Genomic DNA, 57671 nt, shown 5'->3' on the forward strand with positions numbered 1-57671 from the left:
AGAAGAATTCAACCGTAAAATCCAAGAAAAATTTGCAGGCACAGTTTGGCAATCTGGCTGTGTGAGTTGGTATCAGCAAGAAGGCGGAAAGAATTTTTCACTTTGGCCGAGTTATACATGGAAGTATTGGCTAGAAACCAAAAATGCAAATCTAGCCGATTATCGTTTCTTAAATTAAATGAATAAAAAAATCAGCTCAATTGAGCTGATTTTTTTTACTGAGCCAGCGCTTTTTGAATATCATCTTCAATGCTCTCTGGTTTAGTTGTAGGTGCATATCGATTAAGCACTTTGCCATCTTTTCCAATCAAAAATTTGGTAAAGTTCCACTTAATTCCACTTCCTAAAATGCCTTTGCTGTTGTTGGTGAGATACCGAAAAATCACATGGGCTTCAGGACCTTTTACATCCACTTTAGCGAACATCGGAAAGGATACACCGTAATTTCTCTGGCAAAAACTACCAATTTCTTCGTGCGTACCCGGATCTTGCCCACCAAATTGATTACACGGAAATCCTAATACCTCAAAACCTTGATCTTTATACTTTTCATACAGCGCTTCCAACCCTGCAAATTGTGGCGTAAATCCACATTTGCTGGCTGTGTTGACTATCAATAGCACTTTACCTTCATAAACCGAAAATTGCTTATTTTCCCCTTCTAGCAATTCTGCCTCAAATTGATAAATATTGGTCATGGATAGGTTTCCTCATCATTTTTTTCTTGGGTTTTTAATTCTAATGAAGCTGAGTTTACACAATAACGAAGACCTGTAGGTTCAGGTCCATCCTCAAAAACATGACCTAGATGTGCGTCACAATGATGACAAACAATCTCAGTACGAATCATGCCATGTGAGTGATCGTCATGTTCTTCAATGACTGTTTGGTTGATTGGACGATAAAAACTAGGCCATCCACAACCACTGTCATATTTGGTTTCTGAAGTAAATAAAGGTTCGCCACAGCAACGACAAACATAAGTTCCTTCTTGTTTGGTATTCCAATATCGCCCTGTGAAAGCAGGCTCAGTTCCCTTTTGACGGGTAATGCGATACTCCTCTGGTGATAACTCTCTTTGCCATTCTCGGTCTGTTTTATTGAGTTTTCCCATGATTAACTCCTTTAAATCTTTGACATTCAATGTCATGCTTCAGTACCTTCATATTTACGCTAGAGCTTGAAAAATTTCTAGCTAAATTTCTACATAGATTGTGATATTTAGTAATCTATTTTTATTCACTCAAAAATAATTGGATGGGAATATGTCCGTTTTAGGTAACACTACTCCACGCGAAATTAAGAAATCGTCTAAGCTCGAGCATGTATGCTATGACATTCGTGGACCTGTGTTACGCGCCGCCAACGAAATGGAAGAAGCCGGACATAAGATAATTAAACTCAATATCGGCAACCCAGCGCCCTTCGGTTTTGAAGCACCTCAAGAAATTATCAATGATGTTGCGTTGAACTTACCAAATGCAATCGGCTATACAGACTCAAAAGGGATTTTCCCTGCCCGCAAAGCGGTTTGTCAGTATTATCAACAAAAAGGTATTTTCAATATGCATGTCAATGACGTGTATATTGGGAATGGTGTTTCTGAGCTGATTGTAATGGCTATGCAAGGCCTGTTAGATGACGGCGATGAAATGCTGGTACCAATGCCAGATTATCCATTATGGACTGCTGCCGTTAATCTTTCTGGTGGTACAGCAATTCATTATAAATGTGATGAAGAAGATAATTGGTATCCTGATATTCAGGATATGGAAAACAAAATTACGCCTAATACTCGTGGGATCGTGATTATCAATCCGAACAACCCAACGGGTGCTGTTTATCCACGCCATGTCTTAGAAAAAATTGTCGCTCTTGCAAAAAAATATGACCTGATTTTATTTGCTGATGAGATCTACGATAAGATCGTTTACGATGGAATCGAACATGTATCGGTCGCTGCCCTTGCGGGTAATCAACTGTGTATTTCATTTAACGGATTATCTAAATCCTATCGAATTGCTGGATACCGTTCAGGCTGGATGGCAATTACGGGTGATAAGACTCGTGCGGCAGATTATATTGAAGGTCTAGATATGCTCGCGTCAATGCGCCTGTGTGCTAACCATCAAGCTCAATACGCTATTCAAACTGCATTGGGTGGCTACCAGTCTATCAACGATTTAATTCGTCCAGGTGGTCGTTTGTATGAGCAACGCAATATTGCTTGGCAAATGTTGAATGAAATCCCAGGTGTAAGTTGCGTTAAACCTGAAGGTGCAATGTATTGTTTCCCTAAACTTGATCCTGTAATTTATCCGATTCAGGATGATGAACAGTTTATGCTTGACTTCCTCAAAGCAGAAAAAGTGTTATTGGTACAAGGCACAGGATTCAACTGGCCTACCCCTGATCATTTCCGTGTGGTGTTCTTGCCTGCAGAAAATGAATTACGTGAAGCAATCAATCGTTTAGGAAGATTCTTGGCGAAAATGCGTTAATTCGGTCGTTTTATGTGAATGATGTATTTAAAACCCCCAGATTTCAATCTGGGGGTTTTATATTTAATATTTTGATTATTTCATGATATTAATTTCATTTTGATTATATACAAACACCCCTCTTTTCCTTTATCGTGATTAAGCATTATCCATGCACAATACTATAAAAAACATTTAGGAAAAAAGATGAAAAAGACGCTAACCGCACTGACTCTATCGATTGGCTTGTTATTACCCCTAACGAGCTTTGCTAAAAATAACGTTGTCGTCGTTGCAACTGGGGGAACGATTGCTGGTGCTGGTGCTAGTTCAACCAACAGCGCCACTTACACTGCCGCAAAAGTTCCAGTGGATGACTTACTAAATGCCGTCCCTCAAATTAAAGATTTAGCCAATGTGAGCGGCGTACAAGCAATGCAGGTTGCTTCTGAAAGCATTACAGACAAAGAATTACTTTCCCTTGCCCGCCAAGTCAATGATTTGGTTAAAAAGTCAGATGTAAATGGCGTTGTAATTACACATGGTACAGATACCTTAGAAGAAACCGCTTTTTTTCTTAATCTAGTCGTACAAACGGAAAAACCTATTGTTGTTGTCGGCTCAATGCGCCCATCGACGGCTTTATCTGCGGATGGCCCACTAAATTTATATAGTGCAGTTGCTCTGGCAGCAGACCCGAGTGCAAAAAATAAGGGGGTGTTCGTCCTTATGAACGATAGTATTTTTGCAGCTCGAGATGTGACTAAAGGCATTAATATTCATACTAATGCCTTTGTAAGCCAATGGGGAGCTTTAGGGACGTTGGTAGAATCTAAACCTTATTGGTTCCGAAGTTCTGTTAAGCGATTTAATCAGCGGTCAGAATTCAATATCGAGAATATTAAAGGTGATACACTCCCATTAGTTCAAATTGTCTATGGCTCTGGCAACATGATTCCTGATGCTTATCAAGCGTATGCCAAGGCTGGGGTTAAAGCCATTGTCCATGCAGGTACAGGAAACGGCTCAGTCGCGAAAAATATTGTTCCCACGCTGAATCAACTTCAGCAAAGTGGTATACAAATTGTACGTTCTTCACGAGTGCCACAAGGATTCGTTCTCCGTAATGCCGAACAGCCAGATGACAAATATGGTTGGGTAGTTGCACATGACTTCAACCCTCAAAAAGCTAAAATTTTAACCGCGCTTGCTTTAACCAAAACCAAAGATGCAAAAGAAATACAACGCATGTTCTGGGAATATTAAGCCCAATTTTCATGTTATAAAAAAGTGCCGAATGGCACTTTTTTTGATTGATATAAAATCACCTTTATTCAAATCGAAGATAATTTGTGCGAATCATATAAAATATCGTGGATTCTCAGCTCTAAATCACTTTGCATGATAAAATACGCTCTGCTCTTGTAAAGGACTCATCTATGCAGTTTGTTCATCTCGGTGTTCATACAGAATTTTCTATTACTGAATCAATCGTACGTATACCTGATCTAATGAAGTCTGCTGTACAGGATTCTATGCCTGCACTCGCGATGACAGATTTATCGAACTTACATGCAGCAGTGAAGTTTTATACCTCGTGTCTTAAAAAAGGGATTAAACCTATTTTAGGAAGTGTGATTCGTTTGAATGATGAATCACATCGTATGACTTTACTGGCGATGAATAATGAGGGTTGGCGTAGTTTAACTGAAGTAGTATCGCGCGGCTTTATTGAAGGACAACAACTCAGTATCCCGTGTGTAAAAAAAGAATGGGTGTTAGAACAAGCGCCGGGCATGATTGCACTTTTAGGGATTAAAAGTGATGTTGGAGAAATGCTGTGTTCAAGTAGCCCTGAAAAAGCTGAACCCTTACTTGAAGCTTGGATAGAAAAATTTGGCAATCGTGTCTATTTAGCACTCACGCGCACCAATCGCCCACAAGAAGAAGATTTTATTATTGAAGCTGTTAAATTAGCCGCAAAATATCAAATCGGTGTTGTCGCTCATAATGATGTTCATTTTATTAGAGAAGAAGACTTTGAAGCCCATGAAGCGCGCGTCTGCATCGCAGATGGCTATGTTTTAGGTGATAATCGTCGTCCACGTACTTACAGCCCTGAGCAATATTTCAAAACAACAGCGCAAATGGTGGAGTTATTTGCTGATATCCCCAGTGCTATTCAAAATACAGTTGAAATTGCTAAACGCTGTAATGTGACACTTCGCTTAGGTAAATACTTTTTACCTGACTATCCAATTCCTGAAGGTCATACAATTGATACCTTCTTTGCCCATTTGTCTAAAGAAGGATTAGAAGAACGTCTTAATCACCTCTATCCTGTGGAGAAACGTGGAGAAGACTGGCCTGAAATTCGCAAAGAATATGACGATCGATTAGATTTCGAAATCAAGATCATTAACTCGATGGGATTCCCAGGTTACTTCTTGATTGTCATGGACTTCATTCAGTGGTCCAAGAACAATGGCGTACCTGTAGGCCCGGGCCGTGGTTCAGGTGCAGGCTCATTAGTTGCATACAGTTTAAAAATTACAGATTTAGATCCACTACCATACGGACTTCTTTTCGAACGTTTCTTAAACCCTGAACGTGTTTCGATGCCAGACTTTGACGTGGATTTTTGTATCGCAGGTCGTGATCGTGTAATTGATTATGTCGCACGAACTTATGGGCGTGACGCTGTATCTCAAATTGCAACATTTGGTACGATGGCAGCGAAAGGTGCAATTCGAGATGTTGCACGAGTTTTAGGTAAGTCTTACGGCTTAGCAGATCGTATTTCTAAAATGATCCCGACTAAACCTTTAGGTTTAAGTTTAGAAGAATCTTTAGAAGCAGAACCACAACTTAAAGATATTGTAACCAACCCATCCAACCCAGATTATGAAGATGCTTCAGAAATCTGGGAAATGGCGCTTAAACTTGAAGGAATAACGCGTAACACTGGTAAGCACGCAGGTGGTGTTGTAATCGCACCGACCAAGATTACGGACTTCTCAGCTGTACTGTGTGACGAAGATGGTACTGGTCGTGTCGCTCAATTTGATAAAGACGATGTTGAAGCGGCAGGACTTGTTAAATTTGACTTCTTGGGGTTGCGAAATCTTACTGTAATTGAAGATGCTATTCAGCACATTAACCAACGATTAAAGTTTGATATACCTCTAAAGATTGAAAATATTCCGCTGAATGACAAAGCAGCGTATTCAATATTTGCCGAAGCAAATACCACTGCGGTATTCCAATTTGAATCCGTGGGCATGAAAAAAATGCTCAAGGAAGCACGCCCAAGTAAATTTGAAGAAATTATTGCCTTCGTGTCATTGTACCGCCCGGGCCCAATGGATCTAATTCCAGACTTTATTCATCGTATGCATGGTGGAGAGTTCGAATACTTACATCCCCTATTAGAAGGTGTCTTAGAACCTACCTATGGGATTATGGTATATCAAGAACAGGTTATGCAAGCAGCTCAGTATTGTGCAGGATATAGTCTAGGTGGTGCGGACTTACTTCGTCGTGCGATGGGTAAAAAGAAACCTGAAGAGATGGTTAAACAACGCCAAATCTTTATTGAAGGTGCTGCAAAAAAAGATATCGATGAGCAAACGGCGAACCATATCTTTGACTATATGGAAAAATTTGCAGGCTATGGTTTCAACAAGTCACATGCTGCAGCCTATGCATTGGTGGCTTATCAGACGGCTTGGTTAAAAGCACACTATCCTTCTGAGTTTATGTCCGCTGTACTGACTTCGGAAATGCAAAACACAGACAGTATTGTATTTTTGATTGATGACTGTCGTAACAATGGTCTCGATGTGTTACCACCTTCCGTCAATATGTCGATTTATCAATTCCATGCAATTGATGAAAAAACCATTGTATATGGTCTAGGTGCAATCAAGGGTGTTGGTGAAGCAGCAATGCAATCTGTCATTGATTCACGTAAGCAACTTGGACCTTATAAAGATTTATTTGATTTCTGCCATCGCATTGATCTGAAGAAAATCAATAAACGTACACTTGAAGCTTTGATTCGCTCAGGTGCATTAGATTGTCTTGGACTTGAACGCGCGACTTTAATGGCTCAATTGCCTGAAGCTGTACAAGCTGCCGAACAAGCTCGTTCAAATCGCGAAACTGGCATTATGGATTTATTTGGTGAAGTTGAAGAAGTTCAACGTAAACCTACTAAACCTGTAAAACCTTGGTCTGATGAAGTCCGTTTAAAAGGTGAAAAAGACACCTTAGGTTTATACTTAACGGGACACCCGATTGATGTGTATCGCCCCGAGTTAAAAGCATTTATTTCTAACAAAATTAATGAGCTGACTCCAACACGTCGTGGTGTGACTACAGTATTTGCCGGCTTGGTTGTGGATGTCGCAAATTTCCCTAACCGCATGATGATTACACTCGATGATGGTACTGCTCGAATCGAAGTCTCAGCAAATCATGAACGCTTCCAACGTTTTAAAGACGTTATTGTGAATGAAAGAGTGATCGTGATTGAAGGTGAAATTTATGAACGTGAAGGCTTCGACCGTCCGATGGGACGCCTTACTAAGGCGTTTACATTAAACGAAATTCGTCAAAAACGTGCGAATCACATCCTCATTAAATTACAACCTGAGCATATTCAGCCAAATCTTGGTCAAGAGCTTTCACAGATCATTCAACCATTTTGTGATGTAGATATGTGTCAGCATGTGCCATTACAAGTACAACTCGACTTTCCATATGCAACGGCTGATTTTCATTTACCACCACAATGGAATGTCGCACCACTCGATGACTTATTGTTCAAACTGCGCGACTATTTTGGTAAAGAGGCCTTACATGTGGAGTATCATGTCAAGTCAAAAGCTGCACGTTCCCACGCCGCAGAACCAAAATCAGAACCAGTCATCACATCACATGCCTCTCCACCTGACCAGATCAGTATGGATGAAGCAATGGATCAATACATGACGGAAGTCAGTCAATACTCTTAATTTTGGAAGATTTATGAATTTAATTGATAATGCTGCTGTCTCAGCGCATTTGTCTCATGTGCGTATTGTCATGGTGAATACTACCCTGCCTGCGAATATCGGTAGCGCACTTAGAGCAATGAAAACCATGGGGCTTTCAAAATTGGTTTTAGTTGCACCTAAAACTTATCCTCATCCTGATATTGATGCACTTGCAGCGGGTGCAACCGATTTAATTGATCAGATTCAGATTGTAGAAACGCTTGAAGAAGCCATCGCAGATTGTCATTTAGTCTTTGGTACAAGTGCTCGTAGCCGAACTATTCCATGGCCTTTATTAGATGCTCGACCTGCTGCTGATAAATCTATGCAAGCGGTGATCAAAGAACAACAAGAAATTGCCGTAATATTTGGGCGTGAAGATCGCGGATTAACCAATGAAGAATTGGCTATGGCGAATTACCATGTGACCATCCCTGTGAATACAGACTATGGCGTACTCAATGTCGCTCAAGCCATTCAAATTATTTGCTATGAAATGCGAATGGCGACCACGGCTCTCATGGAACAAGTTGAAGATCCTCAAGCTGTTATGAGAGTGACTGATGAAGACTCTATGCATTGGGATGAGCCGTTGGTAACACATCAACAGATGGAACAATTTTATCCTCATTTTGAAAAAATGTTGCACGAAATCGAGTTTTTAGACCCAGAAAACCCACGATTATTGCCTTTACGCTTGCGTCGCTTATTCGGACGTATACAATTAGATCGTATGGAGTACCATCTTCTTAGAGGTATTTTCAGTCGTGTTCAGGCATTGAACAATGGCACATGGAAAAAGTCAGATTCTAAAGAGAAATCAAAAGATGCTTAAACAGCTTAAAGAAGATATTCAAGCTGTGTTTGCCCGCGATCCTGCGGCGCGCAACACATTTGAAGTTTTAACCACTTATCCTGGAATTCACGCACTGATTATGCATCGTGTTGCGCATGAGCTTTGGAAAAAAGAGTGTAAAACTTCTGCCCGCATGCTGTCTTCTTTTAGTCGTTTCGCAACTGGTATCGAAATTCACCCAGGTGCCAAAATTGGTAAACGTTTTTTTATAGATCACGGTATGGGTGTGGTCATTGGGGAAACAGCTGAAATTGGTGATGATGTGACGCTCTATCATGGCGTGACATTAGGTGGCACCACTTGGAATAAAGGCAAACGTCACCCAACTTTAGAAGATGGTGTAGTCGTTGGCGCAGGTGCGAAAATTTTGGGACCATTTACCGTGCATAAGAATGCGAAAGTAGGTTCAAATGCTGTGGTCACTAAAGAAGTCCCTGAAGGTGCTACTGCCGTAGGCAACCCAGCGCGATTTATTATCAAAAATCAGCAAAAAGATTTGGACAAAGAATCTGAACGACGCAATTATGCAGAAAGCATCGGTTTTCAGCCTTATGCGACAACCCAAGATCAATCAGATCCTATGTTAGAAGGTATGCGAGTATTATTGGATCGTATACAGCACAATGAAAAGCGCATGAACACTCTATGTCAGCGACTTTCATTACTTGATCCAACATTTAATAACGCTCAAAGTAATGGACAACCATTTAGTGCTGAAGAGTTAAAAATTATTGACGAAGTTCGTCGTGAGTGCGAAGCTCAAACTGCACAATCAAAAGCTTAATGTATAAGTTTGACTAAGTTAGGTGAATCTGAGTTGCATGTTGTTTCGTCTTTTCATAGACTCAGATACAACCTGAACTAGAATTTAAAAACATAATATTGGAAGAAAATATGACGATTAAGCCCCTTATTGCCACCATGATCGCTGTTTCATTATTGAGTGCTTGTAGCTCTCCAGAAGTAAAAAAACAATCTAAAACAAACGATCCAATCGTCTTTTCTGAGCCTGATTTAAGTGCGCCATTTTATGCATTAAATCCTTTTAATTATAGCCAACCACCAGTATTCGAGCTTGAACTAAAAAAAGCTGCTGCTGCACCACTTCAAAAACTTGAGGTGACTGATCCAAATAATCCAAACAGAAAGATGATCCTCGACCAAAACAAATTAATCGTACCGACTGTGAATAGTTCACAACGTGCGATGAAATACACGGTTTTAGCGGGTCAAAATGAAATCGATATTACAGAAATTGATGACTTCCTCCAGATGGTTGAAGGTAAAGCACGTCACTATCCTCCTCGCTTTACAGATCGTCAAGAACGTCGCGGTTTTGAAGCTAAATTACGTGAAGTTTCAGCTCAACTAGATACTTTAGCAGCGAAAGATAACGCGTCATTCGATATCCTAATTCGTGCATTTAAAGCAAGTATATTGGGTCGTAACCTTGATCTTGGTTCTGCTTACACCACTAAATCTTTAAAATATGCACAACAAATCCTTAAGATCAACAAAGAAGACGCTGAAGCGAACTTCTGGTTTGGTTTCTCTTTGTCTGAAGGTGGTGGTCAAAAAGAAGCTATTCCATATATCGATAAGGCCATCAAAGCGGGTGTTCAAGAAGCTTATCTCGTAGCTGTTAATAACTACCTCGCATTGAGCCAAAAGAAAAATGCAATCACAACTTTAAAAAATTACAAAGTGAAATATCCTGAAGAAACTGAAGTTGCTGACCGCTTGATTCAAGAAATTGAGAAACAAGGTCGTTACAATGTTTGGCAAATTTTAAACAATCCAGCGAAATCATAATCTTATTAAAAAAAAATAGACTGATCATTCAGTCTATTTTTTTAGCACTTATTTTTATCTCCCTAAAAATAACGTATGCTCAGCGTTAATGATTCATGCTGACAGTTGAAAATATGTTTATGATGAACAATAAATACATCGGCGTCCTACTGCTCGCAACACCACTATTTATGACAGGCTGCCAAGTCGTCAGTGTAAAAAATCAAGCGCTTAATGTTTCGATCGCGAATGAACGAGATAGCATATTAACGCGTAAAAAAATGAGTGAAGCGAGTCTGAATGTCCTCTCCATGACAGGCAGTGAGGCTGAAAGTTGCTCTAATGATCCAGATAAATGCGTATCTGATCTAAAAAAAATAAAACAAATTCAAGATGAACAACTTTATTCAACTGCAAGTGAAGCATATTTGACACGGGCATTAACCCTCAGTAATTCTTCTGATTGTAATACCAGTTTAATTAATAAATATCAGTCAGAAGAAAAGCAAAAACTTCATCAAGAAAACTATAGTCAATGTCTTGACCAACAGTTAGCAATGCTTGATAAAAGTATTCGTTATAGTTATGCCTATCTATTCAAGACAAAACGCCAACCAAGCGACCGTATTTTCGATAATAGACAAGTTCAAATACGAGATTTCTACAATCAAGCCTTGGCGAAAATGGTGATGACCTATGGTATGCGCTATACGGATGAAAAAGTTCCCAAACAAATAAAAATTGGTCAAAGCATTTATACCGTCAACTATGACCATTACCCTCAGATTGCTAATCGAAAATTAGATAGCCTGCTTTCAAGCTACAATCTCAATTTTAGCGGATTGCGTTCGATTAACCGTCGAGATGGTTTCGGTGCGGAATTTGTCGCAACGCTTCCAGCGCCAGAGCGAAATAGCGATTCGGGTAAATATATTGTAGATCCATTAAATCACGCTTATAAAAATGGTCGTAATCCTAACATTCATCCACCACGTTATCTTTCAGTCACGATGACCGCTGAGCCTGCGAGTCAAAGTAATGTAGAGGATATTTTGAATGACCCGCATTTCAGCCTGAATATTTATGATCCTTATGGATTAGATCAATTAAAAGTAGGTGGAAAAGTTTATCCCTTAGCTGCGAATTATTCTGCACCTTATGGTTTGTGGCTTGCCGAAAATAACTTAGGTGCTGCCGCATATTTGAGTTTGATTGATCGTGACAATACAATCACAATGCCTCATCTCTTTATGCTCGAACCCTATAATCCAAACAAAAAAATTATTGTTTTGGTGCATGGACTTGCAAGCAGTCCAGAAGCTTGGATTGCATTAACCAATGACATTATGGGAGATAATGTTCTAAGAGAGCATTATCAAGTTTGGCAAGTATTTTACTCAACCAATATGCCAATTTTAGAAAGTCGCTTTCAGGTGAATGCGATCATTCAACAAGCATTTAATTCACTTGATCAATCTACAGCATCAGCTAAAGATGCTGTTCTGATTGGACATAGTATGGGTGGTATTATTTCAAGATTATTGGTGAGCCAAGCTGATTTAACACAACCTGCATTGTCTCAATTAAAAAATTCTCAAATTAGCCGTTTTAAGAATGAACCTTTATTTAAAGCTCGTTTACAAATCAAACCTGTGCCACAATTTAATCGTGCTATTTTCTTAGCAGCACCGCATAGAGGCACAGATTATGCTGATCGTTGGTTTACACGAGCTGCGCGTAAAATGATCAAATTGCCAGGTGCATTTTTGGGTGCATTTGCTGAATCGCTCTCAGATAAAGATATTAATATTAAACATTTTGTCAAAGACTTAAGTCATGGATTGATTCAAAATGGTCCGAGTGATCTGAGTCACAACTCTCCTTTCACCAAATTAACCTCACCTGTGACGCCAATTAAAGGATTTAAATTTCACTCCATCATGGGGAATGTGACTGAGAGTAAAGATCCTACTGTTATGTCAGATGGGATCGTGCCTTATCAGAGTGCGCATCTTAAAGGGGCACAATCTGAGATTATTATCAAAGGTGGTCACTCAATTCAGGAAACGCCTGAAGCTGTTTTGGAATTAAGACGAATCCTAAGACTTCATTTGACAGAGCTTGGAATTGCCAAATAACGATTTCCTTTAGCTTTTATCTGCCGATGTATCAAAGATGCATCGACTTTTTGTTTTTATAGTCCCAAAGGACGACTTTTGAATCCCACTCATATTTTTAACTACCTTCTCCATAAAATATTTGAGAAAAAATGGATAACGATTAGAACAAACTGGATAGCCTGACTCCGTTAATCACTGTTCAATAGATTCAAAGATAAATGAAATCAAGTGATATAAGGAGTTAGACCATGGGATCTCGTAGCAGCATCGAATGGCATGATTTTATTGAAGGATGTATCGATTTTCGACCAGAGGATGGCGTCTATCGTATCGCACGTGACATGTTTACTGAACCAGAACTTTTTGATCTAGAAATGGAAATGATCTTTGAAAAGGTGTGGATCTACGCGTGTCATGAAAGTGAAATTCCAAAACCAAATGACTTTGTCACTGTTCAAATTGGTCGCCAACCGCTCATCATTAACCGTGATGGTCAAGGTAATTTAAATGCAATGGTCAATGCCTGCGAGCACCGTGGTGCTACATTGACCCGAGTTGCTAAAGGTAATCAATCCACATTTACCTGCCCGTTCCATGCTTGGTGTTACAAATCGGATGGTCGCCTCGTAAAAGTTAAAGCTCCTGGTGAGTATTGTGATGACTTTGATAAATCATCACGAGGTCTAAAAAAAGCACGTATTGCAAGTTATAAAGGATTTGTCTTCGTTAGTTTAGATACAACAGCTACAGACACCTTAGAAGATTATTTAGGTGATACACGTGTTTTCCTTGATCTTATGGTTGAACAATCACCTACAGGTGAATTAGAAGTTTTACCGGGTAAATCAGCATATACCTTTGCTGGAAACTGGAAGCTACAAAATGAAAATGGTGTAGATGGCTACCACGTAAGTACTGTTCACTATAACTATGTCTCTACAGTTCAATATCGTCAGCAACTGAATGCACAAAAAGGGACAGGACCAAAGGACACACTTGATTACAGTAAATTAGGTGCTGGTGATGACACAACTGATGATGGTTGGTTCTCATTTAAAAATGGTCATAACGTTTTGTTTAGTGACATGCCTAACCCAACTGTACGTCCTGGTTACGCAACTGTGATGCCATATCTGGTTGAAAAATATGGTCAAAAACGTGCTGAATGGGCAATGCATCGTCTCAGAAACTTGAACTTATACCCAAGCCTTTTCTTTATGGATCAAATCAGTTCGCAACTTCGTATTATTCGTCCAGTTGCGTGGAATAAAACTGAAGTCATTAGCCAGTGTATTGGTGTTAAAGGTGAGTCGGCTGAAGCACGTCGTAACCGTATTCGTCAATTCGAAGATTTCTTCAACGTATCGGGCTTAGGCACACCTGACGATTTAGTCGAATTCCGTGAACAACAGCGTGGTTTCCAAGCTCGTTTAGAACGCTGGAGTGACATTTCGCGCGGTTATCACAAGTGGAATTATGGCGACAGCCCGAATGCTCAAACATTAGGGATCAAACCAGTCATCACGGGTACTGAAATCACTCAAGAAGGTTTATATGTCAATCAACACCAAGTTTGGCGCGATCTCATGTTAAAAGGCTTAAAAAATAAAGCACTTAAACTCACTGAAGATACTTCTGAACCACACGAATGCCCTGCATCACAAGCGACAACTGAGGAGGCTTAATCATGACACAAGCTCTTGTACATCAAGTTTCTCAATTTTTATATGAAAAATCTGCGCTTTGTGACAACTATGAATGGGACGCATATCTAGAACTCTATGACGAAGACAGCGAATACCACATTCCACAATGGATTAGTGACCATGAATACGTCACTGATCCAAACCAAGGGCTTTCATATATCTATTATGAAAACCGTGCTGGCCTTGAAGATCGCGTATTCCGTATAGGAACTGGTAAAGCTGCATCAGCTACACCCCTTCCGCGTCTCATGCATGCGATTCACAACATCCGTGTAAAAACACTTGAAGACGGATTATTAGAAGTTAAAGCGGGTTGGTCGACATTCTATAACCGCCAAGGTTTAGAAGGCTATTTTTACGGTCATGTCACTTATATCCTTCGTCAACATGAAGACACTTTCCGCATTCGTAAACAGCACACCATTTTGTTGAATGACAAAATTGATTCTGTGCTCGACTTCTATCACGTTTAAGGAGTAAAAGAATGAGTCATTCTGTTGCACTCAACTTTGCAGATGGTAAAACGTTCTTTATCTCTGTGAATAATGATGAGCTTTTACTTGATGCTGCGTTCCGTCAAGGTATCACATTGCCTTTAGACTGCCGTGAAGGCGTTTGCGCAACCTGTCAAGGGCAATGTGAAAGTGGCAATTACACTCAAGATTATGTCGATGAAGAAGCATTAACCGAACGTGATCTGGCAGAGCGTAAAATTTTAGCTTGTCAAACACGAGTGCAATCGAATGCTGCATTCTATTTCGATCATGACTCAAGTTTCTGTAATGCTGGTGAAACACTTCAACTCGAAACCAAAGTGACTCACGTAGAATTAGTCTCTGAAACTACGGCAATCATTCATGTAGATGCCAGTCAACATACGCAGAAAATTGATTATTTACCGGGTCAATATGCTCGATTAAAAATTCCTGGTGCAAATGATTGGCGTTCATATTCTTTCGCCAATCTACCGAATGAAGGTAATCAATTACAGTTTTTAATTCGCTTACTGCCGCAAGGTCTCATGAGTGATTATTTGCGAGATCGGGCAAAAGTTGGCGATACCATTTTACTCGAAGCCCCTCTAGGTAGTTTTTATCTTCGCGAAGTGGAAAAAGAAAAGCCGTTGGTCTTTGTCGCAGGAGGTACTGGATTGTCAGCATTTTTAGGAATGCTAGATCAAATTGTGAAACAACCTCAAATTCCACCAGTACATCTGTATTATGGTGTAAACAAAGAGCAAGATTTGTGTGAACAAGAAAGGTTAAAAGCATACTCAGCTAAGATTCCACACTTTGAGTATCATCCCGTAATCGGACAACCTTCTAATGATTGGACTGGAAAAAAAGGATTTATCCACGAACATTTAGATCAATCGCAATTAAGCGAATCAGCATTCGATATGTATTTGTGTGGTCCGCCACCAATGATCGATGCTGTCAAAAATTGGTTAGCTGATCACCAGATAGACAACGGACGTGTTTACAGTGAGAAGTTTATTCAAAGTCATAGCTCAAGATAATTAAATGAGCTGATGACAATCACTAAGGACTATCGTTAATATTCTTTGCAAACGATAGTCCTTTTTTGTTCTAACGTTTGAATATATGGAAATTTTAAATGCAAAAAATAATTGTAAATGACGTTATTGATCGGGAAAAAATGTCCCCTTTACAATGGACAGTTTTCTTTCTGGGGTTTCTGGTTTTTTTCTGTGATGGATTAGACACTGGCATCTTAGGCTTTATTGCACCAGCATTGTTAGATGATTGGGGGATTTCAAAACCAGATCTAGCACCTGTGCTCAGTGCGGCCTTAGTAGGCATGTCGATCGGCGCTATTATCTCAGGACCATTATCAGATAAATTTGGACGCAAGGGTGTCATCGTAATGACGACTTTGTTGTTTTCAATTTTCACCATCATGTGTGGATTTGCTTCTAACACCCAAGAACTTATGATCTATCGTTTTATTACAGGGGTCGGACTTGGTGCGGCTATGCCGAATATCAGCACAATGGTATCCGAATACATGCCTCTAAAACGTAAAGCATTCCTGACCGGATTAGCAGGTTGCGGATTTATGTTAGGGATCTCAAGTGGCGGTGTCTTATCTGCGTTCTTATTAGAGAATCAAGGGTGGGCAAATGTCATTATTATCGGCGGTGTAATCCCACTGATTGTATTGGTATTTTTGATTACCAAGTTACCTGAATCACCTCAATACCTCATCAAACAAAATCGTCAAGAAAAAGCAAAACCAATTCTTGAGAAGATTCACGGTCAAACATTTGATCAAAGTACTGTATTTGTTCTACCTGAAGCAGAAGTATTAGATCCTAAACAAAGCCCTGTTAAAATTTTGTTTAGCAAATACTTTTGGGGTTCAGCAATGCTTTGGCTGTGTTGCTTTACCAGCCTAATGGTATTTTATCTGTTAACCAGCTGGATGCCGACTATTCTTAAAACCGCTGGATTCACAACAGAACAGTTTAGTTTAATTGCAGCGATTTTCCCATTCGGCGGTGTAATAGGTGCATGCTTTATGGGGTGGTATATGGATAAAGTTAATCCAAATACTGTGATTAAATATTCTTATCTCGCAGCATTTGTATTGTTCTTCGTTGCAGCATTCGTAAGCCAAAGTATTGTTTTACTCGGTATTGCAATTTTCTTAATTGGCGCATTATTAGTGGGTGCTCAATCATCACTACTTCCATTAACAGCACTGTTCTACCCTTCAGTGTGCCGTGGTGTAGGTGTTTCATGGATGCATGGTATTGGTCGTATCGGTGCGATCTTAGGTGCGTTCTACGGATCACTGATTTTTACTTTTGAATTATCTCTTGCAGGTATTTTCTATGTCCTAGCAATTCCGACATTTATTTCGTTTATTGCGCTCGCATTAAAAGGACTAAAACAACCTGAATCAGCCAATACTGCAACTGCAGAGGTAACGCAGTAATCTCAACTCAGTCATTAAAAAGCCCCAATAAAGGGGCTTTTTTTAAACCATTATTTTAAGAGTTTCACTCGGGAGAACCCCATATTTGGCTTTGTATTCTTGAGAAAATCGTCCTAAATGTCTGAATCCCCAGTCATAAGCCAATCTTGAAATGGAAATATTTGCATTGTTCTGCAGCAAAGCATGATGAATCTGTTCAAGTCTATAGTTTTTTAAATAATCCATAGGACTCATATGCAGCGCTTGTTGAAACTCACGGTATAAAGTCGATTTTGAAGTCCCCGATATCATGACTAAATCTGATGCATCCAACTCTTGATCAGCAAAACGATGGATAAACTCTCTGACCACCATGACTGGCTTCGGAAGCTGATACTCTTGGAGCGATCTTAATTCATTGGAATAATTATTGTGCTGGGTTAAAAGCAAAGCCTTAATCAAAAAACTTTCATAATCTTGAGAAAGCAGATTTAAACCATCAAAACGAGAATAATCTTGCCTGAGCGATAAACATTGTTGAATATTATTCCACCACAATCTTAGGAAGTTATCTTCACTAAATGGCATATCTGGCTCAAAAATCACCCGCTCTTTAACAGGTTTAGAAAGCAAATTGGAAAGTACAGATTTGACACTTTCTTCAGGAATCACCACTTGAAATTTTTTACAATTACGGTGAATGATGAGTTCTTGCTGATCCTGACTAGAAACAATGATTCCATTATTACTGTGTGATAAATGAGTTTCTCCATTCATACGCAATGTTTGCTGTCCATGAATAGGCAAACTGATACTGTATGCACCTAGCTGCTGAATTTGAATAGACACATCTGTGCCATAACTGATACAGCCAATTGCCATTTTTTTACTCGGCAAGCGTATACCTGAATAATGAAAATCAAGCTGATCTTTACGAGCAGTTTCTAATTGATGTGAACCACAAATAAGGCTCATTAATCGTTGAGCAACGTTCAATTCACGCGATGCGTGACTAAGATCCTTATGTTGGCTGAGTGTGATCATCCTGTTCACCTAGCTATTTTGAATCATGATAAATACTATAAAACAATTTTAATAATAATGTCGAAATAAAGTCTCTTCGCTTCGACTAAATATTTAAATATATTTTTGAACACAGATTAGTAAATTAAAAAATACCAATTTGGTATCTTATATTACTTAATAGGTATTTTAATTTTTTATTATTTTTCATTAATTTATATTAAAATCACAATGATAAAAAATTCGGTTTTATTTGACATTCAGCGATTATAGAGATAGATTTTTAAATAACGTCCTAAGGATAGGGCTGATATAAATAAATGTAATTTTTTTCAATTACCACTATAGCTATTAAATTTTAAAATTATTATTTCTGGTCTGAATATTGCTTCATTTATTTATATCGTAAATCTCATTCCATGATATCAATTTAACACTACTGTCATGGTACGGACTACTAATGAGCCAAAAGGATTCACAATGAACCAGCTTCATTCCTCTCAGCTAACTGGGCAAAATTTTAGTAATGAATCAATTTTCAACAGTCAAAACTTGGTCTTCAATCAAGCAGATTTGAGCGAAACTTGTAAAAATGTAGGGCAAATTTTTAAGCCTCATGCTCTAAAAGTGTTAAAATCAGCTAAAAATTTTAGTGCAAGCATGCATCATGTTCAAACTGGGGCTCTTTCTATCAGCCGCTTGGAATATGGTGCAGATGTATTGATCGAACCAGATCAACTTGAAAAGTTTTATCTTATTCAGATTCCTACTCGAGGCTATGCTGAAATTGAATTTGGTCAAGATAAATTTATTTCATACTCAGAAGTAGCGTCAATTATCTCACCTGACCAATCACTCAGAATGCGCTGGCGTGCTCACTCCCCTCAACTCATTCTCAAAATTTCAAAAGATGATTTTGCACATCATTGTCAGCAACATATCGTGAAATCTGAACAAAAAAATGTAATTTTTAATCCTCGACTTGATTTTACCACTCAATCTGGTGGTTATTTTCTGCAACTTTTGAGAACCATGATGGATGCACTTAAATGTGAGCATCATCCTCTCCACCACCCACTTGCATTTAAGCAGTTTGAATCAAATCTATTTAATGCGCTTATTTATGGACAACCAAATAATGCTTTTTTTAAAGCAAATTCTCATCATGAGAAAAAATTAGCGCCCTACTTTATCAAACGTGCTGAAGCATACATTCACCACCACTTACATGAACCACTCAACATAGAAGTCTTGGCGGAACAATCAGGTGTAAGTGCACGAACACTCTTTGCAGGATTCAAAAACCATTTTGGCATTACCCCTATGGCATATTTACGTGAGCTTCGCTTTGAACAAGCTCATCTTGAACTGATGAATAATGAACATGCCACGGTCACTGATGTTGCATTTAAGTGGGGCTTTACTCATTTAGGTCGTTTTTCACAAGAGTACAAACGTCGTTATGGCGAGCTACCATCATCAACGCGTAAGATTACACAAAATTCACTCTTCTCTTAATTTTATGTCTGTCAATAAAAAAGCCTGTCAAATCACAGGCTTTTTTGATTAGAAATGATGAATGTATCGAATTTGGAATCGATCGCCTTCAGTTCTATTTTTTGCATCATGCTCAAAATATGCATTTGCGATGACATGATTTTTTGGCGAGTGACTATACATAAGTCCAGGTCCAACTGCCCACACACTTTCTTTGCGACCATCGACTTTTACACCATCGACTTTAGTATCGGTAAGCTGTTTTAAATAGTACCCACTTAAACCCAATCGAATCTGATCATGTACAGCATATTCAGATGCTAGGTTAATGTGTACTGCTTGCCCCGCTTGGATTTCATCAGCAGCACCAAAACCATAAGTTGGATCATCATTTTTAAAATTATACAAATAATGAGCGCGTGTTGAAGCTGTCCATTTCGGATTGAACCAATACGTTGCAGCCCAATATGGATTGAAGGATAATGCATTATTACCCGGATTAATATCACGGTTTTGCTGATATTCCCCTGTCGGCAGATTTAGCTGTAATTCAATTCGATGGACAAATTTTGGTCCCTGTTCACCCATGACTGGATCAAACTGGAGAAATGGACCAATCATCAAATCTCCAAATCCACTTTTAGCTTTTAAGGCTTGATTATTTAAACCATCGTCAACACTTATTTTACTTAAATAAGGGATAAGTAAATTCAGACCTAGACTTGAATGAGCAGTCGGTTTATAGGTCGACATGTAACTTAATTGCTCGACAATCACTTGATAATTTAAATCTGTTTTGGGCAGCGGAAGCTTTTGTCCACTCGTATCTCTCAACTTATCACTGTCATAATGTTGAAAATACGTTTGCGAATACCAACCAGGTCCAGCTGGTAGTCCACCATCTAGAAAGCTGGTCATACCCAAATTCACAGTCGGTAAATCATAAGCAAAAACATGTGATGAATTTGCTGTAGTAAACAAGGTTAAAGTACTTAATATAATTTTATTTTTCATGTGTATTTCCCATAAAAAAACCACGATTGTTCATCGTGGTTTTTAAAGCAATGATTAAAGGTCTGGATGGCTCGCTGCAATTTGGTAACGACCAGCATGAAACACTAAGGGCTCACCAGCAGTTTGTTGATATTTTTGAATTTCACCGATAAAAATCAAGTGATCGCCACCTTCGTATTGCTGTACATTTTTACAGACAAGTGTAGCAAGTGCTTCGTTCAGTAATGGAACACCTGTATCACATTCACCATGATCAACTGTGGCAAACTTATCTTGTGCACCACGGGCAAAATGGGTAGAAAGCTGATGCTGCTCCTTCGTTAACATATGAACTGCAAAGTGCTCAGCTGCAACAAAATCGGGCAAACTTGGTGCTGTTTTCGACAAGCTCCACAACACAAGCGGTGGATCTAATGACAACGAAGAAAATGAATTGGCTGTCATACCCACTTTTCGTCCATCCGTTCCACGTGTGGTGATTACGGTAACACCTGTGGCAAACTGACCAAGAAGATTACGAATCTCGCGAGGATTACTGATGTCAATCTCTTGCAGATTAATTTTATCTAATACATCCATTTTTAACACCTCAGTTCCATCAAGCCACTTGAGAAACTTGATCTGTTTCTAATAATTCTTTCGCTGCGTTTTCGTCAAACCACCACGGTGAAAAGTTACGTGGATCATCAAAATTATTAACTATCTGAGAAGCTAAATTGTGATTTTGAGAGGCTGCACCTAGTAGCTCAACAACATGAGGTCGAGGTGGAACCAATAAACTATTTGTCCAGCTCACGACTTTTTCAGCATATGACCAATATTTCTCAAACGTTGACTCCATCCAATCTTCAGTAAACGCTTGATTACCGTGTGCTAAGATCGCATCGAAATAAACCTTGCTACACTTAGCTGCATTATTTGATCCTTGACCTGTGATTGGATCATTCACCACCAATGCATCTGCCATACCAAATATTTTTTTACCAGAAGCCAATGTCATGACAGGTTTACGTACCGTTGGTGGGAAACGTCCTGCTAAATATCCGCCATTATCTGTCAGCGTTACGTCTTTACAACGCTCATATTCCCACGGCAAATGTTGTTTCAGAATTTCTAAGCTTTTATTTAAATGTTCTTCTGGTGTTTTAACTTCAGCCCAGCAATCCATAGGACCATTAGGAATCCCTTCAAAAACCATAATGTCACATGGACCATTTACTGTAAGCGCAGGAAAACAAAAATACTCACCCACCCCAGGAATAATATTAAAGCTCACTCTCGAGTATGGCGAAATTGGCTTCATTCCATTCACATAAGTCAAAGCCAATGCACGCTGAGGTTTGTCAAAAGTACTTCGTTCTGCGTCACGTACAAACTCTTTAACCACTTCACCTTTACCCGCAGCCAAGAGCACTAATTCATACTCGTCAGCCAAATGTTCTAATTCGTTTAGACCAACGTCTTGGAGTACAAACTTGCCTCCACGGCGCTGAAACTCTTCAAGCCAATAAGGCATCTTGACACGTTGATCAACAGATTGAGCATAACGCTCTAATCGCGCACTCCATTTAAATGCTCTTTCACCACTTGCTGGATCAACCAAAGCAAAACTAATACCTTCTACCGATGGACAATGCTCTTCCCAAAAATTTAGTCCTAAATCACGCTCAGTCTGTAACGCAGTATGGAACATACATTGACTAGACATGACTTTACCTTGACGAATCTCATCAGGAGTTTTATTCGATAAAATCGTGATGTCATATCCCTTATCAAGCAGTCCTAATCCAAGTTGAAGTCCTGACTGACCTGCACCAACAATTGCAATTTTTCTCATCTTTATTCTCCAATATTTAATTTATTCTGCTAAACGTGGTATTGCGGGTTGATTCGTTTCAGGCCCCATGACTGAATACCCACCATCTACCGCATAATCTGCGCCAGTCACAAAACTTGCAGCATCCGACAATAAGAATGTCACTACATTTGCCACTTCTGCCGGATTACCCAAACGTCCCAAGAGATGATAATCACTTGCTACAGCATCAGCTTTCGCACGATTTTGTCCACTCACTTCAGAAATCACTCTCGACCAAGTCCAACCTGGTGAAACTGAGTTGACACGGATACCATCTGGCGCAAAATCCATTGCCATCGATTTGGTCAGTTGTAAAATTGCCGCTTTAGAAACTGGATATAACCAACGTCCCGTTTGAGCACATTGCGCTGAAATCGAGGTGAAATTCACCACTGACCCTTTATTTTTTTGCAAATCTTCATATACGGCACGCGTTAGCTCAACAATAGATACCAAATTGATATCTAATGCTTTTAACCAATCTGATCGTGGTGATTTGAAACCATCATCAAGATAGGTACATGCCAAGTTCACTAAATAACTGACTTCACCTAGATGATTTCTAATGCTGTTCACCGCTTCATGAATTGCGATGTCTGAAGTTAGATCAGTTTGTATAAACATCACTTCATAAGGATGTTGCGCAGCTATGGTTTTTCCGTAGTCATCAATGTCTAAAATGGCAACTTTAGCCCCTAAATTCACGAGACTTTGAACCACAGCCTGTCCAATCAACGTTGATCCTCCACTGACAATGGCAACTTTATCTTTAATATTTAATTCCATTTTTTGCCCCATATATTTTGATTATTCGATTGGCTTACCAGCACTCGACTCCCAACTTGGCATCAAGCCATTTGAAGGAATATCTTCATCTAAAAGTTTTTTCGCTGTTTCTACACCTGCAACAGGCAATCCTTCTGGATTAAGTAATCCGATTTGGACAAGTACAGAAGCTTGATCCCAATAAATATGTTCGTGACAAAGTTTTGGACCTCTAAACTGAATAACCCCTAACATCGGAATTTCGACATATTTTCCAGTTGGTTTTACACCTGGTAATAACCAATCAATTTCAGTGTCGTGAGTGAAACTCATGATGAATTCATCCACAACCTGAGTAGATCCCACGGTTCTTGAAATTGAGGTGATTTTCATATCTTGAGGGTTTTGATGTACAAAATGATATCGATAGAATCGCGCTAACTGACTATATCCCACACCACCTGTCAACGTTGGAATGTGATTCACATACGGTTGAGCGACCATCGTTGCCATAGTTGCTGGTACATCACGCGTGTCGAACTCATGTCTGATATGCTCTTCCCACAATGCAACTAAGTCGTAGTGAGGCCCAACCGTTTCATGTAATGCTGTTACAGTACGTTCATGGGCGAATCGCGCAGATGGTTTGTGATAATGATCGCTGTTCGGTCGTGCAAATGCGTGATCGACACCTTCATAAACATAGGCATAAATGTGTTTAAATTGTGCGCATGCTTCAGTGATTTGATTTCGCGCTTCAGCTGGACAGAATTGATCTAGTTCAGCCATGTGTAACACAAGCTTACCCTTCACATTCGAGAGTTCATCGAGCGCTTTGTCAATGCCTACACCGTAGTAAGCAACCGAACACGCTAAGTTATCAATACGGCATGCAGCCAAATATGCAAGCTTTCCACCAAGACAATATCCAACCACTGACTGACCCGTAGTCGTGTCACACGCATCTAAAGTCGTTAAAAAATCTAAACTTTCACGAATATCATTTACACCCTGATCTTCATCATATTGCTGATAAAGTTGAAAAGCTTTTTCAAAATCCTCAGGTGTATAACCTAACTCAATGTTGGGTGCAGTACGCCAAAATAGATCAGGGACTAAAACGGTATAGCCTTCCTCTGCGAGAAAGTCAGCTTTTGCTCGCATCGCTGCATTGATACCAAATATTTCATGACACAATACAATCCCTGGACCTTTCTTAGCTTCTGGGACTGCCAAATACCCTGTATAGCGATTCCCCGATTTGGTAGTGATCTCAATCGTTTGACCTGTCATTTTTTCTTCCCTAAGACATCGAATATGATCTGATCATGAAATGAAATGCGATAACAAACTGTCCAAAAGATGCGGAGACTATCCAGAGACTGCTGATTCTTTACACAAAGAATTTGCATAAATGGATATCGAATTTAATTATTCAATGAACGAAATTGAGTCGTTGGTTATAATATTGGTTCGACTCATTTATCTTTTGCTAAAAATAGATCTTATAATCGATTTACGCATTTTTTCTCATGCTAAGCTTGAGCAGTACTTCTTCGTTTCAAAATTTAACTACAGGTTTTTTTCACAGATGACTTTAGATCAATCCAATATCGATCTTTCAACATTGACGCCAATGATGCAGCAATACATGACGGTGAAATTACAGCATCCGCATTCGTTAATGTTCTATCGTATGGGTGATTTCTACGAGTTATTTTTTGATGATGCGCATAAAGCCGCCAAAATTTTAGGGATTACGTTAACCCACCGTGGTAAAGCGAATGGACAACCGATACCGATGGCTGGGGTTCCTTATCATGCAGCAGAAGGATACTTAGCGCGTTTAGTTAAAAAAGGTGAAACCGTTGTTATTTGTGAACAACTTGGGGAAGTCACTGGTAAAGGACCTGTCGAACGTGGTGTAGTCAGAATTATTACACCGGGGACATTGACAGACGACGCATTGCTGAATGCCCATCAGAGTTCAAATTTAGTATCCATCTGTATTAAATCTGATGAAATTGGTATCGCCCTATTAGATCTCAGTGCAGGTATTTTTAAAGTCCAACAACAAAGTTTTCAAGCTGAACAACTTCCTCTGGAACTTGCGCGTCTTATGCCAAGTGAAGTTTTGATTGATGAAGATTTCAAGCATCCAGAAGTGGTTGAACAGATTAAGCAAATTCTTGATTGTCCCGTTACTAACCGCCCAAATGTAGACTTCAATCTGAATAATGCGCAAAAAACTTTATGTGATCAATTTGCCGTAAGTACTTTATCTGGCTTTGGAATTGAACATCTTGAGTTAGCGAAAGCAGCCGCGGCAGCTTTAATTCATTATGCTAAAGATACCCAAAAGACAGCGTTGCCACATATTCGTTCAATTCGACTTGAACAAAGCTCCGATTTTATCGCTCTTGATCCTGTAACGCGACGGAATCTAGAGATTATTGATCCTTTGTTTGAGCATGGCACTTCATTATTTGATTTGACCAACCAATGCCAAACGGCTATGGGTAGCCGACTGCTGAGTCGAACCTTGATGCAACCGATTCGTGATACTGCATTGTTAGATCAGCGTTTAGATGCGATACAAACCATATTATCTGGCTATCATGAAGCTCCGATTCGTCTGGTATTAAAAGAAATCAGTGATATCGAACGCGTACTCAGCCGTGTGGCATTAGGAAGTGCACGACCGCGTGATTTGGTTCAACTACGTCAAGCCTGTGCTCAGATTCCGTATTTACGCCATGCATTAGCACCAATGACCTCAACACAGCAATCCACTTTAATCAATCAACTGAATGAGGAATTGGGTGACTTTAATGGTTTACATCATCGCCTCATGTCAGCCATTGTGGAAAACCCTCCTGTTCTACTCAGAGATGGCAATGTCATTGCAAATGGTTTCGATCATGAGTTAGATGAACTCCGTCAAATACGCGATCATGCAGGACAATTTTTAATTGATTTAGAGATCAAAGAAAGAGAAACAACAGGTATAAACACACTAAAAATCGGTTATAACCGAGTGAGTGGGTATTATATTGAATTAACCAGAGCGCAAGCAGAACAAGCTCCTGCCCATTATATTCGTCGTCAAACATTAAAAAATGCTGAACGTTACATCACCCCTGAATTGAAGTCTTTCGAAGATAAAGTGCTTTCAAGTGAATCGCGTGCATTGGCTCGTGAAAAACTTTTGTTTGAAATGTTATTGGATGAATTGCGTCAAGATATTGCCAATCTTCAAATGATGGCGAGTGCTATTGCTCAACTGGATGTACTGACAAACTTCGCACATCTATCAAGATTATATAATTGGAATCGTCCGGAATTTAGCCCTGAAATTGGAATACACATTCAAGCAGGACGCCATCCCGTTGTTGAATCACTGATTAAAACCCCTTACACCCCAAATGATACTTATTTAGATGCACAGCATCGTATGTCGATTATCACAGGCCCAAATATGGGTGGTAAATCGACATTCATGCGTCAGACGGCGTTAATTACGCTCTTGGCATATTGCGGTAGTTTCGTTCCAGCGAAATCTGCCAAATTGGGACCTATTGATCGGATCTTTACGCGTATCGGTTCAGCAGACGATCTTTCTTCTGGCAAATCTACATTTATGGTGGAAATGACGGAAACTTCTCAAATTTTACATCATGCCACACAACAATCTTTGGTATTGATGGACGAAGTAGGTCGTGGCACAAGCACTTATGATGGTTTGTCATTAGCTTGGGCTTGTGTTCTTGATTTGACGCATCGCATTAAATGTTTATGTCTTTTTGCAACGCACTATTTTGAATTAACAGAATTAGGCATGGATCCGTGTATTGATAATTATCATGTCACTGCGCAAGAAGTGAATGGTCATCTCATCTTGTTGCATAAGGTTCAAAAAGGTCCTGCAAGTCAAAGTCATGGTTTACAGGTCGCTAAACTAGCAGGTATTCCTCAAAACGTGATTAAAGAGGCTCAAGCTAAACTTAAAAAACTGGAGAAACTCCAACTGCAAACTCAACCTGTGCAAAAAGATTTGTTCTCTCAAGATTTATTTTCAAATAGTAAACCTGTAGAAAAAATTATTGAAGTTGAAAAAGTGGTTGAAATTCATCAACCTTCTCAAGTTGAACAACTTCTTTCAGAAATTATTGTAGATGACTTAAGTCCAAGACAGGCTTTAGACCAACTCTACCAACTCAAACAATTACTCCAAAAATCTTAGTTCAAGCACACTCAATCAATAAGCCAGCGATCTGCTGGCTTTTTTTAATCATGATTTTTGAAATCAGAGGCAGAATGCCTGAGAATTTGCAAATTAGTACGATCTCATCATAAATATTACTGATTTAGTAGCATCCCCTATATTAAATATCAAGAAAAGGAATTGTTAGTTTCGTTCAATTTGCCTAAAATACAGCATTCGTTATTAGAACCATATTTTTTAGGTAGCTGACGCCATGACCTTTGTTGTCACTGAAAATTGTATTAAATGTAAGTATCAAGACTGCGTAGAAGTTTGCCCAGTTGACTGTTTCTATGAAGGTCCAAACTTTCTAGTCATTAATCCAGATGAGTGTATTGACTGCGCGTTATGTGAGCCTGAATGCCCTGCTAATGCCATTTTCTCGGAAGATGAACTGCCTGAAGGTCAAGAAGTCTTTATCGAACTCAATGCTGAACTTGCTGAAAAATGGCCAAATATTACTCAGATTGGTGATCAACCAGCTGACCGTGAAGAATGGAATGGCAAACCAAACAAATTGCAATATTTAGAAAAATAAACCAATGAGAGATCAGCTTCGGCTGATCTTTTTTATACCCAATTGGTACATTTATTTGCAATTTATACGCATTCTTGATAATCAATTAGCATAAAATAGAAACTTATTTGCTTTAGTAAAATTTATTTATAATGAAATTAATTTTGAAGGGCTTGTGCTCAATCAGTGCAATATCGTTGATATTGATTGGATGTACGTCCTCCCCTCAAAAAGGACGAACAATCGTCACCAATGATGGTCAACGCATATATATTCCACAAGAAAAAATAACCTATGAACGTCCAGCGCGACCAAAAGTCATGCCGAATTCTTATCGTGTTTGGCTGATGCAAGGAAATAACCAAGCTGAAGCACGGGAATATGAACAATACTTAGAACGTAATAATGTTGGCAATATTATCCCAAGTTTTGAACTTTTTAAATCAGCACGTGCTTGGCAGAAATGTGGTAAATCTGAATATATGGTTCCAAACCGTGAGCTATGGTCGAATCAGTTACCGACACTGAAAGTATTTAAATATCTCGTTGCAGCAAGGATTTTAACTGATTTTGAGGTTACATCTGTATATCGTGATCTTCCATTAAATCAATGTGCTGGTGGTGCAGGTTCGTCTCGACACTTGTATAACTCAGCCATTGATTTCAGAATTGGTCCTGAATTTCCTCAGGCTGAAGATTATGCCTTCATCGAAAATTCTAAATTTAAATTATGCCAATTTTGGCAAAATTATGGTCAAAGCTTAAATATGGGCTTAGGTTTGTATGCGACTGGTCAAATACATATTGATACTCAAGGTTACCGTACTTGGGGACCTGATCTGACTCGAAATACATCTTTATGCCATTACTAATTCTAGATGATCAGATTAAATTAAGAGGTCTTTGACCTCTTTTTTTTGACTGATTTTTCAGCATCAAAGCATCAGAAATTTGCACATTCACTCGAAACGATTACAATGCACTGAACTCCCTAAAGGTACTCAGTTATGCAACAACAATGGTCAGATATTGATGCTTATATTGAATCTCATCTGATGCCAGAAGATCCAATTTTAACTCAGACTCTACAAAATACAGCTGATAAGGGTTTTCCTGACCATCTAGCAGTTGCTGCTAACCAAGGCATGTTATTACAAATGTTGATTCAAATGAATCAGTGTAAGCGTGTGTTAGAGCTTGGAACCTTTGCGGCTTATAGCACCATGTGGATAGCAAGAGCCCTTCCTGAGGATGGATATATTCTCACGATCGAAGGTCGTGAAACACATGCAGCACTCGGTCAAGAAAATATCGACAATGCTAAATTAAAGCAAACGGTTGAATTAAAAGTCGGTCGCGCTGCGGATATTCTCACATCTTTACCTGAAAATTTTGAGCCATTTGACTTTATATTTATTGATGCTGATAAACAAAGTTACCCAGAGTATTTAGAACTATCACTTAAATTTTCACGCTCAGGTACCATTATTTTTTTAGATAATGTGATTCGCGCTGGTGATATTCTGGATGAAAAAAATGTCAAACCAAGCATCGAAGGTATTCGTGAAATGTACCGCCTCATGCAGAATCATCCTCGACTACTGTCGAGTACAGCCTTACAAACGGTCGGCAGTAAAGGACATGATGGTTTTGCACTGGCGATTGTCAAATAAATCTTAATACTAGTCATTAGTATCACTTAAAGGAGTATTCATCAATTTGAATACTCCTTTTTCTTGCACTAAAGCCCTGAAAAAGTTATCCCCGATTCCTGTTTGTATTCCTGTGGATAAAAATAAAATATTATGGCAAATAACTGATTTTCATGTATTTTAATTAAAAGATTATAAAATAATCAAACCAGATAAACCTACTATTCTAAAAATTTATCCACCTTCATTCGGTAAAGTTTAACCAATATTTATCAAGTAAAATTAATCAAAATTGATTGATCATTTAGCAACCAACAATGGAACGACTGAATTTCTAAATATATTGGTTGTAATACTGCCCAAGAAAAATTGTTTTACTTTACTGCGACTATAAGCGCCTAGCACAATTAATTGAATTTGATGTTGTTGCTGATAATCTAAAATATTCTCAGCGACATCTCCAAAACGGTATTCAACAACCACATCCAATTCAGCTTCACGTAAATACTGAGCTGGGATATCAAGAATTTCGGGATGATCACCCACATAAAGCAAATGACACTGAAGTGTTCTTAATAAATCACTTTTAGCAACACGATGCATCATTTCTTTACAAGTCTGAGAATCTTCATAGGCGAAAATAAAACGTGTTGGTGGCTTAAAGGTTTCACCAACAGTTAAAACCGTACAACGAGCACCACGAATAAAATTCTCTACATTACTCCCTAAGCTTTTGTGTTTTTCCGCGGAGCGCTCACCTACTCGACCAATAATCGCAATATCATTTTCATTTAAAACATTGAAACTCTGTTCGAGGAAATCGCCTTTTTCTTGAATTTTTATCGGCGTAATACCATATTTTTCTTCAATCACTTCTGAAATATGTGAAAGAAGATTATTACTATAATCTAAAGCTAATTCACTTTGTTTTTGTTCTAATTCCGCGAGTTCTTTTAAGAGCATCGCATTACTTTCAAATCCAATCACACCACTAATTTCACCCAGATGATAACTTGCAGGATAGTAATCTAAAACCTGTAAAAGGACTAACTCACGTTTAGTTCGATCCGCAATCCAGGCTGCTGCTTCAGCTAAGGCATGAATACATGGGGATGAATCAATACACGCAATTACACGGTTCATGATTGCCTCACTTTGACATGATGTCTGATTGTTCTTTTCTTTAAACTATCATAGCTTTCGGGCAAATGAACATGGTTTATGTAATTTAATTCAATCTTTCACGTTACGAATTATTCACGCATTCGTATAAATTGAGCTGGATTCCCTGCAACAACTTCTCTTGCCTGAATATCCTTAGTAACCATACTATTCATACCTACAATCGCCTGTTCATGTATGGTCACGCCATCTTTAACACCTACATGTGTCCCTAACCAAACATCACGATGAATCTCAATGCCTTTTGAGCGTACTGCTTGCTGGTAAATAGGTTGATCTAAACTCATGCCATGATCAAAGGCATAAAGATGACAATAAGCTGCGATCCGTACTTGGTCATAAATTTTAATCCCAACGCGTCCACCATCTAAAATACAATGATGATTAATGGCGACTTCAGACCCAATTTCTAAAGGACCATGCAAGGTACAATCAGCGGCAATAAATGTATTATCCCCAATAATAATCTTTCGACCACGCTCAGCAAAAATATGGGCTAAAGGGGAAATGAAACAATTTTTTCCAATTTCAACAGTCTCCATATCCATTAAATAGGCTTGATAATCTTTTTGCCAAGCTTCTGCCCATTCACGATGCTTTGCCTTGAGTGACCAATATAACCAAGGCATGTAATTCAAACGATGTTTATGCTGTTCTCGGTACTTGAGTAAAGGATCATGTTCCGTCACGTTCGACATCCTCTATATTCAATTGTTCACGTCCACGAGTCACATCTTGGATTTTCAGTTTAAACGGCTCAATTTCATGAATTTGCATACGCGCAGTAATCAATACTCCAGAGTCAACATATTCTTCAATATATTCAATTTTTTGTTGATTTAACTCATATTGAAAAATAGACCACTCATTAAATTGACATTTAAAATTTACAGATTTCTTTTCGATGAGTTCAATTTTTTCGACCTGTAATAAGCATTGCCCTGCTACACCTCCGTATGCTCGTACCAAGCCTCCAGTTCCGAGTTTGATACCACCATACCAGCGGTTTACCAATACAATAATATTAGTGAGCTCATTCCCTTCAATCGTTGCAAGTATGGGTCTTCCAGCTGTTCCTGAAGGTTCTCCATCATCATTAAAACGGACTTGATGCCCAATTTTCCATGCCCAGCATTGATGGGTCGTCGAGGCATCAAAATACTGGTTTAAAAACTCTTTTACATCCTGTTCATTTTCCACAGGTGCGGTGATCGCCTGAAAACGGCTTTTCTTAATATCTTCTTCATAGATATAAGTCTGAGCAAGAGTAAATGGCATGGTAAATTACAAAGGTTGAACTCAAATACATTATGCGTGATTCAATCATATTAAAAAACCCAATCAAAACATCATTGATTGGGTTTTAAACAGACTGAAAAAATAGAGATTATCGTTCGCGTAACGCTTCTTTCGCCTTATTGAATGGTTTCAACAGGTATTCAAGAATCGTTTTTTGACCTGTCTTAATATCAACCGTTGATACCATACCCGGCGTGATTGGGAAAGCTTGCCCAGCTTTGTTATAAAGCTTGTCTGAATCAGTACGAATATACACACGATAATAGAATTGATCTTGTTTAACTTCATCACGTAGCGTATCAGGAGAAATAACTGTTACCTCTCCTTTCAAGCCACCGTAGATTGAATAATCGTAAGCAGTGATTTTAACTAAAGCTTCCTGTCCAGGATGAATAAATGCAATATCACGCGGTGAAATTCGCGCCTCAATTAAAAGTTGTTCATCTAAAGGGACAATGGTCATCAACTTACCATTCTGAGGAATAACACCACCCAAAGTCATCACATCAATTTCTTTTACCACACCGCGGACTGGTGCTTTAAAGATTGTACGATTCAGACTATCAGATTTACCTTTGATCACTTGTTGTTGAGTTTCGACATCAGTGCTCGCCTTAGATAACTCTTCGCGTGCCTGCACATAGTACTGGTTACGAATATCGTTAATTTGGTTGGTCAATTCATTTGCTTGACGTTTTAAACGTAAAACTTCAACTTCACTCGCAGCACCTTTGGCAACAAGCGGTTCTGTCATTCTCAATTCTTGCTGAACTAACGTAAGTGCTTGCGTTAAGCCAGCAATAGATTCTTCCATATTGGCACGTCTAGAACGATAAAGCTGAGTTTCTTCAGCAACCAATTTTGGAATTTTTTGAACTGACTCTGGAAATACCAGTGGACCACCATTCACTTCCGCACGTAAACGCGCAGCTGTTGCTTGCGATGACAGTAGTAAAGATTCTGATTCACCCACATTTGAAGCAAATCGTGTCGGATCAAGTTGAGCAAGGGTTTGCCCTTTTTCAACAATATCACCTTCTTTAACTTCAAGTTTGGTTAGAATCCCGCCCTCTAAAGATTGAATCACTTGTTCTTTAGAAGTTGGAACCACTTTACCTGTACCATTAGAAACTTCTTCAAGTTTGAAAATAGCTGCCCAAATAATGAGTGCAAGCAAACCCAGACCAATAATCCAAATCGTAATACTAACCTTCGGTAATGGTGGCTCTAACTGAGACACTTTTAATGAACGTTGTTGTTTTAATTCTTCGCTCATGATTTAGCCCCTGAATTTGCTTGTTGCTGGCCAGAATTATTTAAAATTTGATCACGTGGGCCATCCATAACGATACGACCATCATTCACCACAATAATACGATCCACTAACTCTAATACTGCACGGCGGTGGGTTGCCACAACCAATGTGCGATGTCCAAGCCAGTTCTTCATATGATCAATTAATTGTTTTTCAGATACATCATCAATCGCAGCTGTAGGCTCATCTAACAACAGAATATTTGGCTGACAAATGAGGAGTCTTGACAATAAAAGTGCCTGACGTTGTCCACCTGAGAAGCCTACACCACCTTCTAAAATAATATGATCTAGTCCCTCCTTCTTTTCTTGAATGAAGTTGAGTGCACCGGTTACTGCAAGTGCTTTTAATAAATCATCATCTGTAGCTAATGGTGCACCTAACGTTAAGTTTTCTCTGACTGTACCAAAGAATAGGTGCGCATTTTGATTCAACAAACCTACGTCACGACGAACGTCCGATGGATCTAACAAGGTAATATCAATATTATCTAATTGAACCTTACCTTGAACTGCAGTTTGCATACCTGAAAGTAATTGAAGAATGGTCGATTTACCTGCACCGTTACGCCCAAGAATCGCTATTTTTTCACCTGGTTTAATTTCAAGTTTAGGAATAACGATACTTGGTTTAGGATCTTCTTCGCCGTATTTAAAGACCACACCATTTAATTCATAATGACCATCGAGTACTGATCGCTGAATCAATTGTGAACGCTCAGGATGGTCAACCTGTTTACTCATTAATTCATCAAGACTTTCTTTCGCTGTTTTAGCTTGCTGATAACGACCAAGAACACCTGTAACCTGTGCAATTGGCGCTAACATACGTGATGATAGAATCGAACATGCCACCAACGCACCGGTGGTCATTTCTCCATCCATTACCGCAAAACAACCCACCAACACCACAATTGCAAAAGTCAACCCCTGTAATTTTTGAGTCCAAAGATTCAATACGCCTACAATTTTACGTTGTTTCATGCTGATAGAAGCTGAAACATCATTCATGTGATTCCACTGATTTTGAAAGCGGGACTCTGCACGTAGCAGTTTAATATCTTCAATACCTTGAACAGCTTCAACGAGAATCGCATTTCGTATTGATGACTCACGCATACCCTCTTTAGCCAATTGCGCTAATTTTTTTTGCGCCAAAAGCCCTGGAATAATCATCAGCGGTACAACCACCAAAATTACCCAGAAAAGATTGCCACCAATGAGCCAAAAAATACCAAGAAACAGGAAGAAGAATGGTAAATCAGCAAAGGCGGTAATTGTTGTAGATGTTACAAGCTCACGTACACCTTCTAGTTCACGAATTTGTGAAATAAACGTTCCCGTGGATTTAGATCGTTCACTATTTTTAATACGTAAAGCATGACCAAAGACCCGATCTGAGACTCTTAAATCCGCACGCTTACCAATCATATCTGAAAGAATTAATCGTGAGTATTTCAATGCGAATTCAAAGATTGCAGCAAGTAATACACCACCTGCCAATACCCACAAGGTTGGAATAGATTGTGCTGGAATAACTCGGTCATACACATTCATCGAGAATACGATTGTCGCGAGTGCTAATACGTTTGCAAGCAATGATGCAAACATAATATCGATATAGCGTTTCCAATCGCGTAATACAATTTCCCAAAACCAATTTTTTTCGTACGGTTTAATGTATTCGTCAATACGCGCATCAGGTACTGAGGTTTCTGGTCTTAAAATATAGACTGAGTCGATGACATCTAATAATGTATCTACTGAAAATGTCTGTGCTAACCCTTCATCACCGCTCAGTTGAACACTTGCGTTACCTTGTGCATCTGCACGATCAATGACGCCAACTTGCCCATCTTTAAATCCGACCAATACCGGTAAACGCCACGGATTTAAAATATCGGGGCTAAAATCCACTTTACGGACATGCAAACCTACTTGGCGTGTCATAATTGCCAAGATGTCATCGACTGACTGGTTCTGATTCCAATTTAGTTCTAAGCGAATACGTTCAGCAGAGGTTTCAATTCGATAGTGACGTGCAACCGTCAGGACACCTTGTAACCATGGTTGATAATTTATTCTTGTATTCATGGTTTCAATTCTACCCCTTGAATGGTCAAATTATTAAGTTGATATACATCGCGGCTCTTACCAGAAGCGGCAATATATTGAACTAAGTTTTCATAAATATCATAACGTGCCGTTTCAATATCTGAATTTGAACGGTGAATCGCTTGCTCAGCATTTAAAAGATCAACAGCTGTACGAGTGCCAAGTTTATATTGTTCTTGATATAACTCTTTCGTTCTGACTGATGTCGCTTGTTGATCAATCAATACCTTCATTTGTCGCTGTTTATTTTCTACTTGCTCTTGAGCACGACGTATTTCATCAATTGTTTCTAAATAAATTGCATTTACTTTTGCTTTAGCAGCTTCTTCTGCAAACGATGCCGCACGACTACGTGAACTAATTGCACCACCTTGGAAGAAAGTACTATTTGCTTCAAGCATAATAGAGCTATCTGTTCCATCGTCTTGATTGTTATTTGGATTACGTCCGTTGACTGCTTGACTTAATGTACCTTTAACATTTAACGTAGGATAACGACTCAATTGAGTTTGTTTTTTTTCTAATTCTGCAACATCAACTTCAGCTTTGGCAGCCATCATTTTCGGAATTTCGTTAAACTTTGGCTCTGAATAAATATCTGAAGCCTTAATTAAACTCTCAGGAATTTCCCAGTTATATTTTGATATATCTGTTCCCATCAAAGTTCTAAGACGTTGTTTAAATACATTGAGCTGTGTTTCTTGCAGAATTAAATTTGATTGTGCAGATTCATAATATGATTGCGCTTGAATTGGATCGGCCTGACTGCTGATACCTGCCTCTGCACGTAAGTTAGCAATTTCTCGGATTCGTGATATACCAGCAATTTGCTCACGTGCAATACGTGTAATTTCTTCATATCGCTTAATGTTCACAATGGCAGAAGCCACTTCAAGAGCAATTTGGTCAATTGTGACAAGAACTTGAGCTTGGCTAAACTGCAACTTGGCTTCTTCTGTACTGACTAGTGATTTTTGTTTACCAAAGTCAAAAAGTAGTTGTGTCGCATTGACATTAAATAATTGACGCCCTCTTTCTCCTGAAGTCATATCTCCAGTTGAAACACCTGCACTCAACTGTGGGTAATAACCTGCTTTAGCAACATCAATAAATGCATTTTGTGATGCAAGTGAAGAAACACTTTGTGTCACTTCAGGATGTCTAGCTACTGCGATCTTGATCGCATCGTATAAGCTTAACGTTTGTTTATCAGTCGTACCATTCACAAGTGGCATCATAGATACTGGAGCACTTGGCGAAGCTTGTGTCGTAATCACAGGCAATTGCTCAACATGTTTAGGATCAAAGCTAAAATCACTCAGTTCATTTAACTTAACTTGTCTAAAGTCATCATCAGCTTTAGGTTTAAAAAACTGATCCATATTTGATTTTAATGCAGTTAAACTGAATTTTTTCTTTGCTTGAGGTTCAGCATTCACCGTATTGTATTTTTGTTCAGAGACGACTTGATCAGCTTTAGGCTTAATATTTACAACTGGCTTAATCGACTGCGATTGTTCAGATATTTTCGCTTTCTGCTCTATTGGTTTTGAATAAACAATTGTAGGTTTATTTACAGCCAAAGCACTAGTCGGTTGCTGAACGATCAAGTTTGGACGCTCAATTACATTCTGTGTTTCTAACTTATTATGAGAACCTGATTTAAAAGGCCAAAAAGCTTTGGCTTTAGATACAAGACTTTGACGATGTTCAACTTTCGCTACAGTTGAAGGTGGAGCTTGTCGCAAGTTGTTTTGGCTGTTAATTTGTTGATCATTAACAATCTTCGGTTTTGGTGTACTAGACACTTTCAATGAAGATTCACTCACCGATTTTTGTAAAGTCGGTGTCAAAACTTTTGTATTTGAAACATTGCCAGTAGCTTGGTGATGACCCTCATCCAACTTAGTTTTATCTTTGCCTATATTCCCAATAAATGTAAAGAGTTTACTTTTTGGTTTTTCTGTTTTGTCTTCTGAAACCGATGTTTCATTTTCTAGTAATTTTGCGTGTTGCGCGTCAATTAAAGATTCTGTTAGTTGATTTTGGATCTTTGGTTTAAGCGGTTTTAAAACCTGACGAGTGTCTTTAGTAGCGGGTTGTACAGTAGATGAAATAGTAGGTTTTAGAACATTTGGCGCTGAAGCCTCTTCAATATCCTGCTTTACCTTTGGCAGCAATACTTTTGGTTCAGATGCCGCTTTTTCACGCTTAACAAATGCAAAGAAAGATTTCTTTTGAGTCTTTTCCTTCGACTCATTCTGAGACTGCGAATTAGATAAAGGTATCGTGTTAACTTGAGCAATTTCATTTTCGACTATGTCGTCTAAATCAGGAACTTGTTCAATAACTTTAGGAACAAGAACCTGTTCTTTCACTTGCTCTTTCGAGATTTTGGATTTCGATTGGAATAATTTAAAACGTGGCTTTTCAAGCTGTTCAGGTATATCTTCAACAGTCTTTTTTTCCAAACTAAAATTGATTTTGGGTTTTTGTAATTCTGCTGATAGTGCACGTTGGGTATCGTCAATTGCTAGAGGAGCGATTGCATCTTCAGCATGTACTTGTGTCGCACATAAACTGATCGCAAACAGCGTGATATACCCCATATCCTTCTGACTTAATTGATGTTTAGCCACTTGTAATCTCTATTAAAAAGTGTGAACTACGTCACATAAAATCAATCGTATTCTACAATGATTTTTATATTATTTCTGCGTCAATTGTAAACTTACGATTTGTTTGAGTTAATTTACAGTCTAAATATCTATAAAACAACATTATTTTATAGATATCACACTATTTTTTTAAACTGTGAAATCATCACCTAAATAAACTTTACGGACAGTTTCATCCATAAGTACTTGATCTGGTGTTCCTTCCGCAATGACAGATCCTTCGCTGACAATATAAGCATGCTCACAAATCGCGAGCGTTTCGCGAACGTTATGGTCTGTAATGAGCACACCGATACCACGTTCTTTTAAATTGCGAATAATGTCTTTGATATCACCTACAGAAATTGGATCTACCCCAGCAAAAGGCTCATCAAGGAGCATAAACTTAGGATCGGCGGCTAATGCTCGAGCGATTTCAGCACGGCGACGCTCCCCCCCTGACACACTCATCCCCAAAGAATCTTTAATATGTGTAATTTTAAAGTCTTCTAATAACTCTTGAAGTCTCTCTTTGCGTTGTTGCTTATTAAGATCCTTGCGCGTTTCAAGAATCGCCATAATATTATCTGAAATACTCAATTTACGAAAAATTGAAGCCTCTTGTGGCAAATAACCAATTCCATGACGAGCACGCTCATGCATTGCAAGGTCCGAAAGATCAAGATTATCTAAATGAATTTCACCTTTATCCATTCGAACCAGTCCGACTACCATGTAAAAGCTTGTCGTTTTTCCCGCCCCGTTCGGTCCAAGCAAACCCACAATTTGACCACTTTGCATGCTAAATGAAACATCTTTCACCACCCAGCGTTTACTATAAACTTTGGCAAGATGTTTAATTTTTAATGTTTGGATTTGTGATTCATTGACACTCATTAATCACGTACTCCAGAGAATGATTTTGAGGCAGAAGGTGGAATGATAATTTGTACACGACCTTTCGAACTGCCTGTGCCACTACTGCCACCGCCTACAACTTCGATATCACCCTTATTCATACTGTAACGCAAAGTGTTCCCACGAATACTTGCGCCATCTTGATACAAGTATGCATTACCCGACAAAGTAATAATGCCTGTATCAGCGTTATATACAATTTTAGAGGCTTCACCACGTGCAATGCCACGTTTAGACTCTAATTGCTGTTGGAATTTTGCAGGGGAACCTGACGCATTTACTGAGCTAATTTGGCGATTGGCATTGAGATTAGCAACTATAGAGGCTGCATTTAACTTGAAAGTACCTTGTTCAACAGAAACATTCCCCACATAGGTCGTTATACCTGTTTTGTCATTATAGGTCGCACGATCAGCTAAAAGCATGATGGGTTGATTACGATCACTTGGCAATGCAAATGCCATAACAGAAATAGAACTGAGTGCCACCATTGCTATTGCTTTAAGCATTTTTGAACCTGATAAATAAGAAGGTTTAGTTTGGTGCATACTTTCCTCGAATATTTTTAAAATAGTACTGACCTTCATTCAAATCTGCTTCTAAGCCTTGGCTGACAAAATCTGCATTTGGTGTTTGTACAGTAACTTGCTCAGATGTTTCAAGCTTTCTTGTTTTTGGATATCCTGTAAGCGCATCGGTTCGAAAAACCATTTTGCCCATTTCTCCTTGCTTGGTTGCAACAACATCTCCAGATAACACAATCTTCTCATTGTCATTGAAACCATGTGCTTGTTTAGCATAAAACGTAGCGTCTTCTACATTATTAGTAAACATGCTGGCATTTAAATTCTGCAAGCTTGATGTTTTCTGTTTCATATCTTGGTTCAGCTCATCCACTGTAGCCTTAACATAAAGCATCCCTTTTTCATCAGTTTGCAAAAGATTAATATTCTTTGCTGAATATGTCATCGATTGAGCGGATGAACCCTCTAATTTTTTCCCTTTACCGCTGTAATAATAATAGCCACCACTTATAGCAGCGACAATAACAGCAGTAATATATAAAACTTTAGTATCCATAAATCATCAACTATATTCAGCGTTCATATCAACTGCGTATTAGTGCGTTACAGCCAAATATTTTTCAAGAAGTTCATGGTAAACCCCTTTTGACAACAATAACATGTCACAAATTTCACGCACAGCGCCACGACCACCATAAGCTTGGGTTACAAGGTCTGCACGACGACGAACTTCAACATGACCATTTGGCACTGTTACTTTCATTCCCGCAATCGCAAAAGCTGATAAATCTGGCCAATCATCCCCCATATACAAGCAATCTTCTGGTTTTAAACCCAGTTGCGTACAAGCTTGCTGTAAGGCAGTCCCTTTGTCTTCACGCCCCTGATAAACTAAGTCTACACCTAGATCATTCATACGCTTTGTCACAATATTGCTTTGGCGACCTGTAATAATGACAACTTTAATTCCAGCTTGCTGAACAAGTTTCATCCCAAGTCCATCACGAATATCAAATGACTTAATTTCATCACCTGAGTTCGTCAACGTTACAAAACCATCACTTAGAATACCATCCACATCCAAAACCAACGCTTCGATATGTCGTGCTTGTTCTAACAATACATAAGATGCCATGAATTAATTTACCCCAGCTTGAATTAAATCGTGCATGCTAATCACACCAATCACTTGTTTGGCATCATTGACTACTACAAATTGATTGATTTTTTTAGCATTCATTTGCTCTAGCGCTTCAACCGCTCTTGCTTCTTGTGAAATGGTTAGAGGATTTTCAATCATAACCTTTGATACAGCAAGATTAACATCAAAACCTTGTTGCTTATCAATGAGACGTCGTAAGTCACCATCCGTAAATATACCTAACAGAACATCATTTTCATCCACAATTGTGGTTAATCCGAGACGTTTGTTTGATATTTCGTATAAAACTTTATTCATTGGTGTATCTGGTGAAACTTTTGGTAGAGAGTCACCCACGTGCATCAGATGTTTAACATGCAACAGTAATCGCTTACCGAGTGCACCAGCTGGATGTGACATGGCAAAATCATTTGCAGTAAATCCACGCGCTTCAAGTAAAGCAACAGCCAAAGCATCACCTAAAGCTAAAGTCGCTGTCGTGCTTGAAGTTGGTGCCAAACCTAATGGGCATGCCTCTTGAATATGACCAAGTGTAAGCGCAACATCAGCGTTCTGTGGCATTGGTCCACGGTCATCACCTGAAATTGTTATCAATGGCACACCCAAATGTTTGATGAGTGGCATTAACATCATGATTTCATCACTTTTACCAGAGTTCGAAATCGCGATCAGCACATCTCCACGCACCAACATCCCGAGATCACCATGACCTGCTTCACCTGGATGCATAAAAAAAGACGGCGTTCCTGTTGATGCAAATGTTGCAGCCATTTTTCGACCGATATGACCAGATTTTCCCATACCTGTGACCACTAAACGACCTTGGCACTGCAGGATAATTTGACATGCTTTGGTAAAACGATCATCAATCTGACTGGATAGTACCGATAAAGCTTGACGCTCAATCTCCAAGGTTTCTTTTGCAACCTTTTGAAAATCAATTGGATATGTAGTATTTTCAGAATTCAAATCTGGGCACCTTGAGGCTGGATTCAGCCACAATTTCAATTATAAAATTATTCTTCATATATTAACATAAGCATGCAAGTATCTTTTTCTTAAATGTATAAATTTCATTTGCATAGATTTTTTACGCATAAAACTTTGTGAAAGATAAGCCTTAGGTTAAGATGAACCACCATTTTTTTAGCTTTTTGAAGACCTATGCAACCATTTGTTCTATATAACTCAGAGCAACGAAAAAAAGTTGAGTTTGTACCACGCAAAGAAGGACATATTGATATGTATGTCTGTGGGATGACAGTTTACGACTACTGTCATATCGGTCATGCTCGGGTTATGGTTGCATTTGACTATATTATTCGTTTTCTTCGTAGCCAAGGTTGGAAAGTTAAATATATTCGCAACATTACTGACATTGATGACAAAATCATTGCACGTGCAAATGAAAATGGTGAAAGCATTACAGCACTCACTAATCGCTTTATTCAGGCAATGAATGAAGATGCTGCAAATTTAGGATGCTTGGCACCTGATGAAGCACCTCGTGCGACAGAGTACATCGATCAAATGCAAAATATGATTGGTACTTTGGTCAATAATGGCACTGCATATCCTGCGTCAAACGGTGATGTGTACTTCGAAGTCGAAAAATTTAAAAAATACGGGCGTCTGTCTGGTCGTAAACTCGAAGACATGCAAGCAGGTGCTTCCGAACGAGTCGATGTTGAAGTTGAAAAGAAACATCCTTTCGATTTTGTGCTATGGAAGCATGCAAAAGAAAATGAACCTTCTTGGAAATCTCCTTGGGGGAATGGTCGTCCAGGTTGGCATATCGAATGTTCAGCAATGTCTACATGTTGCCTTGGTAATCATTTTGATATCCATGGTGGTGGTTCTGACTTAACCTTCCCCCATCACGAAAATGAAATCGCACAAAGTGAAGCTGCAACTGGTGAACAATATGTAAACTATTGGATGCACGTAGGCTTTATCAATGTCGATGGTGAAAAAATGTCTAAATCTTTAGGCAATTTTTTCACGATTCGCGATGTCATGGAAAAATTCCATCCTGAAGTTATTCGCTACTTTATCGTTTCATCACACTATCGTAGCCCTGTGAATTTTTCTGATACTGCGCTTAAAGAAGCTAAAAACACATTAAGTCGTTTTTATCATTCATTTAAAGCATATCAACAGATATATGGTGCCGAAATTAATTCGCAATACGATGAAGCACTCGTTGAAAAGTTTAATGCAGCAATGCGGGATGATTTCAACACATCAGAAGCGATTGCGGTACTGTTTGAAATCAATAAAGAATTAAATCGTGCCGTAAAAGATGAACTTGCTGAACAGGCGGCCATATATTATGCCACCTTGCGCCATCTGACCAATATCTTAGGTCTTGTTCAACATAATGTTGATGAATTCCTAAAATCAGATATTGGTCAAGAAAGCTTATCTTTGAGTAATGATGAAATTGAAGATCTCATTCAACAACGCAAAGATGCCAAAAAAGAGAAAAACTTTGCGCGTGCAGATGAGATTCGCCAAAATCTTCTTGATCAAGGCATTGTACTTGAAGATACGCGTCAAGGAACTTTATGGCGACGTGCTGATTAATTCATCAATTAAGTTTTGGAAGTGTTGACAGGGTGTGCAAAATCACTATAATTCACACCATATTGCGGGAATAGCTCAGTTGGTAGAGCACAACCTTGCCAAGGTTGGGGTCGCGAGTTCGAGTCTCGTTTCCCGCTCCAAAATTTTAAAAGCTTCAGTCGAAAGATTGAGGCTTTTTTTATTGACTTAGATTCTCAAATAAAGTCGATCTAGATTAAATTATTGGAAAGAGGCAACACTTCACAGCCAACAGCCAACAGCCAACAGCCAACAGCCAACAGCCAACAGCCAACAGCCAAATTATTTATAAAAAATGAGATTTTAAATGAATAGTTATAAGTCAAAAATTTAGAAATCGATTACCGCATTTATGCAAAAACGTTAAAGTGTGAGTCAACAAATAAGTGCCTAGCTATTATTCCCATATTAATATTAAAAAAACATAAAATTATTCAATTCCAACGCTAAATTACAACTTAATAATGACCATAGATCCTAGCAACTACGTAATTTTGAAATAACATTATTATTCAATATGTTTTGTTTACAAAAGAGCATCTCATGTCACAGCCTTTTTATCGATAATATTTGACTATTCAATTGGGTTAGTCAACTTGAGACTTAAAATGCAAGCAACAATAACAATAGGCGATAAAACAACTCATGGTGGTGTAATTACTGAAGTTGATAGTACTTTTTTGTTCAGGGAAAAGCTGCTCATCTTCAAGGTATGAAACACTACTGTCCGAAATGCAAAACAATGGTTTCAGCAATAGCTAGTAATAGTCTTGTTCTTATTAATGGCAAGGCAATGATTGTCGCTGGAGATAAAACTACATGTGGGGCGACTTTTATTCCAGGTCAAGTTCTAGTTGGAAAGTCACAAGGATTGGGAATGGGTTCATTTTCTCAAAGTACAAATGCTTTAGTTGAATCTAACAATTTAATTGATAACAAAGAGCTTTATAAAGCTCAATTTGAATTCAAAGATGAACACAACGGAACACCTCTTGCTGATTTTTTCTATATTTTAACATTACCAAATGGTGAAAAAATTGAAAACTTTACCGGGAATGATGGCAAAACAATAGTTCATGAAATTGGTTATCAACCTGCTGAGGTGAAAGTTGAAACCTTCGATTTATCTAAGCCTATGAAACCTTTTGAGTAAAATTATGAGTGATAAATTAAGTCCAAACACTGAAACAGTTCCTGGTAATGCTAAAGCATGGGAAGGCTACCCTGATAAAATTGAAAACTGTTCTGTCAGTCAACCATTTTGCCTTTTAGAGTTTAATCGGAAAATAGTTCAACCATACAACTTTATGATGCCTGCTCATATGTGGAAACACTTAGCAAATACAAATAAGCTAGAATACGCATTGGCAATTCGTTTTGGATTAGAACATGATGTATTACCACATGAGAATCTATTATCTGCAACAGGCTACCACACAAGAATGTACGTTCTGTTCCAGAGATATTTGAAAAAAAATGTTGTGAAAGAAGCAGCATTAATCGTTGCAGAATTTAAAAGTAATGAGTTTAAAACTAGGTTTGGAACAACTTTCGCTATTCAAGATCTGATTGGACTCAAAGGTACTTTAGATGATCTTAATATTAGTGATGTAATGGCTGGTGCGGCAGTTTTACAGATGAAAAATAGTGGTGAGAAAATCAACCGCTCAATGTACAAATTACTCTTCAACCAAGATTATAATCCAAAAATGCTAAAGGTTTTAGCTGAACAAGGAATTTATCCCGATGTTTAAAAATTCACATTTATTAATAGTTACTATTTTAACTGCTGCATTGTTTTCTACTGGATGTAATTCATCGCCTTCACTTCAACAAGAAGTGGATATTCAAGCAAGTTTTTTACCTACAATGTTACGTATTGATGGAAATATTTTTGCTTTAGCTAATCAAACCTCCCCAAATAATTTAACAATGGAGTTATTCGAATCTACTCTTTTAAAAGCAACTATGCTTCGTAAGTATGAAAAAGAAGCCAAAAATAACTTCAGTCTTGAAAAAGATCGTAATCCTGTAGAGCTTAACTCTATGTGCTTAATGACTAAATTTCTACTCAATAAATCTTACATTGAAAAAGCTAATTTAAATTCGGAGTTCTATGAAGATATTTATGGTTGGATTAATACCAAAAATAAACTTTGGTCAAATTTATTGAAAGGTACTACCGCTGGAACGTTTGAATATCCATGTATCGTAAAACAATCAAATATCCCGAACTAGTTCATTCTTATGTTGCAATTAAGCACTTATAAAGTGCTTTTTTATTGACTTAGATTCTCAAATAAAGTCGACATAGATTAAATTATTGGAAGGAGAAAAGAGGAGCTAGCCGACCAAAGTCAAAGTTGCTCCACGCCCAATCACTCTCGAACTTGAACAGGTTTTCATCTTAAATTCACGCTTTTTTTGATAAAATTAATCACTTTAATGCACTTTTTTAGGCTAAAAGCATGAGATTAAATGCTGACTTCTCTCAACCTGTGATGATTGCTCCAGAGGATTACCAATGGATTCAATCCCCAAGAGGCGAAGTTAAACGAATGATGTTTGATCGTGTTGGCTTAGAACAAGCAAGAGCAACCAGCCTAGTTGAGTTCCCTTCAAATTCTCAGTTCCCAGAGCATCAACACCCCTTCGGTGAAGAAGTTCTAGTGTTAAAAGGGACCTTTACTGAAGATGATCATCAGCACTATCCATCTGGATGGTATATGCGAAATCCTCACCTTTCTAAACATATTGTCTCGAGCGTAGATGGATGTCTGATCTTGGTGAAACTCATGCAAATGTCTGAAGAAGAAAAATTAGCTACCCGAATTGATACTCGTGACGAGCGAAACTGGACCTATTTAAACAACAGAAAGATTTGCCAACTGTTTCAATCTGAGTATGAACACACCTTTCTCGAAAAACTCGAAAGCCAACAATTTTTCGAATCAACATATCATAACGGTATTGAAATTTTCATTATCGAAGGTGAACTGGTGATGAATGAACGAAATTATTCAGCTGGTTCGTGGATGAGGTTTCCGACTCAACATCGTATTGAATTCAAAGCAGGTGCTTCTGGCGCTTTGATTTATGTAAAAAAAGATCATTTAAAAAATATATACCCCAAAAAACCCAATACATTATTGGGTTTTTAAGCTAGTGCATTGATTAAGATTCATCATATGCGCTTTTTTTCCAGACACCCATATCAATAAGCTTCTGAATTTGCTTATCAATCACTTCCGCTTTATATTCGTCGTGATGTCCCTGTTTTTGCTGCAAATACAAATTTTTAGGATATATATTATTTTTATAAATTAATTGTGCGCATTCTGCACGTATATCTTTCATCCAATTGGTCACCTGAGCGTGTGTACGATGATAACGAAGTGCCTCAATATCAACTACACCAGTCACATAGGTAGATCCATTGGTATCATGCTGTTTACCCACTATTTTACCTTTATGGTCCACAATCATAGAAAGACCACCACCACAATCGATTGGTGCTAATGTATTTTCATCAAGATACATCCCCCCAATATTAGGTGCTACTACGTACATATTATTTTCTAAAGCACGAGCACGATTGGAGATTTCAAATACATCATTTTCAGTAAATGAAGCTGGTAAAGATGCACGATAGACGACTTCAGCACCATTCATCGCTAGGCCTCGACCATTTTCTGGAAAATTACCTTCCATTGCCATCATGATGCCCAATCGACCAATTTCCGTATCAACTACTGGCCAAAATGATTGAAGCTCTTCACCATATTTTTTTACCCACTCATCATACAAATCATGAGGTGATGCTGAACGCTCGCATGGCAATAAAGCAGACATTTTGTGGTGTTTTAAAATAATTTCGCCTTGAGGATTTATAATAAATCCGACATTAAACATAATGCCTGGCCAATCCTCATTTTTAGCTTTGGCTTGCGCCATGATAAAAACATTATGTTTTTTAGCTAACTCACCTAAACGATCTGTTTCAGGGCCTGGTATATCGATCGCACCATCATCCAAGAATTCTTGAATATCAACATCGAGTGCTTCATCGTTGAAGCCCTGTAATGCCCCCTCAGGGAGAACCAACAGTCTTACTGGAATATCTAAAGAACTCAACCATAATGCACCGGATGTAAGTTCCTCTAAATGAGAGATATTTTTCATAATATCTGCTCTACAACTTGTGCCCCATATTGTTGGAACTAATCCTACTACACCATAAGGTTTGATCATTTTATTTTCCTCTAAATCCATTCAGTTTTTTTATGTACTTAAAAATTATCAGTGTACTGATAATTATACAAGTTCAAAAACCAAATAATTTAGAAAATTATTCTTCATTAATTTTTTTCATCCAATTCCTGACGATTCTTATTTCACTTTCACTAAAACCATCGACTAGAGAATCTTCTAAACGATCAATAGCATCACCACAATCTTCCATAAGTTTTTTCCCTAAATCTGATATCTCAATTAATTGAATTTTCTTATTCGTAGAATGAGAAGTTTTATAGAGAATATTTTGTTTTTCTAATTTTGAGATCATCAAATTTACTGTTTGCGGTGTTAATGAAGCAAAACGTGCTATTTCCGCATTTGTGAAACCTGGGTAAGTCAAAATAATTTTCAAAATTGTGAACTGTGGTGGAGTGATTGAATATTCAGCAAGTACACGCTCCATTTTTAAACGATATACATGGGATGTCTTTCTTAATAAAAATCCAAGGTAACCCGATTCATTATCAAATATTTCAGGTGAATTCGTATTTTTTTTAAACATACCTATTGCCCTTTTATAAAATCATAAATATTATCAGCATGCTGATAAAAAAGTATTTGAGTTTAACTTTTCATTATATATGACTAATGCTGCTTAAATTTGAATACCTAGTCACAGTTTAGCTAAAAAAATAATGGAATAAAAATCAAACCCTTAAGGATATAGGATACGAAAATGCAGAATACTCTAAATGCTGAAGAACCCGCTTCGGTCAAAAAAAATACGAGATACGCTTGGTACGTAGTCACACTATGTATGTTGGCTTATATATTTTCTTATATTGATCGACAAATTTTAGTCTTGATGATTGAACCGATCAAAGCAGATTTAAATTTAACTGATACTCAGTTTAGTCTATTGCACGGTTTAGCTTTTTCCCTATTTTACGCATTTATGGGATTGCCTATCGCTTATTTAGCAGACCGATTTTCCCGACCAAAAATTATTGCAATTGGCATTATTTTTTGGAGCTTAGCAACAGCGGCTTGTGGTCTAAGTAAAAACTTCATTCAACTTTTTCTTTCAAGAATGGGGATTGGCATTGGTGAAGCAGCATTATCACCCGCAGCATATTCCATGTTTAGTGATATGTTCAGTAAAGACAAATTAGGTAAAGCCGTTGGTATTTACTCCATTGGTTCTTTTATCGGTGGAGGGATGGCTTTTCTCGTTGGCGGCTATGTGATCAGCTTATTAAAAGATGCAACGTTTATTGATGTTCCTTTACTCGGCATGATGAAGGCTTGGCAAGTTGCCTTTATTCTCGTTGGATTGCCAGGCGTTTTTATTGGTCTTTTATTTATTTTAACAGTAAGAGATCCGCAACGAACAGGACAAAAACTCGATGCCTCAGGTAATGTCGTAAAAGTTAAATTTACGGATTCTTTTAAATTCTTAAAAAAGCACAGTAAGACATTTACTTGTCACTACATGGGCTTCACATTCTATGCAATGGCATTGTTTTGTGTCATGAGCTGGTCACCTGCATTTTATATGCGTAACTTTGGTCTGAGTCCTGTTGAAACAGGTTATATGTTAGGAATGATTCTACTTATCGCAAACACATCTGGCGTTTTCTTTGCAGGCTGGTTAACTGACTATCTGACTAGTAAAGGTCGACGTGATGCTGCAATGTATGCTGGTTATTTAGGTGGTTTAGGAATTATCTTACCGATTATTAGCTATACATTAGTAGACTCACTGTGGTTATCTGTTGCTATTTTTACAGTGGCTATGTTCTTTGCATCTTTCCCAATGCCAACCTCAACAGCAGCTATGCAAATTTTAGCTCCAAATCAATTACGAGCTCAAATTTCTGCAATTTTCTTGTTAATCAGCAGCTTAATTGGTTTAGGTATTGGAACAACTTTAGTCGCATTAATTACCGATAAAGTATTCGGGGATACCAACATGGTGGGTTATTCAATTTCAATCGTAGGTGGATTCTCAGCGTTATTGACTATTATTTTACTCAAAACAGGATGTAAACATTTTGTGAAAAGTCTAGATGTAGAAAAAGATGAAATGGTCAGATAAGAAGTGATTTGTGCAAAATTACATAAAGCATTTTCTAAAATCTAAGCTCATATTTAGTTTATTTTAGAAAAAGAACTCGAACATCTGTTCGAGTTCTTTTTTCTCAACTGAGAATCAATAATGATTAAACTAATCAAAGGTAGAAAAAAATAATCAAAGTCTACTTGTTGCAAGCCAAAGCCGCATTATGATGAATACCCATGTCCGATGCCCGATTAAATAAAGATAAACGACGTATTCCCTGTCAGGTCTAGGCTTTCAATATTTTTCGTTTGAAGAGCAGATTATTCTCCCTACTTGAATAGAAATCACTCTCAAATTTAATAAAATGCGTTCAGGACTGCTGAATGAGGAAAACTCACTTCCAGAAGCTGATTTAACTTAACTCATTCAAAGTGTGAATATTGTTAGACGATATAATGCCGAACCATATAGCGCGTTAACAAAAAAAGAATATTGTTTAGGTGATCAATCAGATGAGTGCGTAATTATTATTTATACTCATCTCTAAATCAGATTCAGTCTTACAACTTTTGAGTAATCGCAAAAAAAAAGACTCGGCCTTAAAAGTCCGAGTCAGGTTGTAGTCAAATAATAGCATTTTTTAAGAAAGATTTACTTTTTGAATACCATTTCTACCTGGGAAATCCTTGGCTAAAGATCGGGCATTAGGCATTTTTAACCATAATCTTAATAATTTTCTTCGCTTTGAGATGTCTTCATCATCTATAAATGACGATCGTGAATGCATTACACAATAGTTATTACAGAACTGCATATCACCCGGTTCAAGCATCATATCTAGTCTGAGATCAGGATCTTGTATGTATTGATCGAAAATATCAAGCGCATCGACTTGAACTCTGGATAAAGGTATTCCTTTTCGCTCATGTCCTAGTTCAATATATGCTCTTAAGTAACGGCAACTTAATTTATTGTCATAAAAGCTAAATATAGGCGTGAGTGTTGGTTCTGAGTCACCAAGATGATCACAATAAGTCGGATGATAATAATAACCTAGATATTCAGGATAATTTTCTAAAATTCTATTGTAGACTGTGGCAGCACTGACGAGACTACTCAATCCTCCACTCATTGCTTTTCTAATTGATAGCAATCCAACTACGTCAGATAAGTCAGTGTGGTAAGGGAGATATGCGTTTGTTTCATAAACTCGCGTTGATTTGTTATTAAGATCACCAACGTTTTCTACTTTACCCAATAAATCGCCTTTAGGATTTTGGGTAACGGGTTGACCCATATACATGCCTATTAAATAGTAAATAATCGCCAATTGGCGTTCACTAAATTTAGAGACATCCAAACCTTTTAATAGAAAGAAACCATATCCATTCTCAAGCTCATCGGCATATTTTTTAAATTCAGATAAAACTTGTGAATTATTAATCGTTAAATGCGTGTTATTCAATTGATCAATTTCTAGATCTTGTTGTTCTATCAATTGCAAATTTTGGCTTAATTCATGAAGCATTTCTTCGCTTAAATAATAAATCCAATCTGTCTGATTTTTTAGGTCTTTGCCCACCCATGCCGACTTATGACTGATTTTCTCTTTTAATATCGTATTCATCGCAATTTATCCCTGAACTAGTGTTTGTTTTCCTGCATTTTTCGGACCATCGCATTAAAAAACTTATCTGCGAAAGCACTTTCTTGAATTAACATTTGAGTTAAGTCTGCACACTTCTGTTTTACGATATGATCTAATTCAACATCGTCACCACGCATTGAATCCGCTTGGCATTGTATTTCTGCCGCTCGTTGAACTGTCCAGAGTAGGAAAAAAGCTTTTTCAATCGTACTCTCTCCCACAGCTACACCATGATTTCTAAGTACCAGAATGTGATGATCACCTAAACTTTTGATCATTCTTTGTTTTTCTTCTTCGAATAGGGTAATGCCTTCAAAGGCATGATAGCCTACCCGACCATATAACTGCGCACCATAAAAATTGTCATTTTTAAAGCCATCTTTCTTTTGTGCAATGGCACTGATTGGTGTGGTATGTGTATGTATTAAACATCGAATATCATCACGAGCACCATGAACAGCACTATGTAAAGCAAATCCTGCAGGATTGGCATCATATTCAGAATGAATCACTTTATTACCGTTTAAATCAACTTTTAATAAATTTTCGGGTGTGATTTCCGTATAGTTCAAGCCGAAAGGATTTACTAAATAATAGTGTTCAGCTCCTGGTAAGCGCGCTGAGACATGATTAAAAATTGTTTCCGTCCAACCAAAATAATCAATAAGGTGATAACAATTCGCTAATTTAACTCTGAGCGCCCATTCAGCTTCAGACACATTCAATACATTATTTTTCATCTTCATTATTCCTTGTTCTGGCTTGTTCGCTTAAATAGACCGTTAATTCATATATAAGTTTGGATGTCGGCATCGGACATTCATAAGCATCTGCCAATTCAAATACAGCTTCTGCAATGGGTGCTAACTCTAAAGGGCGATGATTTTTGTAGTCATGCCACATTGATGTATATGTTTCCCCCATCTCTGAACCTAACTTTAAAAATGTGTTTGGGTCGATATTGATACGAGCGCCATAGCAAGCCGCAACAGCTCGAACTTCATATAAAATTTGTTGCGTAATTCGAATTAAATTTTGATCAGCATAAATTTTACTTAGCGGAGCATCAGCCACAACCGATAATGGATTGGAGCTCAAGTTAGCCATAACCTTGGTCCAAATTTGATCTCGGATGTTCTCTACGGGTCGTGCTTCAATACTTGTATTTTCAAACAATTCAACAAGCGCATGTAATCGTTCAGTCATTTGATGACTCGGCTCACCAAAGATCAACAAATATGGATTGTCTGATTTAACCTCATTTCCATTGACACTTTGCGCTGTAATAAATACGACAGCGCCAATTAAATGTTCTAATGGAAAATGGTCATTTAAAACGCCCTGTTGATCTAAACAATTTATGCTTGAATGTTCAGAGTTATTCTCTAAACCGTAAAAATACCAAAAGGGTATTCCATTCATTAACGGCACGATGACTGTCGCGTTATGCATATAACGCTTCAGCTGAGTTGAAATTTCATATAAAGCGTTAAACTTGGTTGCTATAAATATAAAATCCTGTTTTTCAATGCATTCTTCAGTATCCACAATTCGAGATGGATGTACTTGAAATTCACCCAGTACATCTTTTAAATGAATCCCTTTTTGCTTTAGCGTTTCGACTTTTTCCCCTCTCGCTAGAACAGTGACTTGGTGTCCTGCTAGCGTTAATCTAGCAGCAAATACACAGCCTATGGCTCCAGCACCATATACCAAAATTTTTTTTGACATACATTCAAATCCCTGAAAATCGTATGATTTGTTATGTTCTATATAGCTAATACGTCTTGATGCTTACTATTAATTCCTAAGTAACTTTCGATGATTCTTGGATCTTCAACTAAATCAGAGCCCTTTCCTTCCATTGAAAGCTCTCCCATTTCTAAGACATAAGCATAATCTGCAAGTTTTAAAGCAGCTCTAGCATTCTGCTCAACTAACAAGATAGACACGCCATGTCCTCTTAATTGGTCAATCACCTTAAAAATTTCTCGGGTGATGAGTGGCGCTAATCCCAAACTCGGCTCGTCAAGCATCAACAATTTAGGTTTAGCCATGAGTGCACGACCTACTGCAAGCATTTGTCGTTCACCACCAGAAAGTGTTCCTGCTTGCTGTGATCGTCTTTCTTTCAAACGAGGAAAAATGTCATACACTTCATCTAAAGTGCTCAAAATCTCTTTGTCTCTTTGGCGATAGCGTTGAAAAGCGCCAAGCATAAGATTGTCTTCAATAGACATTGTTCCAAATAACTCTCGTTTTTCAGGCACTAATCCAAGCCCACGAATGACCATTTGCTCAACCTGTGGACATTGCTCCACATGTCCATCGAAATCGACGTGTCCTTTAGAACCCAGCACCCCCATAATTGCAGACAATAAAGTTGTTTTACCCGCACCATTTGGACCAACAACAGAAACAATTTGACCTTGATTAACACGCATATTAAAATTTGAAAGCGCTTCGACTTTTCCGTAAGCAACACTCAAATTATTTACTTCTAGCAGAGGCGTGCCCTCTTGATTTCCAAGCATTGTGATCATGCAGCACCTCCTAAATAAGCTTCCAATACAGCTTCATTTTTTTGAATTTCTTCTGGTAATCCTTCAGCAATTTTTTGACCGAACTCCATGACCACAATTCGGTCTGCGAGATTCATGACAAAGTCCATATCATGCTCGACCAAGAGAATTGCCATACCTTCAGCACGTAATTTAGATAGAAGTTCAGCTAAGGCTTGTTTCTCTTTAAATCTTAATCCTGCTGCGGGCTCATCAAGTAGTAATAAGCTTGGGTTCGCACATAAAGCACGTGCAATTTCTAAAATACGTTGCTGCCCGAGTGCTAAACTGCCAGCTTCAACATACAAATATTCTCCAAGCCCTACACGTTCTAGTTGATATTTAGCCTCATTGAGAAGTTCATTTTCTTCAACTCGATCAAGAAGTAACATGGATGAGATGACACTTTTTTCTCCGCGCAAATGTGCACCTATAGCTGTATTTTCTAATACTGTCATTTCAGGTAATATTTTTACGTGTTGGAATGTGCGACTTAATCCTAATTTGGCAATTTCTCTGGATGGTATGCCATTTATTTTTTTACCTTTAAATAAAACTTCACCACTTGTTGGAACATCTACACCTGATATTTGATTGAACATGGTACTTTTACCAGCACCATTCGGACCTATTAAAGCGAGAACCTCTCCAGCGTGAATTTTCAGATTCATTTCATTGTTCGCAACTAAGCCCCCAAATTTTTTCGTGATGTTCTTCGCATCTAATATCAATTCACCCTTGTTGATTTGATTTTCTACTTTGTCCATTTGAGGAATGGGGTGGATTGAAGGATATAAATCTACAGGCTTATATTTATTTGGGATCAACTTAGTAATAAATGACCAAATCCCTGATGGTGCTTTTTGCATCAATACAACAATGATTAATCCAAATACGATTGTTTCATAATGACCTTGTCCGCCAAAAATAATAGGCAAAGCATCTTGCAACCATTGGCGTACCATGGTGAATATGCCTGCACCTAATATTGCACCCCAAATACTACCGACACCGCCTAACAACGCCATAAACAAGTAGTCGATACCCATTTGGAGTCCAAAAGGTGTCGGGTTAATAAAAGTTTGCGTGTGTGCATAAAGCCACCCTGAAATTGATGCAAAAATTGCAGCAATCACAAAGATGATCATTTTTGCTCTAAACGTATTTACTCCCATAGACTCAGCCATTACTTGTCCGCCTTTCAAAGCGCGGATTGCTCGACCCTCTCGAGAATTTAAAAGATTTTTTGTCAAAATAATGGCAATAAATACAATGAGCCAAATGAGGTAGAACATTTTATTGCCATTATCAAAGGCAAATCCTGCGATAGAGATAGAGGGAATATTCGAAATTCCAGAATGCCCACCTAAAGTTTCAATGGTCGAAAAGAAATAATAAAGTGAAATGCCCCAAGCGATCGTACCTAAAGGCAGATAATGCCCTGAAAGTTTTAGTGTTAAGCCACCCACCAAAATCGCAGATGCGACTGTAATGACTATTCCGAGCAGAAGTCCAAACCAAGGATTACCACCTGTCCATGCGAGGAAACTTGGTAATTGTTCAGTCACAGTTAAGTAAGCAGTTGCGTATGCGCCAATTCCAACTAAGGCTGCTTGACCAAATGTAGTCATGCCTCCAACGCCTGTCACCAATACAAGACCTAACACGACTAATGCATTTAGACCAATATAGTTCAATAACGTGACTTGATAGGTCGGTAAAAAAAATGGGCTGATGAATACAATTAGCGCAAATATAAAGAAATAAGTTTTTGATTTCATTCTTCATCCTCCTCAACATGACGAGTTGTGAGTGATTTCCAAAGTAAGAAAGGAATAATTAATGTAAAGACGATGATTTCTTTGTAATCACTTGCCCAAAACATGGAGAAAGACTCAATAACACCAACAATCACGGCACCAATTGCTGCGACTGGGAAGCTGATTAGTCCTCCAATGATTGCCCCTACAAATCCCTTCAGACTTAAAATAAATCCTGAGTCGTAATACAGGGTTGTGATCGGTGCAATTAAAATGCCTGATAAGGTTCCGATAAATGTAGCTAAAACAAAAGTCAGTTTGCCCGCAAAGATTGGAGAAATACCCATGAGCTGTGCACCGATTCGATTGACAGCGGTTGCATGCAATGCCTTGCCATAGAGTGTTTTTTCAAAGAAATACCAAAGCACTAAAATCATCACAAAGAATGAAGCGATAATGATCAAAGTTTGACTACTTAAAACAAGAGTTCCAATCTCAAAGCTTTTGTCACTAAACGGTTGTGTTTGAGCACCATTTGGACCGAATATCACGAGTCCTAAACCGACTAATGCCACATGAACCGCTATCGACACGATCAATAAAACTAAAGGTTTGGCTGCCACTAAAGGTTGAAAAAAAGTGCGATACATTTGAGGACCAAGCGGTGTAATCACAGCCAAAGTCAATAAAACTTGAATTGGCATTGGAAGCGTCGCTAAAGGTAGTGTGTACATCGCGATAACGATCAAAGAAATATAAATCAATGACGCAATAAAAATTTTGATATTAAATGTCTGATTTTTAAAAAATTTAGCGTATAAATCCAGACTTGTATTGACAATAAAAAACGCAACGACCAGCCAAACTATTAAGCTTGGAATACCTGCTTGAATGGATGCCAAAGTCAATGCACCAAATACAGCAAATTCACCCAATGGAATAAGTAATATCCGAGTGACAGTAAAAACCAAAATGATACATAGCGCTAATAATGCATAAATAGCACCACTGGTAATACCATCCTGCCCCAAAATTAACGCGATATTTAAATCCATAACATCTTCCTACCCTTTTTTGAGGATGAATTTACCTAGAGCGACATATGCATATCGCTCTGAGTTCATTTATGATGAAAAGCTAAATTTACTTCAGTAGTTTCCACTGACCATTTTTAACAATGATCATTTCACGCCCACGCTTGTCAAATCCACTATGATCAGATGGGCTCATGTTATACACGCCTTGAGTTCCTGCGACTTCTTTTGTAGATTCCAATGCATCACGTAGAGCTTCACGGAATTGCACGGTGCCAGGCTTTGCTTTTTTCAAAGCAGTCGGTACAGCTTTTTCAAGCAAAATACCTGCGTCATACACATTTGCCCCGAAAGTTGCAGGTGTTTGTTTATATTTTGCTTTATAATCATTGATATATTTAGTAGCAATTTTCTTAGAAGGATGTGTATTAGATACTTCATTTAAAACAAGCATTAAACTGGCAGCTAAAATCGTATTTTCTACTTTCTTGCCACCCATTTTTAAATATTGATCTAAAGCCGCACCATGCGTTTGATAAATTTGCCCTCGATAGCCTCGATCATATAAAGCAGTTTGTGGAGGCACTGCTGAACTACCTGGTGCTGCAACTAGAATTGCCTGTGGTTTTTTACTTATGAGTTTTAACGCTTGACCAGTTAGAGAGGTATCTTGACGTTGAAATGATTCTTGAGCAACGATTTTAATCCCATTTTTCTTTGCTAAATTCGCTAAGACTTTTCCCCAGTTTTCTCCATACGGATCAGCAGTACCGATAAATCCTAGAGTTGTAATTTTTCGCTTCACCATATCTTGCACAAGCGCTTCTGCGATGATTTCATCATTCTGAGTGGTCTTAAACACCCATTTTTTTTGATCCGTCATTGGCATGACTATCGTAGAAGTACCAACAGGTGCAAGAAGAGGTACTTTCGCTTTAGCAATTGTCCCTATCACTGCAGAAGCATTTGGTGAACCAGAAGGACCAATAATTGCATCAACTTTGTTTTCTTTAATTAGTTTCTCGACAGCTTTGACAGATGCTGTAGGATCACTCGCATCATCAAGAGAAATA

Annotated in this window: 51 protein-coding genes and 1 tRNA gene (2 of these 52 cut by a window edge); 24 read left to right on the forward strand and 28 right to left on the reverse strand. The window is 38.3% G+C overall.

The genetic code is table 11. The annotated features are described in order from the left end of the window. Nucleotides 1-178, forward strand: partial view of a flavin-containing monooxygenase gene (locus AC1M83_RS11590; RefSeq protein WP_481589305.1) — the 3' portion only. Its footprint begins 1343 nt before the window's first position; the window shows 178 of its 1521 coding nt (coding positions 1344-1521); its start codon lies beyond the left edge, outside the window; the stop codon is at nt 176-178. Between the two features lie 37 nt (nt 179-215). On the opposite strand, the gene AC1M83_RS11595 is transcribed toward AC1M83_RS11590, so the two are convergent. Together AC1M83_RS11595 and msrB are read right to left on the reverse strand one after the other, a co-directional pair. Then, on the reverse strand, nt 216-698 hold the full coding sequence (locus AC1M83_RS11595; protein ID WP_481590732.1) for a glutathione peroxidase: 483 nt from the start codon (nt 696-698) through the stop codon (nt 216-218). Further along, nucleotides 695-1114, reverse strand: a complete 420-nt coding sequence (gene msrB / locus AC1M83_RS11600; protein WP_035266138.1) for a peptide-methionine (R)-S-oxide reductase MsrB — start codon at nt 1112-1114, stop codon at nt 695-697. The genes AC1M83_RS11595 and msrB overlap by 4 nt, the downstream gene beginning before the upstream one ends. Before the next feature lie 151 nt (nt 1115-1265). Between msrB and AC1M83_RS11605 the strand changes: the two genes are divergently transcribed. The 11 genes from AC1M83_RS11605 to AC1M83_RS11655 all read left to right on the forward strand — a co-directional run bounded on the left by AC1M83_RS11605 (nt 1266) and on the right by AC1M83_RS11655 (nt 16953). Further along, complete coding sequence (locus AC1M83_RS11605) at nt 1266-2501, forward strand: pyridoxal phosphate-dependent aminotransferase (RefSeq protein ID WP_092767759.1); 1236 nt, start codon at nt 1266-1268, stop codon at nt 2499-2501. 186 nt (nt 2502-2687) lie between these two features. Further along, the gene (locus AC1M83_RS11610) at nt 2688-3746 is read left to right on the forward strand and encodes a type II asparaginase (RefSeq protein WP_035266107.1); all 1059 of its coding nucleotides are present in this window, start codon (nt 2688-2690) and stop codon (nt 3744-3746) included. Nucleotides 3747-3919: 173 nt separating this feature from the next. After that, nucleotides 3920-7498, forward strand: coding sequence for a DNA polymerase III subunit alpha (gene dnaE / locus AC1M83_RS11615; protein WP_481590733.1), 3579 nt, complete (start codon nt 3920-3922; stop codon nt 7496-7498). A gap of 13 nt (nt 7499-7511) precedes the next feature. Further along, complete coding sequence (locus tag AC1M83_RS11620; protein ID WP_481590734.1) at nt 7512-8354, forward strand: RNA methyltransferase; 843 nt, start codon at nt 7512-7514, stop codon at nt 8352-8354. After that, nucleotides 8347-9159 carry a serine O-acetyltransferase gene (gene cysE, locus AC1M83_RS11625; RefSeq protein WP_035266113.1) on the forward strand — a complete coding sequence of 271 codons (813 nt, stop codon included), beginning with the start codon at nt 8347-8349 and terminating at the stop codon, nt 9157-9159. The genes AC1M83_RS11620 and cysE overlap by 8 nt, the downstream gene beginning before the upstream one ends. Nucleotides 9160-9269: 110 nt before the next feature. Then, entirely contained in the window at nt 9270-10187 is a 918-nt protein-coding gene (locus AC1M83_RS11630) for an ABUW_2363 family tetratricopeptide repeat lipoprotein (protein ID WP_481590735.1), read from the forward strand. A gap of 113 nt (nt 10188-10300) precedes the next feature. Next, nucleotides 10301-12304 (forward strand): alpha/beta hydrolase, encoded by a 2004-nt coding sequence (locus AC1M83_RS11635; RefSeq protein WP_481590760.1) that lies wholly within the window; start codon nt 10301-10303, stop codon nt 12302-12304. 230 nt (nt 12305-12534) lie between these two features. Then, nucleotides 12535-13971: an anthranilate 1,2-dioxygenase large subunit gene (gene antA, locus AC1M83_RS11640; protein WP_035266117.1), complete on the forward strand. Its 1437-nt coding sequence runs from the start codon at nt 12535-12537 to the stop codon at nt 13969-13971. Between the two features lie 2 nt (nt 13972-13973). After that, complete coding sequence (antB, locus tag AC1M83_RS11645) at nt 13974-14465, forward strand: anthranilate 1,2-dioxygenase small subunit (protein ID WP_035266119.1); 492 nt, start codon at nt 13974-13976, stop codon at nt 14463-14465. Between the two features lie 11 nt (nt 14466-14476). Continuing rightward, entirely contained in the window at nt 14477-15511 is a 1035-nt protein-coding gene (antC, locus tag AC1M83_RS11650; RefSeq protein WP_180028207.1) for an anthranilate 1,2-dioxygenase electron transfer component AntC, read from the forward strand. Between the two features lie 98 nt (nt 15512-15609). Continuing rightward, nucleotides 15610-16953, forward strand: a complete 1344-nt coding sequence (locus tag AC1M83_RS11655; protein ID WP_092767747.1) for an MFS transporter — start codon at nt 15610-15612, stop codon at nt 16951-16953. A gap of 42 nt (nt 16954-16995) precedes the next feature. Here AC1M83_RS11655 and AC1M83_RS11660 read toward each other — a convergent pair whose 3' ends face one another. Next, the gene (locus tag AC1M83_RS11660) at nt 16996-17976 is read right to left on the reverse strand and encodes an AraC family transcriptional regulator (RefSeq protein WP_481590736.1); all 981 of its coding nucleotides are present in this window, start codon (nt 17974-17976) and stop codon (nt 16996-16998) included. 459 nt (nt 17977-18435) lie between these two features. On the opposite strand from AC1M83_RS11660, the gene AC1M83_RS11665 reads away from it, so the two are divergent. Next, a complete protein-coding gene (locus tag AC1M83_RS11665) occupies nt 18436-19473 on the forward strand; it encodes an AraC family transcriptional regulator (protein WP_092767742.1) in 1038 nt (345 codons plus the stop codon). Nucleotides 19474-19521: 48 nt separating this feature from the next. On the opposite strand, the gene AC1M83_RS11670 is transcribed toward AC1M83_RS11665, so the two are convergent. From AC1M83_RS11670 to AC1M83_RS11690, 5 genes are read right to left on the reverse strand one after another with little or no spacing between them, the layout of a single operon-like run. Further along, entirely contained in the window at nt 19522-20466 is a 945-nt protein-coding gene (locus AC1M83_RS11670) for a SphA family protein (RefSeq protein WP_481590737.1), read from the reverse strand. A 54-nt stretch (nt 20467-20520) separates the two neighbouring features. After that, entirely contained in the window at nt 20521-21045 is a 525-nt protein-coding gene (locus tag AC1M83_RS11675; protein ID WP_180028210.1) for a flavin reductase family protein, read from the reverse strand. 19 nt (nt 21046-21064) lie between these two features. Continuing rightward, the gene (locus AC1M83_RS11680) at nt 21065-22303 is read right to left on the reverse strand and encodes a styrene monooxygenase/indole monooxygenase family protein (RefSeq protein ID WP_180028211.1); all 1239 of its coding nucleotides are present in this window, start codon (nt 22301-22303) and stop codon (nt 21065-21067) included. Nucleotides 22304-22324: 21 nt separating this feature from the next. After that, the gene (locus AC1M83_RS11685; protein ID WP_481590738.1) at nt 22325-23110 is read right to left on the reverse strand and encodes an SDR family oxidoreductase; all 786 of its coding nucleotides are present in this window, start codon (nt 23108-23110) and stop codon (nt 22325-22327) included. Nucleotides 23111-23131: 21 nt separating this feature from the next. Then, complete coding sequence (locus AC1M83_RS11690; RefSeq protein WP_481590739.1) at nt 23132-24382, reverse strand: dienelactone hydrolase family protein; 1251 nt, start codon at nt 24380-24382, stop codon at nt 23132-23134. A gap of 298 nt (nt 24383-24680) precedes the next feature. Here AC1M83_RS11690 and mutS point away from each other — a divergent pair, with 298 nt between their 5' ends. The 4 genes from mutS (at nt 24681) to AC1M83_RS11710 (ending at nt 29543) form a co-directional block, all read left to right on the forward strand. Next, on the forward strand, nt 24681-27332 hold the full coding sequence (gene mutS, locus AC1M83_RS11695; RefSeq protein ID WP_481590740.1) for a DNA mismatch repair protein MutS: 2652 nt from the start codon (nt 24681-24683) through the stop codon (nt 27330-27332). Between the two features lie 235 nt (nt 27333-27567). Beyond that, nucleotides 27568-27891 (forward strand): ferredoxin FdxA, encoded by a 324-nt coding sequence (gene fdxA, locus AC1M83_RS11700; RefSeq protein WP_035266386.1) that lies wholly within the window; start codon nt 27568-27570, stop codon nt 27889-27891. A 131-nt stretch (nt 27892-28022) separates the two neighbouring features. Beyond that, a complete protein-coding gene (locus tag AC1M83_RS11705; RefSeq protein WP_481587667.1) occupies nt 28023-28742 on the forward strand; it encodes a peptidase M15 in 720 nt (239 codons plus the stop codon). A gap of 135 nt (nt 28743-28877) precedes the next feature. After that, complete coding sequence (locus tag AC1M83_RS11710; protein WP_481590741.1) at nt 28878-29543, forward strand: O-methyltransferase; 666 nt, start codon at nt 28878-28880, stop codon at nt 29541-29543. A gap of 279 nt (nt 29544-29822) precedes the next feature. On the opposite strand, the gene AC1M83_RS11715 is transcribed toward AC1M83_RS11710, so the two are convergent. The 11 genes from AC1M83_RS11715 to AC1M83_RS11765 form a co-directional block, all read right to left on the reverse strand. Next, on the reverse strand, nt 29823-30665 hold the full coding sequence (locus AC1M83_RS11715) for a universal stress protein (protein WP_481590742.1): 843 nt from the start codon (nt 30663-30665) through the stop codon (nt 29823-29825). Nucleotides 30666-30775: 110 nt separating this feature from the next. After that, nucleotides 30776-31393, reverse strand: a complete 618-nt coding sequence (locus AC1M83_RS11720; RefSeq protein WP_481590761.1) for an acyltransferase — start codon at nt 31391-31393, stop codon at nt 30776-30778. Next, a complete protein-coding gene (locus AC1M83_RS11725; RefSeq protein WP_481590743.1) occupies nt 31380-31982 on the reverse strand; it encodes an IMPACT family protein in 603 nt (200 codons plus the stop codon). The genes AC1M83_RS11720 and AC1M83_RS11725 overlap by 14 nt, the downstream gene beginning before the upstream one ends. A gap of 109 nt (nt 31983-32091) precedes the next feature. Then, nucleotides 32092-33279, reverse strand: a complete 1188-nt coding sequence (locus AC1M83_RS11730; protein WP_035266373.1) for an HlyD family type I secretion periplasmic adaptor subunit — start codon at nt 33277-33279, stop codon at nt 32092-32094. Beyond that, nucleotides 33276-35411, reverse strand: a complete 2136-nt coding sequence (locus AC1M83_RS11735) for a type I secretion system permease/ATPase (RefSeq protein WP_092767723.1) — start codon at nt 35409-35411, stop codon at nt 33276-33278. Before AC1M83_RS11735 ends, AC1M83_RS11730 begins: the two co-directional genes overlap by 4 nt. After that, nucleotides 35408-36814, reverse strand: coding sequence for a TolC family outer membrane protein (locus AC1M83_RS11740; protein WP_481590762.1), 1407 nt, complete (start codon nt 36812-36814; stop codon nt 35408-35410). The genes AC1M83_RS11735 and AC1M83_RS11740 overlap by 4 nt, the downstream gene beginning before the upstream one ends. 1425 nt (nt 36815-38239) lie before the next feature. Then, nucleotides 38240-38986 carry an LPS export ABC transporter ATP-binding protein gene (gene lptB / locus AC1M83_RS11745; protein WP_481589320.1) on the reverse strand — a complete coding sequence of 249 codons (747 nt, stop codon included), beginning with the start codon at nt 38984-38986 and terminating at the stop codon, nt 38240-38242. Then, nucleotides 38986-39516, reverse strand: a complete 531-nt coding sequence (gene lptA, locus AC1M83_RS11750; protein WP_373683313.1) for a lipopolysaccharide transport periplasmic protein LptA — start codon at nt 39514-39516, stop codon at nt 38986-38988. The genes lptB and lptA overlap by 1 nt, the downstream gene beginning before the upstream one ends. Nucleotides 39517-39541: 25 nt before the next feature. After that, nucleotides 39542-40087, reverse strand: a complete 546-nt coding sequence (gene lptC, locus AC1M83_RS11755; RefSeq protein ID WP_481590744.1) for an LPS export ABC transporter periplasmic protein LptC — start codon at nt 40085-40087, stop codon at nt 39542-39544. Between the two features lie 39 nt (nt 40088-40126). Further along, the gene (locus AC1M83_RS11760) at nt 40127-40666 is read right to left on the reverse strand and encodes a KdsC family phosphatase (protein ID WP_035266365.1); all 540 of its coding nucleotides are present in this window, start codon (nt 40664-40666) and stop codon (nt 40127-40129) included. A gap of 3 nt (nt 40667-40669) precedes the next feature. Continuing rightward, nucleotides 40670-41662, reverse strand: coding sequence for a KpsF/GutQ family sugar-phosphate isomerase (locus AC1M83_RS11765; protein ID WP_481590745.1), 993 nt, complete (start codon nt 41660-41662; stop codon nt 40670-40672). A gap of 195 nt (nt 41663-41857) precedes the next feature. Here AC1M83_RS11765 and cysS point away from each other — a divergent pair, with 195 nt between their 5' ends. The 6 genes from cysS (at nt 41858) to AC1M83_RS11795 (ending at nt 46458) form a co-directional block, all read left to right on the forward strand. Next, a complete protein-coding gene (cysS, locus tag AC1M83_RS11770) occupies nt 41858-43279 on the forward strand; it encodes a cysteine--tRNA ligase (protein WP_481589323.1) in 1422 nt (473 codons plus the stop codon). 64 nt (nt 43280-43343) lie between these two features. Then, nucleotides 43344-43419, forward strand: a tRNA-Gly gene (locus AC1M83_RS11775). Between the two features lie 590 nt (nt 43420-44009). Next, nucleotides 44010-44450 carry a PAAR domain-containing protein gene (locus AC1M83_RS11780; RefSeq protein ID WP_481590746.1) on the forward strand — a complete coding sequence of 147 codons (441 nt, stop codon included), beginning with the start codon at nt 44010-44012 and terminating at the stop codon, nt 44448-44450. Between the two features lie 4 nt (nt 44451-44454). Beyond that, a complete protein-coding gene (locus tag AC1M83_RS11785; protein WP_481590747.1) occupies nt 44455-45051 on the forward strand; it encodes a hypothetical protein in 597 nt (198 codons plus the stop codon). Continuing rightward, complete coding sequence (locus tag AC1M83_RS11790) at nt 45044-45535, forward strand: hypothetical protein (protein WP_481590748.1); 492 nt, start codon at nt 45044-45046, stop codon at nt 45533-45535. The genes AC1M83_RS11785 and AC1M83_RS11790 overlap by 8 nt, the downstream gene beginning before the upstream one ends. Nucleotides 45536-45765: 230 nt before the next feature. After that, entirely contained in the window at nt 45766-46458 is a 693-nt protein-coding gene (locus tag AC1M83_RS11795) for a cupin domain-containing protein (protein ID WP_481590749.1), read from the forward strand. Between the two features lie 13 nt (nt 46459-46471). Here AC1M83_RS11795 and AC1M83_RS11800 read toward each other — a convergent pair whose 3' ends face one another. Together AC1M83_RS11800 and AC1M83_RS11805 are read right to left on the reverse strand one after the other, a co-directional pair. Continuing rightward, nucleotides 46472-47548, reverse strand: a complete 1077-nt coding sequence (locus AC1M83_RS11800) for a nitrilase-related carbon-nitrogen hydrolase (RefSeq protein ID WP_180028226.1) — start codon at nt 47546-47548, stop codon at nt 46472-46474. A 97-nt stretch (nt 47549-47645) separates the two neighbouring features. Further along, nucleotides 47646-48095 (reverse strand): MarR family winged helix-turn-helix transcriptional regulator, encoded by a 450-nt coding sequence (locus AC1M83_RS11805; protein WP_092767707.1) that lies wholly within the window; start codon nt 48093-48095, stop codon nt 47646-47648. Nucleotides 48096-48269: 174 nt separating this feature from the next. Between AC1M83_RS11805 and AC1M83_RS11810 the strand changes: the two genes are divergently transcribed. After that, on the forward strand, nt 48270-49631 hold the full coding sequence (locus tag AC1M83_RS11810; RefSeq protein ID WP_092767705.1) for a spinster family MFS transporter: 1362 nt from the start codon (nt 48270-48272) through the stop codon (nt 49629-49631). Between the two features lie 604 nt (nt 49632-50235). Here AC1M83_RS11810 and AC1M83_RS11815 read toward each other — a convergent pair. From AC1M83_RS11815 to AC1M83_RS11845, 7 genes are all read right to left on the reverse strand, one after another. Next, entirely contained in the window at nt 50236-51222 is a 987-nt protein-coding gene (locus tag AC1M83_RS11815; RefSeq protein ID WP_092767703.1) for a TauD/TfdA family dioxygenase, read from the reverse strand. A gap of 17 nt (nt 51223-51239) precedes the next feature. After that, nucleotides 51240-51983 carry a class II aldolase/adducin family protein gene (locus tag AC1M83_RS11820; RefSeq protein ID WP_228143120.1) on the reverse strand — a complete coding sequence of 248 codons (744 nt, stop codon included), beginning with the start codon at nt 51981-51983 and terminating at the stop codon, nt 51240-51242. After that, nucleotides 51973-52974: a ketopantoate reductase family protein gene (locus AC1M83_RS11825; protein WP_481590750.1), complete on the reverse strand. Its 1002-nt coding sequence runs from the start codon at nt 52972-52974 to the stop codon at nt 51973-51975. Before AC1M83_RS11825 ends, AC1M83_RS11820 begins: the two co-directional genes overlap by 11 nt. Nucleotides 52975-53012: 38 nt before the next feature. Beyond that, on the reverse strand, nt 53013-53786 hold the full coding sequence (locus AC1M83_RS11830) for an ABC transporter ATP-binding protein (protein WP_481590751.1): 774 nt from the start codon (nt 53784-53786) through the stop codon (nt 53013-53015). Continuing rightward, nucleotides 53783-55585: a branched-chain amino acid ABC transporter ATP-binding protein/permease gene (locus AC1M83_RS11835; protein WP_092767697.1), complete on the reverse strand. Its 1803-nt coding sequence runs from the start codon at nt 55583-55585 to the stop codon at nt 53783-53785. The genes AC1M83_RS11830 and AC1M83_RS11835 overlap by 4 nt, the downstream gene beginning before the upstream one ends. Beyond that, entirely contained in the window at nt 55582-56619 is a 1038-nt protein-coding gene (locus AC1M83_RS11840; protein ID WP_481590752.1) for a branched-chain amino acid ABC transporter permease, read from the reverse strand. The genes AC1M83_RS11835 and AC1M83_RS11840 overlap by 4 nt, the downstream gene beginning before the upstream one ends. 88 nt (nt 56620-56707) lie before the next feature. Then, nucleotides 56708-57671, reverse strand: the 3' portion of a protein-coding gene (locus tag AC1M83_RS11845; protein ID WP_180028233.1) for an ABC transporter substrate-binding protein. 179 nt of this gene lie beyond the right edge of the window; 964 of the gene's 1143 nt are visible here — the last part of the coding sequence; the start codon falls outside the window, past its right edge — the gene reads right to left on this strand; its stop codon occupies nt 56708-56710.

The organism is Acinetobacter sp. 25-47-130 (genome assembly GCF_056779705.1).

Coding starts and splice junctions, on each gene's coding strand:
- AC1M83_RS11670 (WP_481590737.1), bottom strand. CDS start 20,466: ATGAAAAATAAAATTATATTAAGTACTTTAACCTTGTTTACTACAGCA.
- AC1M83_RS11610 (WP_035266107.1), top strand. CDS start 2,688: ATGAAAAAGACGCTAACCGCACTGACTCTATCGATTGGCTTGTTATTA.
- AC1M83_RS11835 (WP_092767697.1), bottom strand. CDS start 55,585: ATGAAATCAAAAACTTATTTCTTTATATTTGCGCTAATTGTATTCATC.
- AC1M83_RS11785 (WP_481590747.1), top strand. CDS start 44,455: ATGAGTGATAAATTAAGTCCAAACACTGAAACAGTTCCTGGTAATGCT.
- AC1M83_RS11620 (WP_481590734.1), top strand. CDS start 7,512: ATGAATTTAATTGATAATGCTGCTGTCTCAGCGCATTTGTCTCATGTG.
- AC1M83_RS11795 (WP_481590749.1), top strand. CDS start 45,766: ATGAGATTAAATGCTGACTTCTCTCAACCTGTGATGATTGCTCCAGAG.
- AC1M83_RS11595 (WP_481590732.1), bottom strand. CDS start 698: ATGACCAATATTTATCAATTTGAGGCAGAATTGCTAGAAGGGGAAAAT.
- AC1M83_RS11635 (WP_481590760.1), top strand. CDS start 10,301: ATGTTTATGATGAACAATAAATACATCGGCGTCCTACTGCTCGCAACA.
- AC1M83_RS11730 (WP_035266373.1), bottom strand. CDS start 33,279: ATGAGCGAAGAATTAAAACAACAACGTTCATTAAAAGTGTCTCAGTTA.
- AC1M83_RS11680 (WP_180028211.1), bottom strand. CDS start 22,303: ATGAGAAAAATTGCAATTGTTGGTGCAGGTCAGTCAGGACTTCAACTT.
- lptC (WP_481590744.1), bottom strand. CDS start 40,087: ATGGATACTAAAGTTTTATATATTACTGCTGTTATTGTCGCTGCTATA.
- cysE (WP_035266113.1), top strand. CDS start 8,347: ATGCTTAAACAGCTTAAAGAAGATATTCAAGCTGTGTTTGCCCGCGAT.
- AC1M83_RS11655 (WP_092767747.1), top strand. CDS start 15,610: ATGCAAAAAATAATTGTAAATGACGTTATTGATCGGGAAAAAATGTCC.
- AC1M83_RS11605 (WP_092767759.1), top strand. CDS start 1,266: ATGTCCGTTTTAGGTAACACTACTCCACGCGAAATTAAGAAATCGTCT.
- AC1M83_RS11820 (WP_228143120.1), bottom strand. CDS start 51,983: ATGAAAAATAATGTATTGAATGTGTCTGAAGCTGAATGGGCGCTCAGA.
- AC1M83_RS11760 (WP_035266365.1), bottom strand. CDS start 40,666: ATGGCATCTTATGTATTGTTAGAACAAGCACGACATATCGAAGCGTTG.
- cysS (WP_481589323.1), top strand. CDS start 41,858: ATGCAACCATTTGTTCTATATAACTCAGAGCAACGAAAAAAAGTTGAG.
- AC1M83_RS11675 (WP_180028210.1), bottom strand. CDS start 21,045: ATGGATGTATTAGATAAAATTAATCTGCAAGAGATTGACATCAGTAAT.
- AC1M83_RS11815 (WP_092767703.1), bottom strand. CDS start 51,222: ATGAATACGATATTAAAAGAGAAAATCAGTCATAAGTCGGCATGGGTG.
- antC (WP_180028207.1), top strand. CDS start 14,477: ATGAGTCATTCTGTTGCACTCAACTTTGCAGATGGTAAAACGTTCTTT.
- AC1M83_RS11660 (WP_481590736.1), bottom strand. CDS start 17,976: ATGATCACACTCAGCCAACATAAGGATCTTAGTCACGCATCGCGTGAA.
- AC1M83_RS11630 (WP_481590735.1), top strand. CDS start 9,270: ATGACGATTAAGCCCCTTATTGCCACCATGATCGCTGTTTCATTATTG.
- AC1M83_RS11810 (WP_092767705.1), top strand. CDS start 48,270: ATGCAGAATACTCTAAATGCTGAAGAACCCGCTTCGGTCAAAAAAAAT.
- AC1M83_RS11800 (WP_180028226.1), bottom strand. CDS start 47,548: ATGATCAAACCTTATGGTGTAGTAGGATTAGTTCCAACAATATGGGGC.
- AC1M83_RS11735 (WP_092767723.1), bottom strand. CDS start 35,411: ATGAATACAAGAATAAATTATCAACCATGGTTACAAGGTGTCCTGACG.
- AC1M83_RS11805 (WP_092767707.1), bottom strand. CDS start 48,095: ATGTTTAAAAAAAATACGAATTCACCTGAAATATTTGATAATGAATCG.
- mutS (WP_481590740.1), top strand. CDS start 24,681: ATGACTTTAGATCAATCCAATATCGATCTTTCAACATTGACGCCAATG.
- AC1M83_RS11780 (WP_481590746.1), top strand. CDS start 44,010: ATGAAACACTACTGTCCGAAATGCAAAACAATGGTTTCAGCAATAGCT.
- fdxA (WP_035266386.1), top strand. CDS start 27,568: ATGACCTTTGTTGTCACTGAAAATTGTATTAAATGTAAGTATCAAGAC.
- AC1M83_RS11790 (WP_481590748.1), top strand. CDS start 45,044: ATGTTTAAAAATTCACATTTATTAATAGTTACTATTTTAACTGCTGCA.
- AC1M83_RS11685 (WP_481590738.1), bottom strand. CDS start 23,110: ATGGAATTAAATATTAAAGATAAAGTTGCCATTGTCAGTGGAGGATCA.
- lptB (WP_481589320.1), bottom strand. CDS start 38,986: ATGAGTGTCAATGAATCACAAATCCAAACATTAAAAATTAAACATCTT.
- AC1M83_RS11825 (WP_481590750.1), bottom strand. CDS start 52,974: ATGTCAAAAAAAATTTTGGTATATGGTGCTGGAGCCATAGGCTGTGTA.
- AC1M83_RS11830 (WP_481590751.1), bottom strand. CDS start 53,786: ATGATCACAATGCTTGGAAATCAAGAGGGCACGCCTCTGCTAGAAGTA.
- AC1M83_RS11740 (WP_481590762.1), bottom strand. CDS start 36,814: ATGGATCAGTTTTTTAAACCTAAAGCTGATGATGACTTTAGACAAGTT.
- msrB (WP_035266138.1), bottom strand. CDS start 1,114: ATGGGAAAACTCAATAAAACAGACCGAGAATGGCAAAGAGAGTTATCA.
- AC1M83_RS11705 (WP_481587667.1), top strand. CDS start 28,023: ATGAAATTAATTTTGAAGGGCTTGTGCTCAATCAGTGCAATATCGTTG.
- AC1M83_RS11690 (WP_481590739.1), bottom strand. CDS start 24,382: ATGACAGGTCAAACGATTGAGATCACTACCAAATCGGGGAATCGCTAT.
- AC1M83_RS11840 (WP_481590752.1), bottom strand. CDS start 56,619: ATGGATTTAAATATCGCGTTAATTTTGGGGCAGGATGGTATTACCAGT.
- dnaE (WP_481590733.1), top strand. CDS start 3,920: ATGCAGTTTGTTCATCTCGGTGTTCATACAGAATTTTCTATTACTGAA.
- AC1M83_RS11715 (WP_481590742.1), bottom strand. CDS start 30,665: ATGAACCGTGTAATTGCGTGTATTGATTCATCCCCATGTATTCATGCC.
- AC1M83_RS11665 (WP_092767742.1), top strand. CDS start 18,436: ATGAACCAGCTTCATTCCTCTCAGCTAACTGGGCAAAATTTTAGTAAT.
- AC1M83_RS11710 (WP_481590741.1), top strand. CDS start 28,878: ATGCAACAACAATGGTCAGATATTGATGCTTATATTGAATCTCATCTG.
- antA (WP_035266117.1), top strand. CDS start 12,535: ATGGGATCTCGTAGCAGCATCGAATGGCATGATTTTATTGAAGGATGT.
- lptA (WP_373683313.1), bottom strand. CDS start 39,516: ATGCTTAAAGCAATAGCAATGGTGGCACTCAGTTCTATTTCTGTTATG.
- antB (WP_035266119.1), top strand. CDS start 13,974: ATGACACAAGCTCTTGTACATCAAGTTTCTCAATTTTTATATGAAAAA.
- AC1M83_RS11725 (WP_481590743.1), bottom strand. CDS start 31,982: ATGCCATTTACTCTTGCTCAGACTTATATCTATGAAGAAGATATTAAG.